A 56,258-nucleotide genomic window follows, 5' to 3' on the forward strand; every position below is an offset into this window, starting at 1 on the left:
TCGGCGGCGTAAGCTTTGTTCTCGGCAGCCAGATCGAGAAATTAGCGTGCGGCATCGAGTCGCGCGCTGTAGTGATGGGCCATCTACAAAGGGGCGGTTCGCCCACGCCTTTCGACCGCGTATTAGCCACACAGCTCGGCACAAGGGCGGTGGATTTCATAAACGAAGGCGCGTTCGGCCATATGGTCGCGGTCAGGAACAATGAGTTTGTGAAAGTCTCGCTCAGTGAAGTAGCCGGGGGCAAAAGGCTTGTCCCGAGGAACCATCCGCTCGTCGCGTCAGCGCGCGCGGTCGGGACCTGCTTCGGGGATTAAGGATCCAAGGAGGGAAGATGAAGAGCATACTGATAGCGCTTTTGCGCACCCGCAGTAGATCGGCGGTGAATTTCCAGAAAGTCCTCACCAAATACGGTTGTTTCGTGAAGACGCGCCTCGGCATCCACGACGGCGTCCTTAACCAATGCTCCGATGTTGGCCTGATAATTCTAGAACTCGTCGGTGACAGCAAGAAAAAGAAGGAACTCGCCAAAAGGCTTAATGCCATTCCCGGCGTCACCGCGAAACTCGTCGAGATCACTCTTAAAAAATAACCCATGCCGCGATACACAGCCAAAGAGATATTAAAGAAACTCAAATCCCTTTCGAACCCCAAAAATATCGAGGGAATGTCGCGCTTCGGCATCAGTTCCAAAAATACCCTCGGCGTATCTATACCAAATCTCAGGAAGATAGCGAAAGAGACAGGCAAAGACCACGCGCTCGCGCAAAAACTGTGGGCATCAGGCATCCACGAGGCGCGCATCCTCGCCGGTATGGTAGCCGATCCCGATAAGGTCACGCACAAAGAGATGGACAAGTGGGCGAAGGATTTCGATTCGTGGGATGTCTGCGACCAGGTATGTTCGAACCTTTTTTCTTATACGCCGGTCGCCCACAAGAAGACCATCGAATGGAGCAGGAAGAAAGAAGAATATTATAAGCGGTCGGGTTTCGCGCTGATGGCCTGCCTCGCGGTCCATGACAAGAAGGCGAAAGACGCGGCATTCATGGTTTATTTTCCCGTAATAAAGAGGGAGTCTACCGACGAGCGCAATTACGTCAGGAAAGCCGTCAACTGGGCCCTGCGCCAGATCGGCAAGCGCAACTCGAAACTCAGGAAAGCCGCGCTTAAAGCTGCCAAAGAGATATATAATATAGACTCGAAGGCCGCCCGCTGGATCGCCGCGGACGCGATAAGGGAGTTAAAGAATAGATGAGCAGGAGATTCATGCTCCTGGCCGTTAAAGAGGCCGCGAAGAACCTCAAGAAGATGGGCGGCGGGCCGTTCGGCGCCTGCATCGTCAAAGGTAACAGGGTGATTGCCGTTGCGCGAAACTCCGTCCTGAAAAATGACGCGACATGCCATGCCGAGATGAATGCCATACGTCTTGCCTCGCGCAAATTAAAGACCTTCGACCTTTCAGGATGCGTTATTTATTCTACGACAGAGCCGTGCCCGATGTGTTTTTCCGCGATACACTGGGCCCGGATAGATAAGATAATCTACGGCACGTCGACGAAAGACGCCAAAAAGATCGGTTTCAACGAGCTCGAGATAACCGACAGCCGTCTCAAATCCCTGGGAAAGAGCAGGGTAAAACTTGTCCCGGGATATATGCGTAAAGAATGCCTCGAACTCCTCAATAAATTCAATGGACTTCCAAATAAGAAATTATATTAAGATCTACCTCTGGGCAGTCGCGATCTCCCTGGTCGCCTTCTTCGCCTATAACATCCTCCAGGAAGTCTTCGGCGGCGAGCAGGCCCGGATAAAAAAATTCATAATGACCGGGAAAGCCCGTATCGAGAAGAAGAACATCCTCGGCATCTCGGATATGGTCTCCTTCAACTACAAGGACAAATACGGCAATGACCGCCCGGCTATTGTCTACGGCGCGAAGGGTTTCGTCTCGTATTATAAGGATGTCTTCATAAATATCGAGAGCGTCGATATAAAACTGAACGCGGCGAAGACAGAGGCGGACGTGGAAGTGGTCGCCCTGATAATAGGCCGCACCGGCGGGGGGACATCGGAAACGATAATGCAGGGGCTGGAAGGGGAGAAGGATAAGTTCAGGCTGAGGCTCATCAAAGAAGAAAACGGCTGGAAGCTCCTTGAGTTGGAATTCCTCCAGCCGCTAAATGTGATGGGCGAGACTATCGGCTGCGTCCCAGCGCCTTGTCGAGATTATTCTGGAGATCCGCCTTCTTCCTGAGCTCGTTGAACCAGGTTATCGAGGCGAAATATCTCTTCTGCTCCGCCATCATCTTCTTCAATTTATCTTTTTCTTCCTGGTATTTCTTCTCGTCTATGGGGACTATCGAATCCTGTTTCACGATCGCGTATCCGTCATGGACCCTGACCGCGTCGCCGAATACCTCGCCCTGTTTTAAGGAGAACGCGGCTTCCGCGAACTCGGGCGCCACGCCGAGTCCTTCTATATATTGTCCGCGCGCGAACGCGTCGGTCTTTTTGACGGATAGCGACAGCCCTTTCGCGGCCGACTCGAATGACTCTTTCTTTTCGATAGAGGCCTTTATCGCCTTCAGGGCTTCCTGCGCCTTGGTTTTTGCCGTCGCATCAGCTTTCTCCGCCTTTAAACTTTTTTCGACGGCATCCTTTACCTCGGCGAGGGCGGCCTGGCGCTCCGGCTTCTTTTCCTTTATCTTTATTATATATACGCCGGTCTTCGTTTCGATGGGGCTGCTGACCTGGCCCTCGGCAAGGGAGAGCGCGGTGTCCGCGAATTTGAGGTCGTATCCTATGGTCGGGATATTCGTCTCCCTGTTAAAAAGCCCCGTCTCTTTTACCGCGAGCGAGAACTTCTTTGCGGCCGCCGCGAGGTCCGTGTTCGCGGCTAATTCGTAGGAGACATCCTTCATCTCTTTCCTGATCTTTTGTTTAGTCTCTTCCTTGTCGTCCGGGAACGGCTTGGCGATGTATTCCGCGTTCACCTGCGCGGGTATCTTAAAGGCCTCTTTGTTCTTTTCGAAATAGGCCTTTATCTCGTCTTCGGCCGCCGCGGCCTTCGGAAGGTTATCGGCGGTCTTGAACAACGCGTAATCGGCTTTCGCCTTTTCGTTCAGGAATTTATATTCCTTGAGGACTTCATCGTCGGTGATCTTCGCGTCGCCGCTGTGTTTTTCGATCAGCTTGTCTATCGCCAGGTTCTCTTTGACCTGTCCCTCGAACTCAGCAGGGGTGAGGCCGAGGCTGTATTTCAGTATCTCCTCGTATTGCCTCTTGCTGAACCTGCCGCTCTTGTCGTTGAAGGCGGTTATTTCCTTGACGGAATCGACGATCTCCTTATCGCTGACTTTTATGCGCTCTTTTTTTGCCTCGTAGAGCATTATGAGCCTGTTCCATGCCTCGTCCTCGACCACCTTTTGTACTTTCGAATCGTCGGGCAGGTTGCCGTACCTCATTTTCAGCTGGGTCGCCGCGGCGTTATAGGCCTTCCGGAAATCGCTTATGGGGACCTTCCTGCCGAATATCTTTCCGGCCGGCGGGTTGGTCTCGTGTCCGCTGACCGCGTAGAGGCCGATGAAGGCCACTATCAAAATATAAAGAGGCACCCTTGCGTTTTCCCTGATCTGTTTGAGCATTTTAGGTTCTCCTTGGAACCCCCGTTGCGAGGGGGTATATAAAGTCAGGACATTATAACAGGAAAACCGGGGACAGGCAACCCCATTTATGGTAAGATAAAGTAAACTTTTTGCGGTCATTATACGTCTAATAAAGTAAAAGGAGGATAAGATGAGGGTATCCCAGGCAATTTTGGCGGCAGCGCTTGTCCTGATCATCGCGTCAAGCTCGGCCTTTACCGGTTATTATATCGGCAAGACGCAATCAAGGGAGCACGCCTTTGAGAGGTTCCATAAGCTGAAGGAATACGGTAAGGAGCATCCCGAGCAGTTCAAAAAGATGATGGACCGCAGGCGCGGGCAGATCCGCGAGAGGCTCGGGAAATTGAAAGAGAAGGACCCGGCGAAGTACAGGGAGATAATCCAGGGCCAGATCGAGAGGATGGAGTCGACCCTCTCGGAGCTCAAGAAGGACCTGGCGGATACGGGCAAGTAGGGGTCGAACCGATATTGGATCCTGAACTTCTGCTTATTGAACGGGCAAAAAATGGCGAGCGGGCTGCGTTCGACTCGCTTGTGGATATCTACAAGGGGAAGGCGTTCGCCCTCGCTTACAGTTTTACCGGGAACGCCGAAGATGCCAAGGACGTGCTGCAGGAGGCGTTCGTAAAGGCGTATTTGAATATCAGGAAATTCCGCGGCGGCTCGGCTTTCTATACCTGGTTTTACAGGATACTGGTGAACCAGTGCAGGGACGTCTTAAGGAAGAAGCAGTCCAGGATGAAGGTGCTTGCCGACATGCCTGAGCCCGCGGATGAGGACGATGCGGCGCCGGTAGAGGCGGTCGAGGGTGGTCCGGACCCGGGAGAGGCGCTCCTCAACAAGGAGATACGGGAAAAAGTCGACGAGGCGATAAATAGGCTGCCGGAGAAGCAGAAGATGACATTTATATTAAGACATGTGCACGGGATGAAATTGGGCGAGATCGCCGGCGTGATAAAATGCAGCGAGTCGACCGCGAAGGTCCATCTTTTTCGCGCGACAAAGAACCTGCAAAAGGCGTTATCGCCGTACATAAATACGGAGGGGGGTGGCCAATATGGCGTCGTTTAAGGATATTATGGAGATGATGGCGAAGAAGAAGGTTCCCGAGCCTCAAAAAGAGTTTTGGCTGAAGTTCGACAGGGAACTGCGCGAAAGGCTGGATGCCATAGACAGCCGTAAGTCTAGCCGCGGCTATGGGTTCGCCGAAAGCCTGGGCTGGGCCTTCTCCGCGATATTCCAGCCCAAGCCGGTCCTTGTCGCGGCGACATTAGTCGTTGCGATCAACCTGATGGTCTTCTCCCTGTCATCCGGCGGATCGGGCCTTGTCTCGGTCGCGCTCCTCTCAAGGGATGACCTCGCCGGAGAGTTCGTGCTGACGGAAGAACTGGCTTCCGGCGAAAATATCGTTGACTTTTAGGCTCGTAGAATATAGAATATGAGCCATGTCAAAGCTAAAAATAGGTTTGCCGAAAGGTAGCCTGCAAGAGGCTACCTTTAAACTGTTTAAGAAGGCCGGATTTTCCATATCCTCTTCAGAGAGGTCGTATTTTCCTTCGACCGATGACCCGGAGCTTGCCCCTGTCCTGTTGAGGGCGCAGGAGATGTCGCGGTATGTCGAAGGGGGCATCCTCGATTGCGGCATTACCGGCAATGACTGGATACTCGAGAACAAGTCCGACGTCATCCGCGTCGAAGAGCTTACCTACGCCAAACAGAGCCTCAATCCCGTAAGATGGGTCCTGGCCGTCCCGGAGAATTCCAATATACGCGGCGTAAAGGACCTCAGCGGCAAAAGGATAGCCACCGAACTCGTAAATTTCACAAAAGAATATCTTAAGAAGAAGAAAGTCGCCGCCGACGTCGAATTCTCCTGGGGCGCGACAGAGGCCAAGGTATATTCCGGCCTTGTCGACGCTATCGTCGAACTTACCGAGACCGGCTCGTCGCTGCGCGCGCACAACCTCAAGATCGTCGAGACGCTCTGCACATCGACGACCCAATTAATAGCGAACAAAAAATCCTGGAAGGACCCCTGGAAGAGGGCGAAGATAGAGAAGATCGCCATACTCCTCAAGGGCGCCATAGCCGCCGAGGAGAAGGTCGGCCTGAAGATGAACATCGCTAACAAGAACCTGAAGAAGATCCTCGGCATACTTCCGGCCATGCGCAGGCCCACGATCTCGCAGCTTAGCGTCCCCGGATGGTGCGCGATCGAGACGATCATAGACGAGAAACAGGTGCGCGAGCTCATACCCAAATTGAAACAGGCCGGGGCGGAAGGCATAATCGAATACCCGCTCAATAAAGTCATATATTAAAAGGAGGCAGTACAAGATGCCGTGCGGTAAAAAGCGCAAAAGAAGGAAGATCAGGACTCACAAGAGGAAAAAGAGGCTCCGCAGGGATAGGCACAAGAAGAAGTAGTCCTTCTTGGGACCCGGCTTTCCACAGGTGAAAAAGTATATTTTCGTTGCCATAACAGGGGTGGCCCTTTTTGCCATAATAAAAGGGTCACCTCTCTATTGCAGGTCTTCCGAGCGCCTCTCCGATTACGATACCCTTTTTTCCGAAGGCCAAAAATCGAAGAGCGCCGATACGAAGTCCTATGCCCATTTTCTCATGGGCAACATGCTCGACAACGAATCGAAGTTCGAGCAGGCCATCGAGGAATACAAGAAGGCCCTGCAGCAGGACCCCAAGTCCTCGACCATAAATACGTGCATAGCGCTCGATTACATCCGGCTCAACAAGTCCGAGGATGCGGAGAAATACCTCAATATCGCGATCGAGAGCGACCCTTCGGACGTCAATGCCCGCTTTACCCTCGCCCTCCTCTACACGATAACGAAGAAATTCGATAAGGCCGCCCAGCAATATGAGGAGATAGTAAAAAAGGATCCGCACGACATCAAAGCCCTCGCCTCGCTCGCCGATCTTTACGTAGTCCAGAAAAAGATAGAGGAAGCCGCCAAGGTTTACGAGGACATCCTCAAGGAAGGCAAGGAGTCGGGGCTGATACATTTTACGCTGGGGATCTTTTACACGAAGTTAGGGAAATATGACGATGCGCTCAAGCATTTCGACGCGGCTGTAAAGCTCAGTCCCGATTATGCCGAAGCGCGCCTGAGCAGGGCGATAATCTGGGAACTTAAGGGCGATTACCCCAAGGCGATAGAGGACTACAAGAAGACCCTCGAGGCCGAGCCCCTGAACACGAAGATATACGCCTTGCTTGCGCACGCGTATTACCGCGCCGGAAAAATTGAGGACTCGATCGCGACCTATAAACTTATCATCGGCCTCGCGCCGGATAAGATAGACGGTTATCTTGAGCTCGCATATGTCTATCTAAATGAAAAGAAGCCGGACGAAGCTCTTAGCCTCCTTGATAAGGCGTCCGTTATAAAAAATGAGCCGCGCGCCAACCTGGCCTTTATAGTAAAAGGGATGGCCTATTCGCAGAAGAAGATGCCGGAGGAAGCCATAGCCGCCTATAAGCGGGCGGTAGAACTCGCGCCGAAGGATGCCGAAGGATATTTTTATTTAGCCTCAGTTTACGAAAGCAGCGGGGATAAAGCGCTCGCCATAGAAGAATTAAAAAAGGCGATCACGCTCAACCCCGGGCATGCCGACGCGCTTAACTTTTTAGGCTATATGTACGCCGAAGGCGGGACAAATCTCGACGAGGCGATAAGCCTGATCAAGCGCGCTATCGATATAAGCCCGAATAACGGCGCCTATATAGACAGCCTCGGCTGGGCATATTTCAAGAAGGGGATGACCGACGAGGCGATAGACCAGCTCGAGAAGGCGATATCCATTTACGGGAAAGATTCGATACTCTATGACCACCTTGGGGACGCGTATTACAAGAAAGGCCTGACGGCGAAGGCGGAGGACGCCTGGAAGAAGTCGCTGGAATTGAAAGCCGACCAGCCGTCGATCAAAGAGAAGCTCGAAAGATCGCAGAAAGCCCGGAGATAATGGCAAGACCAAGCCTCGACCAGTTAAAAGATGCGGCTAAAGTGATAAGGAAAGACGTCCTGACGATGCTTTCGGAGGCGGGGTCCGGACATACGTCCGGCTCGCTCTCATGCGTCGAGATCGTCGTAGCCCTTTACTATTATAAATTGCGTTATGACCCCAAGAATATCAAATGGCCGGAGAGGGACAGGTTCGTCCTTTCGAAGGGTCACACCTGCCCGACGCTCTACGCGGTGCTCGCGCGCAGGGGATTCTTCCCGTGCGAAACCCTCATGACCGTGCGCAAGCGCGGTTCGATACTCCAGGGGCACGCGAGCCTCAACACGCCGGGCTGCGAGGCCTCGACCGGCTCGCTCGGACAGGGACTCTCCATCTCAGACGGGATGGCGTTATCCGCGCGCATGGACTTCAAGGATTACAGGGTATATTGCCTGTTGGGCGACGGCGAGCTTGACGAAGGGCAGGTATGGGAAGCCGCTATGACCGCCGCGCATTATAAGCTCGACAACCTCTGCGCCATCATAGACCTCAACAAGCAGCAGATAGACGGTTGGACGAGCGACATCAAGAACCTCGAGCCGGTAAAAGACAAATGGCTTGCTTTCGGCTGGCACGTCATAGAGATAGACGGCCATGATTTCAAGCAGATAATGGACGCGCTCGATAAGGCCGAGATGATAAAAGGGAAACCTACGGTGATAATAGCGCATACGGTAAAGGGCAAGGGCGTCTCGTTCATCGAGAAGAACGCGCCCGGATACCACGGCACGGCGGTCAAGAAGGCCGACCTTGAAAAGGCGCTGAAAGAAATAGAAGAGGGCCTTAAATAAATGGCTGTAATTAAACCCACGCGCGACGGATTCGGCGAGGCGCTGGTCGAGCTCGGGAGGTCCAACAAGGACGTCGTAGTATTGTCCGCGGACCTTACCGCTTCGGTGCGCGCCAATTGGTTCAGGGATAAATATCCGGAGAGATTCTTCGATTTCGGCGTGGCCGAGCAGGATATGATATCCACTGCCGCCGGTTTCGCGTTGAGCGGCAAAGTCCCGTTCGCGTGCACGTTCGGCGTCTTCGCCTCGGGCCGCGCATGGGACCAGATACGGCTTTCGGTCTGCTACATGAATTTGAACGTCAAGATCGCGGGCAGCCACGGCGGGATATCGGTAGGCCCTGACGGCGCCTCGCACCAGGCGCTGGAAGAGATAACGCTTATGCGCGTCCTTCCGAACATGACCGTGATCGTGCCGTGCGATTCCGAAGAGGCCCGCCTCGCGACACTCGCGGCCGCTTCGCATCCCGGACCGGTATACTTAAGGCTTGGGCGCGAACCCTGCCCGGTAATAACCGACTATAAGGATACTTACAAGATAGGCAGGGCCCTGCGCATGGCCGACGGTTCCGATCTCACTATAATAGGGACCGGTATTATGGTACATGAAGCGCTGAAGGCGAGAGACGACCTCAAGAAACAGGGAGTGTCGGCTCGAGTAATAAATCTCCATACGGTAAAGCCGATAGATAAGGAAGAAATAATAAAGGCCGCGAAGGAGACAAGGGCTATCGTCACCGCCGAGGAGCATACGATCGCAGGCGGTATGGGAAGCGCTGTCGCCGAAGTGTTGGCCGAGAATTGCCCGGTCCCGATGCGCATGGTGGGAATGAAGGACCGTTTCGGCGAATCCGGCGAGGCCCTTGAGCTCATGAAGTATTTCGGCCTTACCGCCGAGGGCATCGTGAAAGCGGCGCTTGAACTCCTTAAAACCAAAAAGTAATGCCTATGATCAACCTGAAGCCTCCCGCGAAGATAAATCTTTACCTTAAAGTCCTGCGCAAGCGGCCCGACGGCTATCACGATATCGAGACCGTCTTCGAGCGCATAGACCTCTGCGACGAGCTTACCCTGAAGCCGATACCCGAAGATATTGTGGTCAAATGCGATGACCCACAAGTGCCTTGTGATAAGCGCAACCTCATATACAGGGCCGCGCAGATGCTCAGGGAAAAATGCGGAGTATTGGACGGGGTGGAGATGACCTTAAAGAAGAATATCCCGGTCGCCGCCGGGTTAGGCGGCGCCAGCTCGGATTGCGCCTACGCCTTGCGCGGCCTGAACGAGCTGTGGAACTTAAAACTTAATAAAAGTCAATTATTTGAGATAGGCGGCGCCATAGGGGCTGATGTCGCCTTCTTTTTGCTCGATTGCGGGAGAGCGATAGGCCGCGAAAGAGGCGAAATCCTCGAGCCGTTGCCCAAGGGCAACGGCTTTTGGTATCTCCTTGTGAATCCCGGGTTTCCGGTGCTGGCAAAAGAAGCCTATGAGGGCCTAAATTTGGGCTTGACTTCGGCCCCTTCTGATAGTAGAATTAACCCTGCTCGCCTCAAAGAGATAAGATTTGGGGGCCTTAAGGATCTTTTGTTTAATAGCTTGGAAGTCCCGGTTGAACGCAAGTTCAGCGCCATCTCCGAGATGAAATCTGCGATAAAAGAAGCGGGGCTCAGGTTTTCGATAATGAGCGGCAGCGGACCTACTGTGTATGGGGTGGCTTCCGGTAAAGAGGAAGCTCTGGAAGCTAAGAGTAGGCTCATACTAAGGGAGGGCTGGCAGGCTTTTGTCGCGCAGACTTTGTGGTAAGCCAGTCATTTCTCGATCCCGCCGGGCGGGACTTCATCTGAGGTGGAAAGGAGCGGCAGATGCAGATCACCGAGGTCAGGGTCTTCATGAAAGAGGGTCAGGATAGGAAGCTTAAGGCTTACGCCACGGTCACTTTCGACAATGCGTTTGTCGTCAGGAATATAAAGGTCATCGAGGGGCAGAAGGGCCTCTTCGTCGCGATGCCGTCGAGGAAGATGAAGGAACCCTGCCCTAAATGCAATTTTAAGAACGTAGTGCGCTCCAAATATTGCAACAACTGCGGTTCCGCCCTGGATTGCATCGCCCGTCAGGCGGCGAAGAGCCCGGAGGACGAGGCGAAGGAACGCCAGGCGGAACACAAAGACATAGCCCATCCTATCACGCTCGAATTCAGGGAGCTTATCCAGAAGAAGGTCCTGGATGCCTTTGATGCCGAGAAGAAGAAGGGTCCTGTCCCAGCCAAAGGGGCGGAGTACGCAGAAGAAGAAGACTAACCGCTAGTTTTATTTTCTTCTGCCCGGTAGTGTAAGGGTAGCACACGAGAATTTGGATCTCGGCGTTGAGGTTCGAATCCTCACCGGGCAACCAATGCGAGGCGAATCGGAATGACAGAGAGATGCTCGTTTTGCGGGAAATCCCGCGAAAAGGTCAAAAAATTGTTCTCAGGGCAGGGCGCGTATATCTGCGAGAGTTGCGTCAAGCTTTGCGGACAGATACTGTCCAGCGACGACGAAGAGGAGCTTAAACAGAAACGCGAGACCCGCGTCAAGGAACTTTTAAAGCCCGCCGAGTTAAAGCGCCAGCTCGACCAATACATCGTCGGACAGGAGCGCGCCAAGAGGCAGCTTTCCGTTGCCGTATATAACCATTACAAACGCATAGTCACGCAGGTCCAGAGCCGCGACGTCGAGTTCGAGAAGTCGAATGTCCTGCTTATCGGGCCGACCGGGTCCGGCAAGACGCTTTTGGCGAGGACGCTCGCGAAGGTCCTCGATGTGCCGTTTGCCCTGTGCGACGCCACGCCGTTGACAGAGGCCGGTTACGTAGGCGAGGACGTCGAGAACGTGCTCTTGCGCCTCCTCCAGGCGTGCAATTACGACGTAAAACGCGCGCAGCACGGAATAATATATATCGATGAGATAGATAAGATAGGGAAGACCCAGGAGAACGTCTCGGTCACGAGGGATGTCTCGGGCGAGGGCGTCCAGCAGGCGCTGTTAAAGATCCTGGAAGGGACGACCGCCAATGTCCCGCCCCAGGGCGGCAGGAAGCACCCTCAACAGGAATACATACAGGTCGATACGACCAACATACTTTTCATCTGCGGAGGGACTTTCTCTACCATTGACAAGATAATCGAGCGCAGGATAGGGAAGAAGACGATCGGCTTCAGCACATATCTCGAAGAGCCGCAGGCCAGCAAGGCCAAGAAGCTGGGAGACCTCCTTTCCCGCGTCGAGCCCGAGGACCTGTTGAAGTTCGGGATGATCCCGGAATTCGTCGGGCGCCTTCCGGTCGTCGCGACGCTCAACCCGCTTGACGAGAAGGACCTCGTTGAAGTCCTCATCAAGCCGAAGAATTCGCTGGTAAAGCAATATACGAAATTTTTCGAGATGGAGAACGTGAAACTTACGATCCCCGAAGATTCGCTTGTAGCGATCGCGAAAGAGGCCATGCATAAAGGCACCGGAGCGCGCGGCCTGCGTTCGATACTCGAAGAGATAATGTTCGAAGTGATGTATGATATTCCGTCGCAGAACGAGATCGCGGAGTGCGTAATCACGCCCGAATGCGTCACGCGCAAGACCATGCCCATACTCATCTCGCGCGGCGAAGACAAAGACAAACGTAAAATAGCTTAAGGGATAAGAGCACAAATTGAGCGGCTTCGGTTGTGTGATCCTTGCCGCCGGCAAGGGAACGCGTTTCTATTCCGATATACCGAAAGTCCTGCATGACCTGAACGGGAAACCCGTCCTTCAGCATGTCCTGGACGCGGCGTCGGCATGCGGGTTCGAAAAGCCGGCCGTCGTGATAGGCCGCGGGGCCGGAGAGATCGGGCGTTTCCTTAAAGGTAAAGCCAGGCCCGTCGTCCAGGAGAGGCAGCTAGGCACGGCGGACGCGGTAAAGTCCGCGAAGAAAGAATTATCGCGGTTTGATAACATCGCGGTCCTTTACGGCGATGTCCCTCTCGTAAAGAAAGAGACCTTACGGTCTTTGGTAAGGCAGCATAAGGCTTTCGCGTCTTCCTGTACGGTCCTGACCGTCGAGATGGAAGACCCGTCCGGATACGGCAGGATCATCCGCGGGATATCAGGCGGCGTGGAGGCTATCGTTGAGGATAAGGAGGCGACGGCGGAAGAGAAGCGGGTCCGCGAGATAAACGTCGGGCTCTATTGTTTCGACCGCAAAGACCTTTTTGAAGTCATTGACAGGGTGCAGAGATCGAAGGTCAAGAAGGAATTCTACCTGACCGACGTGATCGCTATCCTTCTGGAAGACGGCAGGAAAGTCGGCGCATTCAAGACCGGCGATCCCGATGAGTCCATCGGGATCAACTCGAGGGCTGATTTGGCTAAGGCATATTCGATATTGAACCAAAGGAAAATAAAAGAACTTACCGGCGGGTCGGTCACCGTATTGGACCCGGCGACGACATTCATATCGCCGGAGGCGAAGATCGGCAGGGACACGGTAATATATCCCTTTACCTTTATCGAGAAGGATGTGGTCATAGGCAAGCGCTGCTCGATAGGGCCGTTCTGCAGGTTAAGGCCCGGCACGGCCATCGGTGACGGCGCCGAGATCGGGAATTTTGTCGAGATCGTCCGTTCGAAGATCGGCTCCAAGTCGAAGGCCAAGCACCTGACTTACCTCGGCGATACCGTCGTCGGCAAAGGCGCTAACGTGGGATGCGGCACGATAACGGCCAACTACGACGGGAAGAGGAAGAGCAAGACTGTAATAGGGGATAAGGCTTTTGTCGGGAGCGGCACGATACTGGTCGCCCCGGTCAAGATCGGGAACGGCGCCGCAACAGGCGCGGGAAGCGTCGTCTTAAAAAATAAAAACATCCCGGCAGGGGCTGTCGTCGTGGGAGTGCCGGCGAGGATACTGGATAAATCCAAAAAGGCAAAGGGCAAAAGATGAAGAACAATAAGGAGATACTGGTATTTTCCGGCAACGCGAATCGCGATCTGGCGAAGAAGATCTGCAACTACCTTAAGGTCCAGTTAGGCAACGCCCAGGTCGACAGGTTCAACGACGGCGAGGTAAGGATAAGGATCGCCGAGGACGTAAGGGGCCGGGACGTATTCATCGTCCAGCCGACATGCAATCCGGTAAACGACAATCTGATGGAATTATTGATAATGATAGACGCCATAAAGCGCTCGTCGGCGAGGCGCATCACCGCGGTCATGCCTTATTACGGATACAGCAGGCAGGACAGGAAGGACCGCCCGCGCGTCCCGATCACGGCGAAGTTGGTCGCCAACCTCATAACCGTCGCCGGCGCGAACCGCGTACTGACGATGGACCTGCACGCCGGACAGATACAGGGATTTTTCGATATACCGCTCGATAACCTCTTCGCGGTAAACACATTCATGAGGCATTTCGAGAAGATGCACCTTCCTAACCTCGTCGTAGTCTCGCCTGATGTCGGCGGCATGAAGATGGCGCGCGCTTACGCGAAGAAATTCAAGGCGGGCCTGGCTGTCGTAGATAAGAGGCGGATAAACGACAAGGAAGCCGAGGTAATGAATATAATGGGCGAGGTCAAAGGCAAGAACGTCTGCCTTATCGATGACCTCGTCGCTACGGCCGGGACCCTGGTAGAGGCGGTCGCGGCGCTCAAGAACGCCGGGGCAAGGAAGGTCTTTGCCGCGGCCACTCATGCCGTCTTGTCAGGGCCGGCCATAGAGAGGATAGAAAATTCCGAACTCGAGGAATTGATAGTGACCGACACGATACCCATACCCAGGGAGAAGCTGATCCCGCGGATAAAAGTGTTATCGGTGGGGCCGCTTTTGGGACAGGCGATAGAGAGGATACACTACGAGAAATCGATAAGCACATTATTCGAGAAAGTGTACCAATAAAAGGAGAAAGAAGTTAAATGGAACAGGTAAAACTGGAAGCTAAGGCAAGGAAGGAACTCGGCAAAGAAATAGTAAAGCGCGAACGCGTAAAGGGGATAATCCCCGCCGTCGTCTACAGGAAGGGCGAGAAGTCCATGCCGCTTTTCCTCGACAGGAAAGCGATGGATAAGGCGCTCCATACCTCGGCCGGAGAGAACGCCCTCATCAACCTCAAGATCGAGGGCGATGAGAAGGCGAAGGCCAAGACCTGCATCATAAAAGAGATCCAGCATGACCCGCTGAGCGGCCACATATTGCACGTCGATTTCAACGAGATCTCGTTGACCGAGGAGATCAAGGTGAACGTGCCCCTCTCCTCGAAGGGCGAGTCTGTCGGCGTGAAACAGGAAGGCGGCGTGCTCGAGCATCTCCTCTGGGAGATCCAGGTCGAGTGCTTGCCTACCGATATCCCGCAGAAACTTGAGGTCGATGTCAGCAACATGAAGATAGGCGACGCGCTTTTCATAAAGGATATAGTCGCGCCTAAGGGCGTAAAGATCCTCAACGACCCCGACGTCAGGATCTTCGCGGTCGAGAAACCGATAGAGATCATGCCTGAGGAAGTCGCTGCCGCTGCAGAGACCGCTCCGGCCGAACCCGAAGTCCTGAAGCAGAAGAAACCCGAAGAGATCGCCGCGGAAGAGGCAGCTAAAGCCGCAGCGAAGGCCAAGGAGAAAGAGAAGAAGGAATAACGGTCAACGGGATGAAAGTGATCATCGGCCTCGGGAATCCCGGGAAGAGATACGAAAAGACTCGGCACAACGTGGGCTTCATGGTTGCGTCCGCGCTGGCCGGCATCCACGGCATAAGGTTAAATACGAAGGCGTTCAATTCGCTCATTGGAAGAGGCAGGATGTTAGGGGAGGAAGTGACCATAGCGCTTCCCCAGACCTATATGAACAGGTCCGGAGAGGCTGTCAGGGCGATACTCTCGCGCAGGAAGACCGAGCTTTGCGACCTGCTCGTTATCTGCGATGACGTCAACCTCTCTCTCGGGATCACGCGCATAAGGGCTGACGGCTCTGCCGGAGGCCACAACGGCCTCGCTTCAATAATAGAGTGCCTCGGAAGCGGCGATTTCGCGAGGCTTAGGGTCGGCATAGGCAAAGAAACGCAAAGCGCCGGCCTGAGCGGATATGTCCTCTCGACTTTCAAGAAATTTGAAGAAGCGATCCTAGACGAAGCAGTGGAAACTTCCGTCGATTGTTGCGAAACATGGCTCAAGGGCGGCGTAGAACGCGCCGCGACTCAGTTCAATCTGAAGAATAGAAAGGAAGGATAGATGAAGAAATACGAAGGGCTTTTCATACTCAAACCGAACTTAAGCGATGAAGAATACGGGAAGCTGACCGCCGCTGTCTTAGAGGTCATCACCAAGAACGGCGGGAAGGTCGACGCTAAAGAGGAATTAGGGACCAGAGACCTCGCCTATCCCATAAAGAAAGAGAAGAAAGGCCGCTACCTTTTGGCGTATTTTACCGCCGAGCCGCAGTCGATTGTGGCGATGGAGAGGGTCTATAAGATAAACGAATCTGTCCTCAGGGCCGTCATCTTCATCCACGAAGCCCAATAATAGAGGTATCTATGGCCAGCCTTAACAAGGTATTTCTGATCGGTAATCTGACGCGGGATCCCGAATTGAGGTATATCCCGAGCGGGAGCGCGGTCACGACATTCACCGTCGCGGTCAACCGCGTCTATACGCAGCAGGGAGAGAAGAAGGAAGAGGTCTCTTTTATCAAAGTGGTCGTCTGGGCCAAGATGGCGGAGACGTGCGGCGAGTATCTTTCTAAAGGCAGCCCGGTCTTCGTCGAGGGAAGGATCCAGAGCCGCAGCTGGGAAACGCCCCAGGGCGAAAAACGCTCCGCGGTCGAAGTCATCGCCGAACGGGTGCAGTTCCTGGGACGGGCCAAAGGAACCAAACAGGAGGGCGGCCCGGAGGCCGAGCCTGCCGATACGCAAACCAACGCGCCATCCGGAGAGGATGCGCCGTTTTAACCGAAAGTAAGGAGAGAACAGGCAGAAGATGGAAAGAAGAGAAAAGAGGGTATACAGGAAGAAGGTCTGCAAATTCTGCGGAGAGAAGTTAAAGGCGATAGATTACAAAGACACGATGAGGATAGCGAAATTCGTCACGGAAAGGGGCAAGATCATACCGTCGAGGATATCCGGCAATTGCGCGAAACACCAGCGCATGCTCGCGAAGGCCATCAAGAAGGCGCGCCTCGCCGCGTTCATACCTTATACCTCAGTCTAGGCTGTCCAAAATATAGAGAGGACGTTCAATGGCGACAAAATTGATATTGTTGAAGGATGTCGATAACCTCGGGAAATCCGGCGATATAATATCCGCAAGCGAAGGCTACGCGAGGAACTTCCTTTTACCGCGCGGCTTTGCTCTGTCGGCAACCGAGCAGAATATAAAGACGGCCGAAACCAACAAGAAACAGAAGGCCGAGGCGATGGAGAAGGAGAGGCAGGAAGCGGCCAGGCTCGCCGATGCCATCTCGAAAGTCTCCTGCACCATAGCCGTAGAGGCGGGAAAGGACGACAAGTTGTTCGGCTCGGTCACGAACATCGACATACAGAAAGCGCTGGAGGCCGAGGGCATAATCGTCGACAAGAAGAGGATAGAGATCAAAGACCATATAACCCAGATAGGGATATTCCAGATCCCGATAAAACTGCACCAGGATATCACCGCTAACCTGAAATTATGGGTGGTCAAGAAATAACATGGCCCAGGGCAAAGAAGGCAGGGATATATCCCTGGAGAAACTCCCGCCGCAGGACCTCGATGCCGAGATGGCCGTCCTATGCTCTATGATGATAGAGGAAGAGGCGATATCGCATGCCGTCGAGCTGCTGAAGGAAGACGTTTTTTACAAACAGGCCCACAGGATAATATTCAACGCCATCGTAGGGCTTTACAGCAACAATAAGGCCGTCGACCTCATAACGCTCGTCGACGAACTGAAGAAGAAGGGCGAGCTCGAAGAGGCCGGCGGCATAAGCTACCTCACTTCCCTTACTACTTTCGTTCCGACCGCCGCCAACATCAGCCATTACGCGAAGATAGTAAAAGACAAGAGCATGCTCCGCAGCCTGATCACGAGCGCCACCACCATACTTTCGGCCGCATACGACGCCCAGGACGAGGCGAAAGAGATACTCGACAAGGCCGAGAGGATGATATTCGAGATAACCTCCAGGAAGGTCGAAGGGGGGTTCGTCTCGCTCAAAGAGATAATAAAAGATTCCATAGAGACCATAGATTCGCTCTATCAGAGGAAGACGAACGTGACCGGCCTGGCGACCGGGTTCGACGATTTCGACAAGATGACCTCCGGCTTGCACGAAGGCGAACTTGTAGTGGTCGCAGGAAGGCCGTCGATGGGCAAGAGCGCCCTGGCCTGCTGCATCGCCGAACACGTAGGCATAGTGCTAAAACAGGGAGTGGCTGTCTTCAGCCTGGAAATGTCCAAGGAACAGCTCGCGCAGAGGATGCTTTGCTCCCACGCGAGGGTCGACGCCAGCAAGGTGAGGACCGGCTTCCTTTCCCAGACCGACTGGCCGCGCCTCGTCAACGCGGCAGGAAAATTCTCGGAAGCGCCTATATTTATAGACGATTCCTCGGCGCTTTCGGTCCTGGAGCTGAGAGGGAAGGCCAGAAGGCTTAAATCTATGCATGACATCAAGCTTATAATAGTAGACTACCTGCAGCTGCTCGAGAGCCCGTCGTTTCGGTCCGAGGGCAGGCAGCAGGAGATATCCGACATATCTCGTTCGCTGAAGGCTTTGTCCAAGGAGTTAGGCGTCCCCCTTATCGCGGTAAGCCAGCTTTCGAGGAAGCCGGAGGGCAGGGATGATAAGCGCCCGCAGCTTGCTGACTTGCGCGAATCCGGCGCTATCGAGCAGGACGCGGACCTGGTGCTTTTGTTGTTCCGCGAGGAGTTTTATAACCCCACCGAAGAGAACAGGGGCATCGCGGAAGTGATGATAGCCAAGCAGCGCAACGGCCCGACCGGACCGACGAAACTCGCGTTCCTGAAAGAATTTACGAGATTTGAGAACCTGTCCGTAAGGCAGGATACATGATCCTGAAGGATGGACCTTCCTTTGTTATTATGGGAGGGGTCCACAATTCGCTTTACATTGTTTTTAGTGTATGTTAAATTAAACATTTAATGAGGATTCCTTATATACCTATGAAGATCTTTCCCGGGGTTATCTTCCTATCGGCCCTTTTGATCCTGTGCCTTAAACCGGTTTTTTCCGAGGAGATGGTCGCGCCCGAGCAACAGGCGCCGGCCGCAGCCGCAGAGGCGCCGGCGGAATCCGTCCCGGAATCGCCTGAAAATCCCTCCCTTGAGAATCCCGTCCCGGCGCAGCCCCCGGTTGTGGCCGCGCAGGAAAAGACGGTCGGGGGAGTCTATATCACGGGAAATAAGGCGGTCTCTTCGTCCTTGATACTTTCTAAGGTAAAGAGCAAGCAGGGCGAGGCGTACAAGAAGGCCACGGTCGATGAAGATATAAAGCGCATCTACGGCCTCGGATATTTCTCCGATGTGAAGGCCGAGGTGAAGGAATTTGAAAACAGCCTTGATATCACCTTTGCGGTGACCGAGAAACCGCCTATAGGCCAGATAATATTCGCCGGTAACAAGACCTTCAGGGATGAAAGGCTCAAGAAAGAGCTCAAGATAAAACAGGACGAGATCCTCGACGAGCGCCAGCTCAAAGAGAGCACGAAGGTCATCAGGGAGATGTATTATAAGAAGGGGTTTACCCACGCCAAGGTCGATTACGCGATAAGGCTTGATCCTGTGACCAATAAGGCGGTCGTAACGATCCTGATCGATGAGGACAAAAGGGTAAAGATAAACAGGATAACATTCGAGGGGAATAAGGCGTTCAAGTCGGACCAGCTCACCAGGCTTATGTCCACGAAGACGGCGTGGTGGTTCTTCAGGTCGGGCACTTTTAACGAGGATGCTTTCGAGAGCGATCTCGAAAAGATAAAAGCGTTTTATGAAAACAACGGTTACCTTGACATCAAGCTGGAACCCGACCTCAAGTACAACGAACAGGGCGGATCCCTCTGGATCAACATAAAGGTCGATGAGGGCAAGAAATATCTCGTCAATACGCTGGCGATAACCGGCCAAGCCGTCATCGCGGAGAAAGACCTGAGGAAACCCCTTAAGATGACGGTAGGAAAGGCTTTCAGCCAGGAAGCTATGCGCGCTGACGCCGACGCGATGCAAGGGCTGTATTTTGAGAAAGGGTATATATACGCCACTATAAAGCCGGAGAGCTCGCTTAATCCCGAGACTAACAATATCGACGTCAAATATACTATCATAGAGAACGAACTTACATTTGTCGGCAGGGTAGAGATCAAAGGCAACGTCCGCACCAAGGATAAGGTTATAAGGCGGGAGCTAAGGCTGCGTCCCGGACAGGCTTTTGATGGGAAGAAGCTCCAGCGTTCCAAAGAGAGGCTCTATAACCTCGGTTATTTTGAGGATATAACTTTCGATACGGAGAAGAGCACCGAGCCGAACAAGGCGAACCTCATCGTGGATGTCAAGGAGACCAAGACAGGAGAGTTCTCGTTCGGCGGCGGTTTCTCGACCGTAGATAAATTGGTCGGCTTCATCCAGGTTACGCAGCGTAATTTCGACCTGTTTAATTTCCCGACCTTTACCGGCGGCGGACAGCAACTCGCCGTCAGGGCGGAGATAGGTACCGTAAGAAGGGATTACCAGTTGAGTTTTACCGAACCCTGGGTATTCGATTATCCGTATCTTTTCGGGTTCGACTTATACCAAAACACCCACTTAAAGGCGGCGGATATAGGTTATGGTTATAGCGAGCAGAGGCAGGGAGGGGACTTAAGGCTGGGCAAAGAATTCGACGATAACGACAGGGCCGATATGATTTACAGGCTGGAGAGCGTCAAGATCTCGGATGTCGACTCAACCGCGCTGGCCGACCTCCAGAAAGAGCAGGGCACCAATGTCATCTCGAGCCTGACCCTGGGATTGACGAGAGACCTGAGGGATTCGACGTTGTCCCCGACTAAAGGATATATTTTGTTCGGTTCGGTCCAGGGCGCCGGCGGGCCTATCGGCGGCGACAAGAATTTCGTGAAGTACTACGGTTCGTCGAGTTTTTATTTCTCGTTCATCGAAAGACAGGTTTTGCAATTAACCGCGAGAGCGGGCGCGGTAGGCGCGTTCGGGAACACCGACAGCGTCCCCATCTATGAAAGGTTTTTCATCGGAGGCGCCGATACTGTCCGCGGCTACAAAGAAAGAAGCATAGGTCCAAAAGACCCGGTCACGAACAGCCCGTTAGGAGGCAACGCCATGCTTGTCGGGAACGCCGAATATGTCTTTCCCATAGTGGAATTCCTCAAGGGCGCGGTCTTCATGGATGCAGGCAACGTCTGGCAGAGGGAAGGCGATTTCGGCAAGGGCGGAGTTATGTATTCTGCCGGCACCGGTATCAGGGTAAAAACTCCGGTAGGGCCTATAAAGCTGGATTACGGTTATCCGCTTAAAACCGACCAGGGCGAGAAGAAGGTTGGAAGGTTTCACTTTAGCCTGAGCAGGGCTTTTTAACACGGAAGGAGAAGAAAGATGAAGGCAATGTCCAAGTTGGTCATTTTGGCGTTTTTAGTTTCGTTATCCATGGTGTCCGTAAACATGGCGCGCGCAGCCGGAGATAAGATAGGCTATATGGATCTCGGTAAGGTCTTCGATGAATATGGCAAGACAAAAGACCTTGACAAACAACTCGAGTCAAAAAGCAGCGCCAAACAGGGCGAAAGGGACAAGTTGGTCGCCGAGATAAAGAAGATGAAGGACGATCTCGACCTGGCCAAGGAAGCGGATAAGGCGAAGAAGACCGCGGCGGTACAGGAGAAGTTGAATAAACTCCAGGATTTCGACAAGGAGTCAAGGGACACCCTCAGGAAAGACCGCGATGACATGGCAAGGGTGATACTCAAGGAGATAAAGGATACCATAGACAATATCGGCAAGAAGGAAGGTTATAAGTATATTTTCGACAGCCGGGCCGTCTTGTTCGGAAGCGACACGGACAACCTGACTGACAGGATCCTTAAGATATTGAACGATCAATACGCCGCAAAGGGGAAGAGATAGCAAGTGCCTGAAGCGGGTTCTCCAATACATAAGACCCTCAAAGAGATCGCGCAATTGATAGACGGCGAGGTTATAGGCGACGGGAATGTCGTCATAACCGGGATAAGCGGGATAAGGGAAGCGGAAGAAGGGGACCTGACTTTCCTCGCTAACCCGCGCTATACCCCTCTGATGGATACGACCAGGGCGTCGGCGATCATAACTTCACGGGAGACGAAGACCGCGCCCAGGCCGATGATCCGCGCGGATAACCCCTCTATGGCGTTCGCCAAGGTGATCTCCATCCTTATGCCGAACGACCAGAAGTATCCCATCGGTATACATCCTGCCGCTGTGGTCGGGAAGAACGTAAAACTCGGACAAGATGTCGCGCTCCAGCCGTACGTCGTGATCGACGACGACGCCGCTATAGGGGACAGGACTATAATTTACGCCGGCAGTTATATCGGCAATCGCGCGAAGATAGGCAGCGACTGCCTCATTTACCCGAACGTCGTGATACGCGAGAAAGTCGAGATAGGGAACAGGGTGATAGTCCATTCCGGCACGGTCATAGGCAGCGACGGGTTCGGGTTCGCGACGGTCGGCGGAGAGCACCACAAGATACCCCAGATCGGGACGGTCCTTATCGAGGACGACGTAGAGATAGGCGCCAATGTCACTATCGACAGGGCGCGGTTCGGGAAGACCGTGATAGGGAAGGGCACCAAGGTGGACAACCTTGTCCAGATAGCCCATAACGTCATAGTCGGAGAGAATTCCATAATAATAGCGCAGGCCGGAATATCCGGTTCGACGGTCATAGGCAAGAACGTCACGATCGCAGGCCAGGCAGGTCTGGTCGGACACATAACTATCGGCGATAACGCGGTACTGGCGGCACAGGCCGGCGTCACGAAACCTGTGCCGGCGAATACATGCGTTTCGGGATACCCGGCAAGGCGGCACGATGAGGCGAAGAGGCTGAATGCCTTTGTCTCGCGCCTTCCTCAGATCGTCGATGAACTTAAAAAACTCGAAGAAAAATTTCAACAGTTGGAGAAGAAGATAGCAGATGGAACAACAGCTGACAATAAAAAGCGCGGTTGAGGCCGAAGGTACCGGCCTGCATACAGGGACGAAGGTAAAAATGCGCCTTTTGCCTGCCGAGCCTAATTCCGGCATAAGCTTTATCCGCGTAGACCTTCCGGATTCGCCGGTGATAAAAGCGAATACCGCCAATGTCATGGAATCCAGCCGCAAGCTGAGGAGGACGTCGCTTTCCTGCAACGGCGCAGAAGTCCATACGGTAGAGCACCTGCTGTCGGCGCTCAGCGGGATGATGATAGACAATATCAAGGTCGAGATAAACGGGCCCGAGCTTCCCGGTTTCGATGGTTCCGCGATGCCGTTTGTCGAGCTGATAAAGAAAGCGGGCGTGCAATCGCAGCCGGAACAGAAAAGGACCTTTACCGTAAAAGACCCGATCTGGCTCGAGGAGAACGATACGGTCCTGGCGATACTTCCCGATTCCGAATTAAAGATATCGTATACGCTGAGCTATGACCACCCGCTGCTCAGGTCCCAGTATGTCTCGGTCGTGATAACGCCTGAGACTTACGAGAAAGAGATAGCCCCGACGAGGACATTCTGCCTCGAGGCCGAGGCCGAGGAACTGAGAAGGCAGGGGCTCGGCAAAGGCGCGAACTTCGAGAACACCCTCGTTGTCGGCAAGGACGGCGTCATAAAGAATAAATTAAGGTTCAGCGATGAGTTTGCGCGCCACAAGATCTCAGATCTCATGGGAGACCTGTACCTTTTGGGTATGCCTTTAAAAGGCCATGTAATAGCCGTGAAATCCGGGCATCCGCTCAACGTCAGGCTTTTACAGAAGATAAGGCAGCAGCAGGAGCGCATGCGCGCCGGCGCCATGGAAAGCAAAGGCCCCGGCATCGTGGGCACGCCCCTCGATATAAACGATATAAAGAAGATACTGCCGCACCGTTACCCGTTCCTGCTCGTCGACAGGGTCATAGAGCTCGAGGACGACAAGAGGGCGGTGGGCATAAAGAACGTCACGATGAACGAGTTTTACTTCCAGGGCCATTTCCCGAACATGCCGATAATGCCCGGGGTGCTCATAATGGAATCGTTGGCGCAGGTCGCCGGCGTGATGATGCTCAACAAAAGGGAAAACCTCGGAAAATACGCCTTCTTCATGTCGATGGACAAGGTAAAATTCCGTAAAGCGGTCGTGCCCGGGGACCAGCTTGTCCTCGAGACCGAGGTGCTGAAACTGCGCTCCAAGACCGTCCAGGTGAAGGCTGTCGCGAGCGTCGACGGGAAAATTGTGGCCGAAGGCGAATTCATGTTCGCCCTGGTCGGCGGTGAAGAGGCTTCCGAGTAGTTCCTTACAAGGTGTAAAATGAAGATCCACCCTACAGCGATCGTAGATAAAAAGGCGGAGTTGGCCGACGGAGTTGAAGTCGGCCCTTATTGTATAATCGGTCCGGACGTCAAGATCGGCAGCGGCACCGTGATAGGCGCGCACGCCGTCATTGACGGGCACACGACTATCGGCCGCGATAATAGGATATTCACCGGGGCCGTGATAGGCTCCATTACGCAGGACCTGAAATTCAAGGGCGAAAAAAGTTACGTTAAGATAGGCGACAACAATATCATCCGCGAATACGTTACCGTAAATATGGGGACGAACAAAGAGTCCTCTACCGTGATAGGCAATAAGGTCCTTTTGATGGCATATTGCCATGTGGCGCACGATTGCGTCATAAAAGACGGGGCGATCATCGCCAACTGCGGCACGTTCGCCGGTTATGTCACCGTCGAGGAGAAGGCCGATATCGGGGGCCTTACCGGCGTCCACCAGTTCGTTCGCATAGGAAAGCTCGCTATCATAGGCGGCTGTTCGAAAGTCACGCAGGACGTGGTGCCTTATTCGATGAGCGACGGCCATCCCCTGAAAGTATACGGCCTCAATACCGTCGGGCTCGAAAGGGCCGACGTCCCCCAGGCATCGCGGAATTCCCTTAAAAAGGCTTTCAAGATACTCTTTAATTCGGGGCTTACCGTTCCCCATGCCTTGGAAGAGATAAGGTCGGAAGTCCCGAAATGCCCCGAAGTAGACTACCTCATAGAATTCACGGCTGCCTCTGAACGGGGCATATCAAGATAAAATAATATGGACACTATAGGACTTATCGCGGGTAAAAGCGATTTTCCGCTGCTTTTCGCAAAAGCGGCGAAAGCCAAAGGCATAAAAGTCATCGCCGTGGGCATCGAGGGCGAGACTCGGCCCGAGGTGGAAAAGCTCGTCGACAAATTTTACTGGGTAAAACTCGGCGAACTCTCCAGGGTGCTCGAGATCTTCAGGGCCGAAGGCATAAAAAAAGCCGTGATGGCCGGCGGGATCACTAAATCCAGGATATTCAACGAAGCGCTTAAGATCGACGGGTTGATGAAATCGATCCTTGTCAGGGCGCTGGACAAGAAAGACGATACATTGCTATCGATGATCACCGCGACGCTGAAATCGGCCGGCATAGACCTGCTGGATTCGACGCTTTTCCTCGAGGACCTGCTGCCGGCAGAAGGCGTGCTGACGAAGGCTAAACCGGCGCCTGCGCAGGAGGAGGATATCAGGTTCGGCGCGAGGGTCGCGAGGGAAGTGGCCGGCCTGGATATAGGGCTTTCGATATTCGTGAAAGATAAGGCCGTGATAGCGGTCGAGGATATCGAGGGGACCGACGCGATGATAAGGCGCGGCGGGCGGCTCGCCGGCCCGGGCGGAGTCATAATAAAAGTCGCGCGCCCGAAACAGAATATGAAATTCGACATACCGGTCATAGGGCCTCAGACTATACGTTCGATGGTTGAAGTGAAAGCGGCCTGCCTCGCGATAGAGGCAAAGAAGACGCTGATAATAGATAAAGAAGAAACGATCGCTCTCGCGGACAATAACGGTATTTCCATAATAGCGGTAAAAGTGTGAGCGGTATCCTTATATTAGGCATAGAGGACGAAGGCCTTAAGCGCGCCAAAAAAGCGCTGAAAGACGCCGATTACCAGGTCTATTCCTGCGATGAGGCCGATATAAAACTGGCCTACGAAGAGACACTGAAGAGGCGGCCGGATGTCATAGTCCTCGATTTCGCCTCCCCCAAGAATTTCGATGCGCAGGCTGTCCTGCGCGCCTTCAAGAAAGACAGGTTCCTTAAAGAGACGCCCATTTTCGCCATCCTGCCGGAAGACGGGATGCGGTTTCTCGATAACCTTTCAGGCATAGGCGATTTCATAATTGCCCCGTTTAACGGCGCGGAGCTCATAGCGCGCGTCAAGGCGCTCCTCAAAAAAGTCATACCGACCGATTCCGATGACATGATAAAGATAAGCGACCTGGTCATAGACGTATCAAGATATGAAGTGTCATTGAACGGCAGCAAAGTGGAGCTCACGTTCAAAGAATACGAACTCCTCAAATTCCTCGCCTCAAACAAAGGCCGCGTCTATTCCCGGGACCAGCTGCTCGACAAGATCTGGGGATACGATTACTACGGCGGCACCCGCACGGTGGATGTCCATATCCGCCGCCTCCGCAGCAAGATAGAGGACCGGAAGCACACCTTTATCGAGACCATCCGCAACATCGGCTACAAATTCATCGCTTAATCCCGTAACCTGCTTTTTTACCTTGAAATTTAAGCCCCGCTCGGCCTTTCTTTATTACTCGCCTCTACCGAATATCTACTGCGTCATAAACCGGCTCTTCGCGAGGCGTTAAATTTCAAGGCATGACACCCGCATGCAGGATTAATCAAGATTTAACGCGGATGTAATACGGATTTAACATTGGTCCGTATACTTAGCGGTGTGAAGATCAAAGAAGATGATCTTGAGAGGAAGTACAGGTGCGCAAAGTGCGGCTACTTAACACAGCGGCAGGCGCCCCCCAGGAGCTGCCCGATATGCAGGGCCGGTTCCGAAGTTTTTGACGACATCGGTGTCGACAGGTCAACGGCGAAGATAGCGGTCTATAATCCGAAACTGATCTAGGGCCGGATAAGATCGCGAAACCAACAGGTCAAGACATTGGGAGAAAGAGAGATAAGAAGATGTTACGTCAAAGCTTTTGGCTGGTTTTATGCATTATTGGGTTGTCCTCATTAATATCCCCAGCGGACTGTTTCGCGACCGCCTCCACCCACATCTGGGCGCCGTCAACTGACGTCCAGGCCTTCGGGGTAGTCCACGTGACAGGCGACATGTACCTGCCGGTCAGCAAGGATAAGGCCGGTAACAGGATAGCCACGGTAACCAACGAAGGCCTTACCGTCGGCGTTTTGCCTTTTGAAAAATTCAACATAGAAGTGGGATTTGACCACAAGACAGGGTATGGGGACCTGGACAATTATCCGATGTATTTCAACGCGAAAGGTGGGATACCTGAAGGCGCGTTCGGCGAATGGTTCCCGGCCCTGGCTGTGGGCGCTTATGACATAGGGACGAAGACGGACAAGACGAACTACAACCTTATCTACGGCAAGGCGGCGAAGACGTTCAAGATAAATGATTTCAACCTTGGCCGCCTCTCGCTAGGGTATTTTAACGGGAACAAAAAACTGTTGCTGGGCCCTAGCGGGAACAGGGACAACGACGGCGTCTTCGGCGCCTGGGAACGTACGATGACCGAAATATCTGACAAGCTCTGGATCTGCGCAGAATATCAGGGCACAAGGAGCTCGTACGGGTCATGGAATTTCGGTGCTTCCTGGAAGTTCTCGGATAACGTCTCCATGATAGTCGGGTTCGATCGTTACAACAACCGTAATCTTGCCGATACCGTCACCATACAGTTCGACGTTGATTTTGACGCGTTCAGCAAGTTGTTCAAGAAAAAATAGGAGGATGAAGAGATGAAAAAAATAATAAGGAAGAGCGCGTTCTGGTTTTTCGCCGCTTTTCTGTTTTTCACCGTTATCGCGACGGTAGTCGCGGCCGCGGAGGCCACTCCTGCGGTAAAAGTAGACACCGGCGATACGGCGTGGCTTTTGACATCGGCGGCGCTGGTGTTAATGATGACACCCGCCCTGGCGTTTTTCTACGGCGGTCTCGTGCGCAGGAAGAACGTGCTTTCGATCCTGATGCAATGCTTCATGGTGATGTGCCTTATAACCATCCAGTGGGTGCTCTTTGGTTATAGCCTGGCATTCGGGCCGGATGTCAAAGGCGTTATCGGGAGCCTTGCGTGGTTCGGGTTAAAAGGCGTGGGCCTCGACCCCAATCCGGCGTATGCAGCCACGGTCCCGCACCAGGCGTTCATGATATTCCAGGCGATGTTCGCCATCATTACGCCCGCCCTGATATTGGGCGCGTTCGCCGAGAGGATGAAGTTCTCGACGTTCTGCGTATTCGCGCTTGTATGGGCGACGGTCGTTTATGACCCGGTCTGCCACTGGGTATGGGGCGTCGGAGGTTTCCTGAGGGCCGACGGGGCGCTTGATTTCGCGGGAGGCACGGTCGTCCACATCAATGCCGGAGTCGCGGCCCTGGCGAGCGCCCTGGTTTTGGGAAAACGCAAGGGATATCCGGACAAGATATCGCCCCCGCATAACCTTCCGTTCGCTGTATTGGGCGCGGGATTGCTATGGTTCGGATGGTTCGGGTTCAACTCAGGCAGCGCGCTCGGTTCCGGCGCTCTGGCGACGAGCGCTTTTGTGGTCACTCATATAGGGGCCGCCGCAGCCGGACTAACGTGGGCGCTTTTGGACTGGATATTCAATTCACGTTCGACGGTATTGGGAATTATTACCGGCGTTGTCGCCGGCCTGGTCGCGATAACTCCGGCCTCGGGTTTTGTGAACCCTGTCGGGGCTATATGGATCGGTATTGGCGTGTCGGTCTTCTGCTATATGGCCGTAGCGTTGCTTAAGGTTAAATTCGGCTATGATGATTCGCTTGACGCTTTCGGAGTCCATGGCATAGGCGGCATCTGGGGAGCCCTGGCTACAGGCCTCTGGGCAACGAAGGCCGTGAACGCGGCCGGGAATAACGGGCTCTTCTACGGGAACCCGGCGCAATTTTTGGTGCAGCTCAAGGCCGTTATCATTACCGCGGTCTATTCGTTCGTCATGACCTTCGTGATCCTCAAGGTGCTTAATGCGATTATGGGCGTGCGCGCTTCAGAGCAGGATGAGCGCATAGGCCTGGACCTCACGCAGCACCGCGAGGCCGGCTACACGGTCCTGGATTAAAGGGAGGGATAAAGATGAAATATATCGTTGCGATAATACAGCCCGACAGGCTGGACGAGGTATTGGCGAGGTTAGAGGAGAAGGAGATACACCTGGTCACAGTCACGAGCGTCATGGGCCGCGGCCGCCAAAAAGGCATCTCCGAGGTCTACAGGAGCCATAAGGAGGCAGGAAGCCTCTTGAAGAAGGTCAAGCTGGAGATAGCCGTAAACGACGATTTCGTCAAGCCGGCTGTCGAGGCGATCGCTTCCAGGGCGCGCACCGGCCACGTCGGGGACGGGAAGATATTTATTCTCGATTTGCCGGAATGTATTCGTATACGTACAGGAGAGAAGGGAAATCCTGCAATTGGATAGATTAAAACGGGTGACTGCCGAGATTTAACATCCGCGTAATATGGATTTAACATTCGTTTTGTATACTTGTGGCATAAAAATAAGGGAGGTAAGCCAGCATGAAAGGGAAAGCAGTAAAGAAGGAGATAGCGGAAGTGAAGACGAAGAATCCGCTCGCGAACGGCTCGTTCAATGAGAAGGCCGCGCGCGACGTGATGAAACTCATCAAAGACAAGAAGATCGACATAATCGACCTGAAGTTCAACGACCTGCCGGGCCTGTGGCAGCATTTCTCAATACCGGCATCCGAACTGCTGGAGATGGACGATATAACGCGTTCCATCTGGGTCGACGGCATCGGGTTTGACGGTTCCTCGATCCGCGGTTTCCAGAAGATACAGGAATCGGACATGATCATGATACCGGATCCGTCTACCGCGGTCGTCGATCCGGTATGCGAAGTCCCGACCTTGAGCATCATCTGCGATATCTACGACCCGCTTACCCGCAAACCGTACAGCCGCGATCCGCGTTATATCGCGAAGAAGGCGGAGAAGTACCTCAAGGATACAGGCATAGCCGATTCCGTATATTTCGGGCCCGAAGCCGAATTTTTTATCTTTAATGATATCCGCTTCGACCAGAACGAGAATTCGGGTTACTACTTCATAGACTCGGTCGAGGGCGACTGGAACACCGGCAAGAAAGAAGACCCGAACCTCGGATATAAGATACGCTACAAGGAAGGGTATTTCCCGGTCCCGCCGCACGATTCGCTCCAGGACTTAAGGAGCCGCATAATCCTCAAGATGAAGGAAGCGGGAGTGAACATTGAAGTCCATCATCATGAAGTCGCCACAGCCGGCCAGTGCGAGATAGACATAAAGTTCGACAAGCTGACCAAAATGGCCGACAACCTATTGATGTACAAATACATCATAAAGAACATGGCCAAAAAAGCCGGTATGGTCGCGACGTTCATGCCGAAACCGCTCTTCGCGGATAACGGCTCGGGCATGCATTGCCATCAGAGCCTTTGGAAGAACGGCACGAACCTTTTCTTTGACAAGAACGGCTACGCGCTCTTAAGCCAGACCGCGAAGTATTATATCGGCGGCCTGTTAAAGCACGCGAACAGCCTCATGGCGTTCTGCGCCCCGACGACAAACTCGTACAAGAGGCTCGTCCCGGGTTATGAAGCGCCTGTCAACCTCGTCTATTCGGCGCGCAACCGTTCGGCAGCTGTCCGCATACCGATGTACAGCGACAGCCCGAAATCCAAGAGGATCGAGTTCAGGCCTCCGGACCCGTCATGCAACGGCTACATCGCATTCAGCGCCATGCTCATGGCCGGGTTGGACGGAATAATCAACAAGATCGATCCGGGCAAGCCGACGGATAAGGACCTCTTCGAATTAAGCGAGGAAGAGATGGCCAAGATACCGACGGTCCCGTCGTCTTTGCGCAGGGCTATCGACGCTTTGGAGGCGGACCACGAGTACCTGCTCAGAGGCGGGGTGTTCACAAAGGATGTAATAGATGTTTGGCTTGAGTTCAAGAGGAAGAAAGAGATAGATGCCGTCAGGATGCGTCCGCATCCTTACGAGTTCTACCTCTATTTCGATATTTAAGTTTATGGTAGAGGGGGTCCTCTACCAGTTATTCGAGAGGCGGTTTATAAGTAGGGGCGGTTCCTAAAGGATTGGCTGGCTGCCCACCCCCAATGTTGGGCACAGGAGCTGCCCCTTCTTCTTTTTTCGAGAAGGCCAGATAGCCCATCGTGAAGAGCCCTGCGACGGGAATAGCCGTAATGATCCCGATCCATCCTTCCTTTCCGCGCGCCAAGGCGATCTTGTACCAGAGGAGACCGAAGAGGAATAAGTAGCATAACGGCCCTAACGGCGGTATTAACCCGGAAAGGAGCAGCAACAGCCAGGTATACCGCACATTCCCGATATTGCATGCCAGGAATAAGTTCGCGATGGGTATCCAGGCCATCCATCCGTTTCGGGTATCCGTTTTCCCTGCGATGACCTGAAGACATACGGCCAAGTAGATGTAATAGATCAGGGAACCGATTATTATGACGCCGAGAAATGCCATTAGAAACGCTATTATGACGGCTAGCAAAGCCTTACTTTCTTTATCCGATAATTTGTTTTCAGGGGTTTCTCCCGAGGGGCCCGGTATCTTTTCTTCCTGCGGTTCGCTTGGCGGCGCGGCAGGCTTAAATTCCACCGCCTGCCCGTTTATCTCCTGTATCTCGGCGAGGTCGTATGTCATTTCGGTAACGCCGTAAATATCGACGGTTATGGTATCGTTGGTTATCGCCTTAATATTCCCCTCGATCTTCTTTCCGGACCTGAAAGTTACCGTATCCGCCCAAGCGTTCACCGCGAACAATACGACCGCCGCGCATATGATCAGAGTTTTTTTCATTATCGCCTCCTATATGGTTAAATTGTATCCAAACTTCCCCTTGAAGGCAAGCACTTTTACTGGTATACCCTGGGAAAAGGGGTAAAAATCTTTTCTTGCATTTTCGGAAAAATTTGATATAATAAGGGGCTAAATTAGCGAGGTGAAAATGGATCCGATCCGCTTTGGCATAGCCCAAATGAACCCCACCGTGGGTGACCTTCAGGGCAACAAAGAGAAGATAATAAAGTTCATAAGTGACGCAAGATCATTGGGTTGCGACATAGTAATCCTCCCGGAGCTTGCCATAACCGGTTATCCGCCCGAAGACCTCCTCCTTAAGCCCCAGTTTGCGGATGACGCCGTGAAAGCGCTTAACGAAATAGTCCATAAGACCGATAATATCATAGTTATAGTGGGCTGCCTCGACAAAGGCAAGGATGGGCTGTACAATTCAGCCGCTCTTATCCGCGACAAGGAACTTATCCACATATATCATAAGATACTCCTCCCGAATTACGGCGTATTTGACGAAAAACGCTATTTCAAGCCCGGAAACGAGTCCTTTGCCTTCAAGTTCGAAGGCCTCAAGATCGGGCTGAACATCTGCGAGGACATCTGGGAATGCTGCGGCCCCGCGAGCTTTGAGGCGGTCGACATGGGCGCGCAGGTCATGATCAATATTTCGGCATCGCCTTACCACGCCGGCAAGATACAGGCGCGCGAGAAGATGCTTGTGGAGAGGGCCCAGCAGACCGCCGCTATCGTGATCTACGATAACATGGTGGGCGGCCAGGATGAGCTCGTCTTCGACGGCGGGAGCATGGTGATAGGATGGAAGGGCAGCGTTTTAACGCGCGGAAAGCAGTTCGAGGAGGATATCGCGCTCTTCGACCTCAACCCCGAAGAATACCTTAAATACAGGAAGGCCCCAAAGAGGAAGCCGGCGGTAAATAATTACAGGGCCAAGGAACTATCGCTGAAGAGATGCGAGGTAAAGATAAGGCCGCCTTTCCCGCCGCGCCGCCTGGAAAAATTAGGCAGCATAGAGGAGATATACAAGGCGCTTGTCCTGGGCACCAGGGATTATATGACGAAGAACGGCTTCAAGAAAGCGGTCGTCGGCGTAAGCGGGGGGATAGATTCGGCCTTGACCGCGTGCATAGCCGTCGACGCGCTCGGAAAAGATAACGTCGCCGCGGTCACGATGCCGTCCATGCATACCAAGGAAGAGACGCGCGCGGATGCCGTAGCCGTCGCGAAGAATTTGGGCCTAAAGACGGCGGCCATACCCATAAATACCATCTACCAGGCATATACGCGGATGCTGAAGAAGGAATTCAAGGACGCCAAGACAGATATAACCGAAGAGAACCTGCAGGCGAGGATCCGCGGCAACATCCTCATGGCGCTTTCGAATAAATTCAACTGGCTCGTCCTGACGACCGGGAACAAGAGCGAGATGTCGACGGGTTATTGCACCCTCTACGGCGATATGGCCGGGGGATTTGCGGTCATAAAAGATGTACTGAAGACCGTCGTTTACCAGTTGGCAGAATACAGGAACGCGGTAGCCGGCAAGGAGGTCATCCCGGTAACGACGATAAAGAGGGCGCCGACCGCCGAATTGAAACCCAACCAGAAAGACCAGGATACGCTTCCGCCTTACCACGTGCTGGACGATATCCTGAAGTTATATGTCGAAGAAGACAGGTCGGCGAGCGAGATCATCGCCCAGCGTTTCGACGCGAAGACGGTCAAGAAGGTCATCTCGAGGGTCGACAAGAACGAATATAAGAGGCGCCAGAGCCCGCCGGGCGTCAAAATAACCCCCAAGGCATTCGGGAAGGACCGCAGGGTCCCGATAACGAACAGATATTAACGAAAGGAGATGCAGATGGCAGCCAGATCGGTCAAAGATAAAGAATATGTATTGAAGATGGCCAAAGAGGCCAACGTCAAGTTCATCAGGTTGTGGTTTGCCGACATCCTCGGTTTCGTAAAATCCTTCGCGATAACCGTCGAGGAGCTCGAAGGGGCGCTCGAAGAGGGTATGGGATTTGACGGTTCCTCTATCGAGGGTTTCGCGCGCATAGACGAGTCGGACATGATGGCGCGGCCCGACCCCAGCACTTTCGTCCTTCTTCCCTGGAGGCCGAAGGATGAATTCGCCGTCGCGAGGATGTTCTGCGATATCGTCCGTCCGGACGGTTCGCCTTTCGAGGGGGACCCGAGATATATATTGAAGCAGAACCTGAAGCGCGCGGCGAAACTCGGATTCACTTTTTACGTCGGGCCCGAGCTCGAGTTCTTCTATTTCAAGGATAATAAAGGCACCGAGCCGCTCGATGCGGGCGGGTATTTCGACCTTATACCGCCTGATCCGGCCTCAGACCTGAGGCGGGATACGGTCCTCATGCTCGAGGCTATGGGCATTGGCGTCGAATACAGCCATCACGAAGTCGCGCCGAGCCAGCACGAGATAGACCTGAGATATACGGACGCGCTCACGATGGCCGACGCGGCTATGACATACCGCGTCGTCGTAAAAGAGGTTGCGCAGCGCTACGGTTACTACGCTACATTCATGCCGAAACCCATGTACGGGGTGAACGGCTCGGGAATGCACGTCCACCAGTCTCTTTTTAAGGGTGACAAGAACGCCTTCTTCGAGGCGAAGGACAAATACCATCTCTCGAAGATCGCGAAGAATTATATCGCCGGACTGCTCAAGCATTCCCGCGAGATAACCTCGGTCACAAGCCAGTGGGTCAACTCATATAAGAGGCTCGTCCCGGGCTACGAGGCGCCGGTCTACATCGCCTGGGCGAAGAGGAACCGGTCTACGCTTGTAAGGATACCCGAATACAAGCCCGGAAAAGAGAAGGCGACGCGCATCGAGTACCGTTCGCCGGACCCGGCATGCAACCCGTACCTGGCTTTCAGCGTCATGCTCGCGGCAGGGCTTGAGGGCATCGAGAAGAATTACGAACTCATCCCGCCGACCGAAGAGAACGTCTTTGAATTGACTCCCGAAGAGAGGACGAAGCGCGGGATAAGGCCGTTGCCCGGCGACCTCTATGAGGCTATATGTGAAACCGAGAAGAGCTCTGTTGTAAGGAAAGCCCTCGGCGAACACGCTTTCCGCTCATTTATCGAGAACAAGAAGATCGAGTGGGATAAGTACAGGGCCCGGGTCACCGACTATGAGATAAAGGAATACCTCGCGATACTATGACGCGTAAACCCGCGGTTAAAAGCGCGAGATCGCGCCCGGCATACGAGAAACAGATAGAGGCGTTATCAAAGATAAGCCAGACGATAACATCCAACCTCTATTTAGAGGATGTCCTGCGCCTTATCGTAATGGTGACGGCCGAGGTGATGAATTCCAATATCTGCTCATTGATGCTCGTGGATGAGGAAAAGGGCGAATTGGTCATCCGCGCCACGCAGAGCGTCAGTGAGGCTTACAACAAAAAGACCAACATGAAGATAGGCACCGGGATAGCCGGTAAGGTCGCCAAGGAAGGCAAGCCCATTCAGGTGCCGGACGTCCGGGAGGACCCGCGTTACCTGAACAGGGACATAGCCAAAAGCGAGAAACTCTGCTCGCTCCTCTCGATGCCGATGATAGTAAAGGGAAAGGTCATCGGAGTCCTGAACGTCTACACATCGACTCCCCATAGCTTTACCCGGAACGAGATAAACGTCCTTACCTCGGTAGCCAACCAGGCCGCCGTGGCGATAGAGAACGCCCAGCTGATGGTCAAATCGAAGATAATACAGGAAGAGCTTGAGACCCGGAAGATGGTAGAGCGGGCCAAGGGCATACTTATGCGCAGGGGCCTGGCAGAGGAGGATGCCTTCAGGAAGATACAAAAACAGGCGATGAGCCTACGCAAGACGATGAAGCAGATCGCCGAGGCGATAATACTGACTAACGAACTGGAGCGGGGCAAGTAGCCCTATTGACTTTAATAAGATTTTATAATATAATCGAAAAAAGATTTTTACAAGTAAGCCAAAGATCTTATCCGTAATACAAAGGAGATTGACATGAGAAGAGTTCTTTTTGTCTTGGGAATTTTGTTTTTATCCGCTATATGCCTGCCTGCGTGCGGCCAGAAAAAGGCAGCTGCTCCGGAAAAAACAGAAGTCACCCCGGCCCCGGCCCCGGCGCCGGTTGTGGAAACGCCTAAGGCGAAAGCTAAACCGGAGATCAAGGAAATCATCTTAGCCGATTTCAATACAGGCAAGAAGCCCAACAATTTCGGCGGCGATTTCGGCGCGTGGAACAAGGACCAGGACGACACGACCCAGGGCTGCAAGGAGTCCTTTACTTCCGACGAGAGATACGGGAAAGAAGGTTTCTCCCTCCAGCTCGATTATGATGTCGATTCCCCGAATCCTGCATTTAACGGCTTCTGGATGAAATTGGACAATTTCGACGCGACGCCTTACGATAAACTGGTTTTTTACGTAAAAGGCGACGCGACGATAGGATACCCCCCGAGATTTAAGATAGAGCTTAAGAACGCGAACGGCGAGGTCGGCAAATACTACGTGACGCAGATAAGCCCGACATGGGCGCCGGTCGAGGTGCCGTTCCGGAGTTTCGGCGGAATAAAGGATTTTAGCAAATTGACCGAGTTCACCGTCGTCTTTGAGGATTCCGCATCGAGGCCGAAGACCGGCAGGATCTACATGGACAACATCGGCTTCGCGAAAGACTAAATACCCATGGATTTCAAAATTACCGAAGACAACTTCAAGTTAAGCGGGCAGGATTTTTACGTATTTTCGGGAGAGATCCATTATTTCAGGATAAGGCCGGAGAACTGGGCCGCCCACCTCAAGAAGGCCAAGGCCGCCAACCTGAATACTATAAGCACTTATATCCCCTGGGATTGGCACGAATACGAAGAAGGTAAGTTCGACTTCTCCGGCCACACGAATCCCCAGAGGAACCTCCTCGGCTTTATAGAGCTATGTAAGAAGAACGGGCTTTATCTAATAGTCAAGCCGGGCCCTTATATCCTCGCCGAATACTTAGACCACGGCATACCGCAGTGGCTCCTCTCCTCGCATCCGGAGATACTCGCGCTCAACAGGGAAGGCAAGACTTTCGGCCATGCCCGCGTGACGCTGATGCACCCGGTATACCTGAAGTATGCAAGGTTATGGTATGACAAGATCCTCGCGATAATAAAAGACAATTTGATAACAAAATCCGGCGGGATAATACTCTCGATGCAGTTGTGTAACGAGATAGGGGTGTTTACCTGGCTTGATAAAGAGGCCGATCATAACCCGGTCTCGCTGGACCATTACAGGAAATTCCTCTCCGAAAAATACAAGAAGATAAACCGCCTGAATGTCCTCTATAAGGCCAAATACAAGAGTTTCTCCTCGGTCGTCCCGCCGCAGGGAAATCCGGCTAAATTGACCGAGCTTGCCGCCGACCTCGATTGGCACCTCTTCTGGCGCCGGTATTACGCGGTGTACGTGGAACATCTTTTAAAGGAAGTCACCAAGAGCGGGATCCATATACCGTTCACGCACAACCTGCCCGGATGGGTATGGGGCCGCGCGGTCGAGTACCCCCTGAATATAACCATGTACCAGGATGTGGCCAAGCTCTATCCGAAAGTCATGCTTGCTGTCGACCATATACCGGAGAATATCTCTTATAGGAATTTCCACGACGCGGCCATAATACAACAGTTCACCAGGGCGATACAGGGGAACCGCGGCCCGACCTTCGTCGCCGAGATGCAGGCGGGGACAAGGGAGCATAACGTCGTCACTTATCCCGACGAACTGGAGCTTTTTTACAAATCCGCCTTGGCCTACGGCGCGGCAGGTATGAATTTCTACATGTTCTCACAGGGAAAGAACCCCAAGGGCAAATCCGCGGTCGGCCCTACTTTTTACTGGCAGACGCCCCTGGATTACGACGGCAAGGAGACCGCGCTCTACCCGGTCGTCAGGCGTTTCGGCAAGCTCGCCTCGGCTTTCGGCGCGCTCGCCTCCAGGGCGAAAGCCGACTCGAAAGTGGCGCTGCTCTTCTATAAGCCTTATTACTACACCGAACTTACGCATAATTACGACCTTGAGAAGATGGGCCTGAGCTATAACCCGAAGACGATAAGGGACAGTATTTTTTACGAGGGGATGGCGAAGATCCTCAAGATGCTGAATTGCGATTACGATATCCTGGATATGGAGCTTACCAAGCCGAAGGACCTGGCAAAGTACAAGCAGGCGTGGATCGTCTCGCTCGAATACATGGACGCGGAATCGCAGAAACTGCTGGCGAATTATGTCGGGAACGGCGGGCACCTGGTCATCCTGCCAAGGGTCCCGAAATACGACCTCTCGCTCAAACCGTGCGAGGTGCTTAGGCAATTCCTGAAAATAGGAGAGACCGAAGAAGTCTCCCCGCGCGCCCCGACGATAGATTTTTTTGACGTCAAGGAGATATCGGTCTTTAACCCGATCGAGGTCTTTAACGAGCCCAACGCCGAACCGATGGCGCTCCTTCCGGACGGCAGCACCTGCGGGTTCGTCAAGCATTTCGGAGGCGGCTGGGCGCTGGTCCTGGGGACCGCGTTCGGATATTCCACGGAAGAGAGCATAGACGCGTATTCGCGCATATTGAAGATGGACGATATCCGCGGGAACGCGTCCCCGACGAACGGCAGGATGGTCGCCCAGGAATTCTTCGATGAAGGCCGCGCCCTCCTCTTCGTCGCGAATTATTACAGGACAGCGGAATCGGGCCATATAATTTTCGCGGACCCGGTGACGAAAGAGGAGAAGAAGATGCCTTACGGAGCGCCGCTCACGCTCGCGGGATTGACCGGCCTTATCATACCGGTGAATTTCCAGATACACGGCAGCGCCGCGAGGATAATCTTCTCGACGTCGCAGATATTGAACGCCTTCGAGAAAGGCGGTTCCATATTCGTGGAATTGCACGGCCAGCCCGGATCCGGCGGCGAATTGACGGTGGCCATCAAAAAGAGGCCCAAGCAGGTCTTCGCCGACGGCAGGAAGCTCGAGTTTTCCTACAGGTCAGGCGAGGCGATAATACCCTTCAAACACAGCGATGAAGGCCCTGTCCTGATGAAGATCAACTTAAATTAAAGGAGATATAGGTGGCGAGGAAATTACCGGCATTTCTTGTCCTTTCTTTTGCTCTTCTTTTTCCGCTCCCTTGTAACGCCCAGGAAGATGTCGTTGTCAGGATACCCCCGCATTCGGATATAAAAGTCGCGGCGGATTTCGACAGCGGCAAGGACCCCAACAGCATAGGCGGGTTCCCTTCCATGAGTTTCAAAAAACCCTCTTTCCTCCAATCGGCATACAGCAAAAAAGAAAAACACGGCGAAAAAGGCTATTCGCTCGAGATCGAATATTACGTCCCCAAAGGCGAGGACGCTATCTGGTCGACCGACCTCAACGAACTCGATATCAGCGCGGCAAAAGGCGTATCGTTCTGGATAAAGTGCACGGAAGGTTCCGAAAAGTTCTGGCTGGCGCTGGAAGATAAGGCCGGCAATAGGAATGAGGTCAACCTCTCGGGGTCTATCAAGCCCGTGACCGACTGGCAGGAGATAAAAGTGCCGATAGAGAAGTTCCCGTCCATCGACACGAACAAGATGAGAAAGTTCAGCCTGGACTTCAAGGGCGAACCCAGCGTGATAAGCGGGAAGATCTTCCTGGACGATATATCTTTCTACGGCGATCCGGAACTCTTCTTCCTTGGGTTAAAGGATAATACGGCCTATTATCCCGAAAAGGTCCTCGCGAACGAGCGCAAGAGGGACCTGCTTACGAGCTCGGACAACCAGATGCTTATGGGTATAGCGCAGGATACGTGGGGATTTTTCAAGAACGTCGTCGATAAGAGGAGCCACCTTCCGCTCGACTGGATAGGGATGGCGCCGGAGAGGGCTATTGGCGATTATACCTCGCCTACGAATACGGGCCTTTATTTCATAAATATAGTGGCGGCATTCGACCTTAAATTCATAACGAGGGAAGAGGCGGTTAAAAGGATATCGGATACGCTCGACGTGATGGAGAAGATGCCGCGGTGGCGCGGGCTATGGGACAATTACCACTCTACGACGAACCTGCAGGTAACGCGCCGCTATATCTCATCGGTCGATAACGGCTGGTTTGCCGGCGGCCTCATCATAGCAAGGCAGGCGTTCGACAAAGAGCTCGGAAAGCGCTGCTCGAAACTCCTGGATGAGATGGATTTCTCGGCCCTTTATAATAAAGAGCTCGGCCAGCTCAACCTCGGCTATGACGGGGATACCGAAAAATATTCGCCTTATAATTACGGCCAACTGAACGGCGAGGCGAGGTTCACGAGCCTGGTCGCCATAGGGAAAGGGAACGTCCCGCAGGAGCACTGGTATAAGATGGCAAGGACTTTCCCGCCGGAGATAGACTGGCAGTCGCAGAAGCCCGAGGGTAAATGGGTCAAGAAATCAGGCGTCAAATATTTCCAGGGTTATTACACCCATAACGGGGAAAAGATCGTCCCGAGCTGGGGCGGGAGCCTCTTCGAATTCCTGATGCCTTCACTTATGGTAAAAGAGAAAGAGCTGGCGCCTAACGGGCTGGGACTGAACGACTTGAAAGGCGTCAACGCCCATATCGCCATGGCTAAGATGAAGGGATATAATGCCTGGGGGTTCTCCCCGTGCTCGACGCCTGACGGCAGTTACGGAGGCTATACCGAATTCGGCGTCGCCGGAATAGGCTTCAAGGGATATAAAGACGAAGGCGTGGTAACGCCCCACGTGGTATTCCTGTCCCTTACTTTCGCGCCGGAAGAGGCCATCTCGGATATCAGGAGGCTTCTCTATTATTACAATATATACGGCGAGTTCGGGATGTATGACGCCGTAAACGTGAAGAACGGCAGGGTCTCGTATAAATATCTCGCGCTCGACCAGGGCATGATACTCCCTTCAATAGATAATTACCTCAATAACGGCGCAATAAGGGAACGTTTCCACAAGGACCCGGTAGCCAGGAAGACCGAAAAACTCTTAAACGAGAATTTTTTCGAATAGAGAGAGGATCGAGCCATGAGGACCACCAAGGCGAACGGCATATTGTCGACGGACAGGATCCTGTCGGACAAACAGAGGAAGAACCTCTCCATACTCGAGCTTGTCGTCAAGCACGGCCCCATATCGAGGACCGAGATCTCGCGCCAGACCGGCCTCAATATCGTCACGATCTCCAATTACATAAATGAATTCATAGAAGGCGGGCTGGCGGTCGAAAAGGGTTTTGACGTCTCTACCGGCGGGCGCCGTCCGACGCCCGTCGAGCTCAACCCGAAATTCGGCTACATGATCGGCGTGGGGTTGACGGCGCTGAACATCGTCGGCATCCTGGTCGATCCCAAGATGCAGGTAATCTGCGAGGTAAAGAAAGACCGCCCGGCCGATAACAGCGAGGCGATAATCGGAAAACTCGTCGAGACGGTCGAGGAGATCCTCGCGAAATCGAAGATCGAGCCTGAGAAGATAAAGGGGCTTGGCATAGGCATACCCGGCGTCATCGATGTCGAGGGCCAGACGATAAGGTGGCTCGGCGCGATGGGCCTTTCGATGGTATCCATATCAGGGGTATCTCTCAAGGATATATTTGAAAAGGAATTCGATATACCGACCCTGGTAGAGCATGACGCGGCGTGCGCCGTCTTCGGCGAGCGCTGGTTCGGCTTCGAGTCGGAGATCAGAGACATGATATACATGTACACCGGCGTCGGCTGCGGGCTGATAATAAACGGGCAGATATACCGCGGGTCGAACGGCTCGGCCGGGGAAGTGGGGATCTTCAATACATCCGTGCCGGACCCGGAAGCCAGAAGGCGCGAGTCCCTCTCGCTCGGCACGTGGGAGCTCGACCTCGGCATCGGGTATTACGCCAGGGAAGCGATGAAGAAGGGGTCGAAATCGAGGATATTCGAATTGGCCGGCAACGATCCCGGCAAGATAAGCCTTAATACGGTGATAGAGGCGTCCAAGGCGGGCGACAAGCTCGCCAACGAGCTGTTGGAGGATGCCGGAGGCCAGCTCGGCAAGAAGATAGCGTTCCTCGTAAATCTCCTCAATCCGGAGGTGGTAGTGATCGGCGGGGGAGTCGAGCAGGCCGGCTCGGTATTTATGGATTCGGCGAAGAGGACCGTCCATTCTTGGGCGCGCGAAGAGAATATAAGGAATTTAAAAATAGTGCCTGCAAGGCTCGGGGGAAATGCCGTCGCGATGGGCGCGGCCTGCCTCGTCTTGCAGAGGATATTCATGAATGCCTAAAACGCAGGAGGCGCGGAGATGAAAGGGTTTAACAGATTATTAGCGTTTTTTGTAATCCTGGTTTTCGCGTTGCAGGTAACGGGTTGCGGTCCCGGCGAAGGGACGAGAAAACCCAAGAAAGTGCCGGTGAAAGTCGCTTTCTGGGGAAGCCCGGAAGAGATAGGGATAATCACCGAGATGCTAAAGAACTGGCAGAAGACCCACCCGGATATCCAGGTAAAATTGGAGCATATACCTTTCGGGAGCTATGTCAGCAAGATACTGACCGAGATCGCAGGGAGGTCGGCGCCCGATATCATCGCCTCGGAAGTGAACATGTTCGTATCTTTCGCCGATAAGGACGTCTTCCTTGACCTCAAACCTTTTGTGGATAAGGACAAATCGTTCAATCTCGGGGATTTCTTCCCCGAGGTCGTGGACAGGTACACCGTCGACGGCAAGATCCTCGGCATCCCGAGGGATACCGCGCCGTTCGCGTGCGTCTATTATAATAAGAAACTTTTCGATGAAGCGGGCCTGCCTTATCCCACGGATGACTGGGACTGGAACGATCTCCTGGACAAGGCGAAGAAGCTGACCAAGGTGGATAAAGACGGCAAGGTTGTCCAATACGGTTTTTACAGCGATATGTGGCCTAACTTCATCCTTTCGGAAGGCGGCAGGATAGTCGATGACGTGAAGCATCCCACCAAATGCCTGATGAATTCCCCGGAATCGATGGAAGGATTGCAGTTCCTGGTCGACCTCTCACTCAAATACAAGGTTTCGCCCACATCTAACACGTTCCGCAACCTCGGCCTCGGCGTCATCCAGATGTTCATGATGCAGAGGGTCGCGATGTTCCATTCGGGGATATGGGAGACGCCTATTGTCAGGAAGGTGAAGGATTTTGACTGGGACGTCGCTATGTTCCCCAAGAGCCCGAAGGGGATAAGGAAATTCGCGACCGGCGGGACCGCATACGGCATACTCAAGACGACCAAATATCCGGAGCAGGCATGGGAAGTCCTGAAGGCGTTAAGCGGCGATGAAGGCCAGATAATGCTTGCCGAGTCAGGGCTGGCCCAGCCGGCCAACAAGAAGATAGCGGAGGGCGAACATTTCGCCGGCAGCAACAAGCCTCCGCTCAACAAGAAGATGCTCAACGAAGCGGTTACATACTGCGTATACGACCCGTTTAACTTCAAGTGGCGGGAGATCCGCGAGAAGTATATAAATCCGGAGTTCGACCTCGTGTTCAACGGCCTTAAACCGGTAAAGGAAGCGGTAAACGCGATAGTGCCTAAGGCTAACGAACTATTAAAAGAAGGAAGATAGAAAGACGAGATGAAATTCCAGACCGACTATGGTTATTTCACCGATGACGGCAAGGAATATGTCATAACCAGGCCCGATACCCCGCGTCCGTGGGTTAACGTTATCTCCAACGGCTCGTATTCACTGGTGATATCCCAGACCGGTTCGGGTTTCTCGTGGTGGGAGAACTCGAATCTCGCCAGGCTGACACGGTGGGAACAGGACCTGGTAAAAGACGAGTGGGGAAAATACCTATATATAAAAGACAGGGATAGCGGGGACTTCTGGTCCTTGGGGTGGAAGCCGGTCTGCCGCGATTTCGACAGTTACGAATGCCGGCACGGCATAGGCTATACCATCCTTTCGAATAAATACAAGGGCATAGCCTCCTCAATGACCGTCTTTGTACCGCGCGATGAGCCGGTCGAGATATGGAAGGTCACTTTAAAGAACGAATCCGGCGTCATAAGGCCGTTATCGCTTTTTTCGTATTTCGAATGGCTTCTAGGCAATAAGGACGATACTCACCGGGAGTTCCATAAGACCTTTATAGGCACTTCGTATGAAAAGGGCCTCCACGCCCTTTACGGCGAAAAGAGGAAACAGCTGATGCTGCCCGGTTCGATAATCAGCGAGTACCCGTGCACGGCATTCTTCGCCTCGTCGGTCGAGCCCGAGTTCTACGAAGGAGAGAAGGAGAATTTTATCGGGATGTACAGGACCCTCGCCGACCCGCTCGCGGTCGAGAAAGGCATTCTTACCAATACCACCGGCAGGTGGAATGACTCGATAGCCAGCCTCCATCTAAACGTGAGCTTAAACCCCGGCGAGAGCAAGGATATCATCTTCATTCTCGGCCTCAGCCAGGGCAAGGCCAAAGACGCGAAGATAATAAAGAAATATTTTGACGTCAATAACGTGAATGTCGCGCTAACCGAAGTCAAGAAATACTGGGGCGGCATGCTCTCCGGCCTTACGGTAAAGACGCCGGACGACGCGCTTAACCTGATGACAAATACGTGGCTTAAATATCAGGCGATATCCGGCAGGATCTGGGCCCGCTGCGCCTACTACCAGTCGAGCGGCGCGTACGGTTTCAGGGACCAGCTTCAGGACAGCCAGATATTCCTTCCCTTGGACACTTCGCTCACGAAGAAACAGATACTTTTGCACGCGGCGCACCAGTTCAAGGACGGCACGGTATATCACTGGTGGCACACGCTCGCCGAATGGGGCCCCAAGACGAACAAGGTAGACGACCTGCTCTGGCTCGTATTCGTGACCATAAGTTATATAGAAGAGACCGCGGACTTCGGCATCCTGAAACAGAAGGTCAAATTCGTGGACGGCGGAAACGCGACCCTGCTTGAACATTGCGAACGCTCGATAAAGAAAGTCCTGTCGAGGTTCTCGAAACGCGGGCTTCCTCTCATCGGCGAGGGAGACTGGAACGACGGCATGAACTTCGTAGGCGTGAAATTTAAAGGCGAATCGATCTGGATGGCGCATTTCTTCGCGGATATCCTGAAGAGGTGGTCGGAGGAAGTCCTCTCCGATAAGAAGGTAAACAGGAAGGCCGATGCGAAGAAATATGCCGGGAAATTCGAAGACCTCAAGAAGGCGATCAACAAATACGCCTGGGACGGCGAATGGTACTGGCGCGCGACCTGCGACGACGGTTCTCTGGTGGGGAGCTCAAAATGCAAAGAAGGGAAGATCTTCCTTAACGCGCAGGCCTGGGCTGTCATCGCCGGCACAGGCACCGAAGAACGGATAAAGAAGGCCCTGGCTTCCTGCTCGAAATATATTTACAGGGACTACGGCGCCATACTCCTTTACCCCGCGTTCTCCGAGCCGAACCAGAAGATAGGTTATATCAGCCGCTACGCGGCCGGAGTGAGGGAGAACGGAGGGGTCTATACCCACGCCGCGACCTGGGCTGTCATCGCCGAATGTTTGCGCAAGGACGCGGATACCGCATACGACCTTTACAGCAAGATATGCCCTCCTAACAGGAGTAAAGATATCGACCATTACAAGGCTGAGCCGTATGTCACGCCGGGCAACACCGACGGCCCTGATTCCGTAAATTACGGGAGGGGAAGCTGGACATGGTATACCGGTTCGGCGGCCTGGCTTTGCAGGGTCGCGACAAACTGGCTTCTCGGCGTCAGGCCGGTCCCCGAAGGGCTGCTTATAGACCCGTGCATTCCCAAGGAATGGAACGGGTTCGATATGACGCGCAAGTTCAGGGGAGCCGTCTATAAGATCATCGTTTCCAACGCGGCGCACGTCTCGCACGGCGTAAAAGAGATAAAGCTGGACGGCAAAAAACTGGACAGCAATATCGTGCCGCCCCTCAAAGACAATAAGGTCCACCTGGTGGAAGTGACTCTTTAAGAGAGAGTTAATGAAAAAACTTGTTGTTTTCCTGTTCGCCACGTTTTTAGCCTTCCAATCGGCCGGTTGCGCCGACAAAGAACAAAATTCCGACACGGTAAAAGTGACTTATTGGGAAAAGTGGTCCGGCTTTGAGGCGGACGCGATGCAGGCGGTCATCGACCTTTTTAATTCAAGGAAATTCAGGAATAAAGACGGAAAGATGATCCGGGTGGAGATGAGCGCGGTAAGCGAGATCGACAGGCGATTGCTTACCGCCGTGGCCGGAGGCAACCCGCCTGATGTCGCCGGGGTCTGGACCTGGATCGTCACTACTTACGCCGAAAAAGGGGCGCTCCTTCCTATAGATGATCATTTGCGCGAGGCCGCTATAACAGAGGATCGTTACATTCCTGTCTTCTGGGAGATTTGCAGGTACAAGGGAAAGATGTGGGGCCTCCCGTCTACTCCGGCTTCAGTCGCGCTGCACTGGAACAAAAGGCTTTTCAGGGAAGCCGGCCTGGACCCAAACGTACCTCCCTCATCGATCCAGGAATTCGACGAGATGGCGGAGAAGCTTACACTCATCAAGCTGCCGGGCCAGGATAAAGCCGTATCATTTTATGAGTTAAAGACCAGGACGAATTATAAGAATCTTCTCGGTCAGGGTATGATTATACAAATGGGTTTCCTGCCATCCGAGCCCGGATGGTGGCCATGGTCGTGGGGCTATTGGTTCGGGGGGAAGCTGTGGGACGGCAAGGAGAAGGTTACCGCGGACGGGCCGGGGAATGTCAAGGCCTACGAATGGATAAGGTCCTATTCCGAGAAATACGGCGTAGAAAACATAAAGAGATTTTCAAGCAGCTTCGGCGCATTCTCTTCACCTCAGAACGCCTTCCTTTCTTCAAAAGTCGCGATGGTGAGGGAGGGAGTATGGATGTATAATTTTATCGACAAATATGCGACAGGGATGGATTGGGCTGCGGCGCCGTTCCCCTCGGATGGAGGAAAGCTGAAAGACGTCACTTATGCCGAAGCCGACATCCTCGTTATACCGAGGGGCGCGAGGCATCCGGACGAAGCGTTTAAATTTATAAGTTTTGTAAATACGCAGGAGGCGATGGAATTGCTGTGCGAGGGGCAGAGGAAATTTACGCCGCTTAAAAATGTAAGCGAAGATTTCTACGCCAGGCATAAAAACCCGTATATACGCGTCTTCAGGGCGTTGGCCGAAAGCCCGAACGCGTTCATTACCCCGAAGATGGTCATATGGCAGGAGTATCTGCGCGAGCTGAATTTTGCGTATGAGATGACAAGGGACCTGAAGGCCGAGCCGAAGAAGATCCTTTCGGACGTCAATAAAACAATGCAGAAAAGGCTGGAGAGGGAGCTGGAGATGTCAAAGAGGTCAGGGGAGAAGAGATGACCAAAGAAGAAAAAAGGGAATTCATAAAAGGCATTCTTTTTACCTCCCCCTGGCTTATCGGCTTCTCGATATTTGTCATATATCCGGTCGTAGCGTCCTTTTGCTACAGTTTTTGTTATTATTCGGTGATCCAGCCTCCGCGCTTCATCGGCCTGCTCAATTATAAGGACCTTTTGACCGATCCGATATTCTGGAAATCCCTGTGGAACACATTTTATTTTGTCATATTCATGATACCGCTCGGTTTTGTGGCATCGCTTTCATTGGCGATGCTGCTCAACACGAAAGTAAGGGGGATGGCTTTTTACAGGATGATATTCTTTGTGCCGTCGCTCGTCCCTATGGTCGCCGGTTCGATACTCTGGATGTGGATATTTAACGGCGAGTACGGGCTCCTTAATAATTTCCTGATAAAGATGGGGATCCCGAACCCCCCGAACTGGCTTATGGACGTGAACTTCGCTAAACCGGCCATCATAATCATGAGCCTCTGGGGGCTCGGCCAGACGATAGTCATCTATCTTGCCGGCCTGCAGGACGTGCCGGTCGCGCTTATCGAGGCGGCAGACCTCGACGGGGCGAATTGGTTCGATAAACTTTGGAATATAACGATACCGATGATATCGCCCGTTATATATTTTAACGTGATAATGGCCATCATAGGGGGTTTCCAGATATTTTCCCAGGCTTATATAATGACAGGCGGAGGGCCGCAGCGTTCGACGACTTTTTACGCGCTATACCTTTATCAGACGGCCTTCGAGGATCTTCGCATGGGTTACGCGAGCGCGATGGCATGGATATTGTTCGTTGTGATACTTATATTGACGATGCTCGTTCAGCGCATCTCCAAAGAGAGCGTCTATTACCACGGAGGTTGACGGCATGCCCCAAGGTAAAGGCATAAAGTTCATTACGTACCTGGCTTTGACCGCCTGCTCGGTCGTTTTCGCGCTTCCTTTTGCGTGGGTCATGGTCACGTCCCTCAAGCCGGTAGAGCAGACGATGACTATGCCGCCCACCTGGATACCCAAAACCTATTATATAGAGAGCGCCGGAAAAAAGCTTGAAGTAAAAAAGGGTATTGTAACGCATGAGGCCGGCGCGATCTTAACCGTAAAAGAGGGGCCGAGGGAAGGGGAGCGTTTATTCGTTCCTAACTCACAGTTAAAAGACGGCAAAGCCCTCCTTCAGGTCCAGATAGCCGACAAGGTCGTCCAGGGTTATTATCCCGTCGATATCGAAAAGGAAGTGCAGCCCGGATGGATACAGGTCATAGAAAAACTGCCGGCGCAATACGAAAAGACCGAACCATACTGGACTTTCGTCCCGCCGGAGAAGATAATCGAGAAGGTAAAATTTTGGCTAAGGAATTACCTCGATGTTTTTGTTAAGATCCCGTTCCTGAACTATGCGAAGAACACGCTTATAGTGTGCATATTAGGCGTGATAGGGACGACGTTTACCAGCGCCCTTGTCGCTTACGGCTTCGCCAGGATACGCTGGAAAGGAAGGGATTTTATATTCATGCTCACGCTTTCATCGATGATGATACCTTTTGCCGTTTTAATGGTCCCCCTTTACGGCGTATTCAAGGCATTCGGGTGGATAGGCACTTTGCAGCCGCTTTGGTTCCCGTATGTATTCGGCACAGCGTTCAATATATTCCTGCTGAAACAATTTTTCATGACGATACCGCGCGACCTTACCGATGCCGCGAGGGTGGACGGGTGTAACGAATTTGAGATCTTCTGGCGCATAATACTTCCGCTCTCGAAGCCCGCCCTGACGGTCGTGGCCCTGTTCCATTTCCTTTATGCCTGGAACGACTTTATGGGGCCGTTGATATTCCTCACCAACAAGGATACATATACGCTCTCCCTGGGGTTGCAGGTATTCCAGAGCCAGCATGGCGGGACGGAATGGCACTTGCTGATGGCCGCCTCGGCGATGGTCATATTGCCCATATTGGTCATGTTCTTCTTCGCGCAGAAGACATTCATACAGGGAGTGGCTCTGACGGGGCTGAAGGAATAAGGAAGCCGTATTTAGGCTTGAAATGGGCGTATGGTTAGTGTAGAATCTAACGGTATAAGAAAGGAAAGGAGGAGGTTCAGATGAAGAAGGTGTATTTAGCGTTAACCGCGATGGCGATAGTGTTGCTTTTTGCGGGGCAGGCCTTCGCTGCAACTCTCGTCATAGCCGATTTTGATTCTGGGACCAAGCCAAACAACATAGGCGGCGATTTCGGCGCCTGGAACAAGGACGAGGCCGACGCGACCCAGGGCTGCAAGATGGACTTCGATGGGAGCGTCATGCACGGCACCAAGGGTTTCTCCGTCCGCCTGGATTACGATGTCGATTCGCCGAACCCGGCCTACAACGGCTTCTGGATGAAGCTCCAGGACACCGATGTCTCCAAGTATGACAAGCTCAGTTTCTGGATCAAGGGCGATGAGACAGCCGGTTTCTCCCCCAAGGTAAAGCTTGAGGTCAAGAATTCCAAGGGAGAGGTAGGTAAATACCTGATCACCAACGTCACAAAGGACTGGCAGGAGATAGTAGTTCCGCTTAACAAGTTAGCGGGCCTGACGGACCTTACCTCCATGACCGAGTTCGTCATCGTATTCGACGATATGACCTGCGCAGCGAAGAAGCAGGGGACGATCTATATAGACGATATAGCGTTCGTCAAGTAAGACATGAAGTAATGGGGCTCCTTGTCGGGTTGACATTTGATATTAAGTCCCGCAAAGTCCCCAAAGGTTCTCCGAGCGATCTATGGGCCGAACACGACAGCGAAGAGACTATCTCCGCTGTCGTGGAGGCCCTTAATTCGGGCGGTAACAAGGCGATACGCATAGGTTCATCCAAGCGCCTCCTCTCCGGATTATCCTCCCTGAAATTCGACATAATCTTTAATATAGCCGAGGGTATCTCCGGGAGGAACCGCGAATCCGAAGTCCCGGTGCTCCTCGACATCGCCGGCATACCTTACGCAGGTTCCGACGCGCTCACGCTTTCCGTCTCTCTCGATAAGGTAATCTCAAAAAAAATATTCATGTATCACGGGATCCCGACGCCGGCATATTTCGAATGCGTTAAAGGCGGCAGGGCCGCCGTGCCCAAAGGATTAAAGTTCCCGTTTATAGTAAAGCCTCGATACGAGGGCTCGGCCAAGGGGATAGGCCCCGGTTCGGTGGTCCGGAATATATCATCTCTCGAGAAGCAAACGGATGAAATAATCAGGAAATACGGGCAGCCGGCCCTGGTCGAGGAATTTATCGACGGATGGGAGTTTACCGTCGGGATAATAGGGAACCGGGATCCCGTCGTCCTTCCGGTCGTGCAGCGCCACGTGGAGATCGAAACCGGATTGAGCAGCCATATTTTCGATAAGACCTGCGCAGACAAGCAGGATAGTTCATTCATGGATAAGCGGGAACTAAAATACAGGGATATTATGGGTATAGACGCGGGACTCGAGGAGAGGATAAAGAGATTTGCGCTTAAGGCCTTCAATGGGCTGGAGTGCAGGGATTTCGCCAGGATAGATTTCCGCGTTGACCGGAAAAAGCAGGTTTATATGCTCGAGATCAACCCGCTCCCGTCCCTGGCGCGGGACGACTATTTTTCCATGGTCGCGGAACTTATGGGCATCACTTATGAGAGGATGATAAACATGATGTTCGCGGCCGCTTTGGACAGGTGCGGACTGCGATGAAAGACGCGTATTCGCATCCGGGCTTCTGCGACGTCGCCTACGACTGGGACAGGAGGCCGGAATGCGATTTCATAGAGCGGTGCATAGAGAAATATTCGGGCGCGAAGGGCCGTTCCGTGCTTGATATAGCCTGCGGGACCGGGATACATCTTATGGAATTCGCGCGGCGCGGGTACGAAGCGGCGGGTATAGACGGGAGAAAAGAAATGGTCGATTTTGTCCTGAAGAAAGCCGCGGCCGAAGGCCTCGACGTAAAATGCGCACAGACGGACATGAAGGGATTTGATACGGGCCGCAAGTTCGGATGCGCGATCTGCATGCTCGATTCGTTCCGGTACCTGCTGACCGACGAAGACATACTGCGCCACCTAAGGTCCGTCGCCGCTTCGCTTGAGGACGGCGGGCTTTATATCATAGACCTCTGGATGCCGGAGGATGACCGTATCGGTGGATGGGAGGACCTTTGCTGGACCCAGGAGCGCGGTAATATCCGCGTAGACGCGAGATATGTCCAGCACGGGGAGACTTTTAACCCGGAGGAGAAGACCTTTGATGACGAGCTTATATTTAAAGTGACCGGCCCCTCGGTCAATTCTACCGTGACCTCGAGGGCCAAGACCAGGGCACTGCTCTTCGCCGAGTTCAGGGAGCTCGCAGGGAAGGGCGGATCATTTGAATTGAAGGAAAAATTTTATAATTTTGACTTTAAATCTAAAGAAGGCTATAATATTAAATCATTAAGGACAAACCTGGTCCTCAAAAAACGGAGGTAAGGAGATGCCAAAGAGACTTTTAAGGTGTTTTGTTTTCGCTGTTTTATCCGCTGTTTTAGTCTGTCTTACCGGTTGCGCGGGCATAGAACCTCCGTCCCCCAAACAGATAATCGAACACCCGTTCGGCACCTCTATGCTAAGGGCCGGCCTTACTAAAGACCAGGTCCTTGCGCAGTGGGGAGAACCGGACTTGAAGGAATTCGACAATACCGGCAAATGGGGCAACGCGAAGGAGAGATGGACATATTACGGGAGGATGAGCGGCCTGCCGGTGGATGAGGGCTATCTTACAAAGACGCAGTATCTCTATTTTGACGGGAAGAACCTGGCCAGATATAATGAATGACGGGACGAAGAAGTTCGATTGCTGCGTCCAGTGCAAGATCTTCTGGGATTGCAGGACCCGCCTGGATAGCCTGGCGAGGGGAGCGAAGAGCTATTGCTGTTCCTCCTGCGGCAACTTCGAATTGTGCAAGATAGTGAATGAAAAGATAAAAGGGGAATTTCAATCCCCGGCATTATAAAAAGGAACGCTTCTTCGCTTAGCGGGGCCGTCCCCGATCCCGGGTTCTATTTCTTACCGAATAAATTCAATGTCGCTAGGGCGATGGCAAGCAGAAGGCAGACGGCTGCAAATCCGATGAAGGCCCTTGTCTCAAGGCCGTAAACGGGTTTAAGGATCAATCGTGAATAAATTCCGACCGCGAAACTGAGTATTCCCGCAATTATTGATACAACGGCTAAATTCTTCATCGCTCACCCTCCAATATTTATTTACCTGTATCTAATTTAAACGCCAATTTCGAAAGGTCGACGCTCTCTTTTATATAAATGCTTTGCTGGCTTGCGAGATCGATCGACTTTACCTCGTCTAACCTCCTTCCGTTTATATCGAAGACTACATTTACGACCGGACGCAGGAGATAATCTTCGTGGACTTCCGCTACTTTTCCGACTTCGTCGGTGTTTAATTTGACCCACGTCCCGATGGGATAGAGGCTAACGCGCTTTATCAAGGCTTTGATGACTAACGGCGAGAACTGCTCTGATTTTCTTAATATTTCCTTGATCGCGTCATGCGGGAAATACCCGTCCCTGTAAGGCCGGGGGTGCGTCATCGCCTCGTACATATCCGCTAACGCGATAATTTGCGTATATTCATGGGTATCTTCGCCTTTGATGCCGTCGGGGTAACCCGAACCGTCGACCCTTTCATGGACTTGACGGGCGATCTTGATAGCGAGCTGCAATATATCCTCTTTGGGCCCTTTCAGGATATCGGAAGAGTAACGGGGGTGTTTTTTGACCTCATCGAATTCAGCTTCATTTAACGGTTTCGGGGTTTCCACCAGATCCAGGACTTTGATCATCCCCAGATCGTAAAGGTATGACGCGATCCCTAATTCCTGGAGTTTAGACTTGTTATAACCTAATGTTGCCCCGATCAAAAGGGAGATGATGCAGGCGTTCACGGCGTGGCACCACAGATAGTTCTCGGGCGAGCATCTGCTTGTTAGCACCGTTAACTCGTGTCCGCCTAAACAGATCTGGTCTACCATCTTCCTGATCACGAGGACCACTTGCTCGCAATCAAACGACTCGTCGTTTTTTACCTTATTAAAGATATCTTTTATAAGGTTATGCGCTTCCTCGTAAATCAGAAAAGACTCTTCTTTGTCTTCCTTCATCTTATTTATCGCTTTTGAGATCTGGACCTGGTAGGTCGGTTCTTCCTTTTTGGATTCTTTGCGGTCCATCTCCTTTATCGCCTGCGCGAGTTTAAGGTAAGATTGCTCCGTCTTTTTCTCCTCTTGTTTTTCTGCCGGCTCCTCTTTTTTATCTTCAGCCGGTGCTTTCGGAGGCTCAGGTTTCTTTGAAATTTTTTGCGTAAGCTTTATTAAGTCTGAAAGTCGTATCATCTTCTTACGACGCCGAAGTCCTCAGCTACTTCCTGCATGACTTTTTCATCCACGTTTGGCGCTTTGGCCATCATCCCCACTATCAACCCCATATCGCAGAGGTTATTTACGCGTCTCGGGATCCCTTCGGAGGCTTCATAGATGACCTTACAGGCGCTATCGGTAAAGATCTCATTTTCTCCGCCGGCTATCGTGCAGCGATGGATGATATACTGCTTCGTCTCTTCATAATCTAATTTATTCAGATGATATCTTATGGCGAGCCGTTGTTCAAGTTGGGGGATCTTGTAAACCTTCTCTTTAAGTTCCGGTTGGCCGACGAGAACAAGGGTAAGAAGGAATCTGTTGTTTAACTGGAAATTAAGCAGCAATCTCAATTCCTCAAAGACCTCGGGCCTATCGATCGCCTGGGCCTCATCGATGATGATCACCGTCTCCACGTCGTTATTTAAAGAGGCATATAATTTTTCATTTAACATGTGGAGCAGCTGCAGTTTGCCGCCGTTTATATCGGTGCCTTCAATCTGAAATAAGATCTCTCTCAGGAAATCCCGGGGAGAAAGTTTTGGGTTTACGATCAAAGCGACTTTATACCGGGAGTCTTTCTTGGTGAGTTCCGAGATAAGCACGCGGCTTAAAATAGTTTTTCCGCTTCCGTATTCGCCCGTAAGCAAGGCGGCGCCTTTTCTTTCTCTTACGGCGTAGAACATGCGCATAAGAGCTTCTTCATGTTTCGGGGAATGGTATAAAAAACGCGGGTCAGGAACGTTCTCGAAGGGTTTTTCTTTAAGCTTCCAATATTCCTCGTACATCGTTACCTCGTCGCCTTTTTACCGACGACCATTAAAGCAGCAATGAGGGTAAAGATTATAGATATCTGCACCAGGAGCAGTATAGCATGAATCAAGGGAGCTTTCAATAGAACAATTGCGCTGATCCCGAAGGATAAGCTTACGAAATAGATAAATACCGTTGCCATCAAAGGATTGAAACCCATGTCCAGGAGGCGATGGTGGAAGTGGTCCTTCCCGGTATACTCCAGCCATTCCTTCAGGTTTTTTACCTCTCCGCTCTTGACCCGCATGACCGTCGTGAAGATCACGTCGAAGATCGGGACGCCCAAGATCAAGACGGGCACAACAAGCGCCACCGTATTATTGTATGCCCAGTCCCCTAAAATAGCAAAACAGGCCAAAATAAAGCCCAGGAAGTTGCTGCCGGCGTCGCCTAAAAAAATATTGGCAGGCCTCAAATTATACGTTAAAAATCCCAGACAACTGCCTAAGGCGGCCAATGTCAATGCGATAACGACCGGCTGCCCGGTCAATATCCCGATAATCAAAAAACAGGTCAAAGCTATCGCGCTGACTCCCGTCGCCAGGCCGTCCAGGCCGTCCAGGAAATTCAGGGCATTCGTTATGCCGACGACCCAAAATACCGTCAGCGATACTTCCGCCATATCGCCCCATAAAGTGGGAGGAAGAAACGACAGGCAGACGCCGGATTTTATGATTATCGCCGATGCTATTATCTGGATTATGAGCCTGAATAACGCGGATAACCCTTTTATATCGTCGATCAGCCCGACGAGAAAAACCAGACTTCCGCCTAGAACCAGCCCTTTTATTTCACTCTGCCGCGGCCCCGCATATAAAATCGCGATCAAAAAAGAGAGCCAGATCACGGCTCCGCCCAGCAGGGGCACAGGCGCTTTGTGGATTTTTCTCTTGTTCGGAAGGTCTAGTATCTTAAAACGTCGGGCAATTGATTTCGCAATGGGGGTTAAGATAAGGGCGCTCAAAAAAGAGATCAATAACAGGATCAGCGGTTTCATATCTTTAGCAACAGCCGGTGGGACTTGAAACCTTCCGCGTATTTTACCCTTGCCTGAGCTCCCCTGAAGGCCGCCCAGGACCTTACGGTCCCTAAAATGTTTGAATTATGGTTAGGCGTTTTTTTGATCTGGGAATGGTGGGACCTTAGCAGTTTTATCTTGGCGTTCAGCGTGTCGCTTATGTCTATGAAAATATTGGGGTCTAGGCCCTGGCTGCCCGGTAATTCATAATGGAGGACATTTTTTATGAATCGGGCTGCCGCAAGGCTCGCTTTCCCGACATTTCTATGGTCCTGGTGAATGTCATCCGGATAACAGGTGAAGACGATGTCGGGGTTAGTTTTATCGAGTATATCCTCGATAAAGGAGATAAGCGGTTGTCCTTCGGGGATCATCGCGTCGGGGAAATCTCCCCAGTAGACCTTTTTTGCCTTCAGGAGTTTCGCCGCTTCCTCCTGCTCTTTCGTCCTTAATCCGGGGTTTCCGCCCGCCTCGCCCCTGCTTAAGATCAAAAGGCAAATCTTGTGCCCGGCTTTGGAATATTTTGTTAACGCGCCGCCGCAGCCGAATTCGATGTCATCCGGATGCGCCCCGATCGCTAATATATTCATGTTCGAGTTTTCCTGAGAGTATAGACAGGCTTTTTTGCCCGTAGTTAAAGATCAGGTCCATTATAGACATATACGGTATGAAAGGGGAGTATAATTGGCGATACGCCGGATGCATGAAATTCTGGAAATTGAGCCTGATCCTCTCTTTGGCGAATTTTGCCGCGTCTATATAATCATATGCGCCGGTCCCGGACAGGTACGCGTCGGCGTTCAAGCATTTGCATATGTTGATCAGCCTGTCTGTGCTGTTGCCGTCGATCTTCAAGTGAGAGGCAAAATATATCTTTCGCTCGATCCCCAGGTAACTCAGTATATATTTTGTTATGAAGACGTTCAGGTC

The 56,258-nt window shown here is 52.7% G+C and carries 61 protein-coding genes and 1 tRNA gene (1 of these 62 only partly in view); 54 read left to right on the top strand and 8 right to left on the bottom strand.

What is annotated here, in order from left to right:
- The 5 genes in view from WC317_02730 to WC317_02750 are tightly spaced (at most 17 nt apart) and all read left to right on the top strand, a layout consistent with a single transcriptional unit that may run on beyond the window.
- Window positions 1-314, top strand: the 3' end of a protein-coding gene (locus tag WC317_02730; protein ID MFA5339048.1) for an ATP-dependent 6-phosphofructokinase. The gene continues 778 nt to the left of window position 1, outside the view; the window shows 314 of its 1,092 coding nt (coding positions 779-1,092); the start codon falls outside the window, past its left edge; the stop codon is at window positions 312-314.
- Between the two features lie 17 nt (window positions 315-331).
- Entirely contained in the window at window positions 332-589 is a 258-nt protein-coding gene (locus WC317_02735) for a hypothetical protein (GenBank protein MFA5339049.1), read from the top strand.
- A 3-nt stretch (window positions 590-592) separates the two neighbouring features.
- Window positions 593-1,255: a DNA alkylation repair protein gene (locus tag WC317_02740; protein ID MFA5339050.1), complete on the top strand. Its 663-nt coding sequence runs from the start codon at window positions 593-595 to the stop codon at window positions 1,253-1,255.
- Window positions 1,252-1,719: a nucleoside deaminase gene (locus WC317_02745; GenBank protein ID MFA5339051.1), complete on the top strand. Its 468-nt coding sequence runs from the start codon at window positions 1,252-1,254 to the stop codon at window positions 1,717-1,719. The genes WC317_02740 and WC317_02745 overlap by 4 nt, the downstream gene beginning before the upstream one ends.
- A complete protein-coding gene (locus tag WC317_02750; GenBank protein ID MFA5339052.1) occupies window positions 1,691-2,254 on the top strand; it encodes a hypothetical protein in 564 nt (187 codons plus the stop codon). Before WC317_02745 ends, WC317_02750 begins: the two co-directional genes overlap by 29 nt.
- Here WC317_02750 and WC317_02755 read toward each other — a convergent pair.
- Window positions 2,196-3,644, bottom strand: coding sequence for a SurA N-terminal domain-containing protein (locus tag WC317_02755; GenBank protein MFA5339053.1), 1,449 nt, complete (start codon window positions 3,642-3,644; stop codon window positions 2,196-2,198). The two genes, WC317_02750 and WC317_02755, sit on opposite strands and share 59 nt — an antisense overlap.
- 151 nt (window positions 3,645-3,795) lie before the next feature.
- On the opposite strand from WC317_02755, the gene WC317_02760 reads away from it, so the two are divergent.
- The 32 genes from WC317_02760 (at window position 3,796) to glnA (ending at window position 30,817) form a co-directional block, all read left to right on the top strand.
- The gene (locus WC317_02760; GenBank protein ID MFA5339054.1) at window positions 3,796-4,119 is read left to right on the top strand and encodes a hypothetical protein; all 324 of its coding nucleotides are present in this window, start codon (window positions 3,796-3,798) and stop codon (window positions 4,117-4,119) included.
- A 14-nt stretch (window positions 4,120-4,133) separates the two neighbouring features.
- The gene (locus tag WC317_02765) at window positions 4,134-4,736 is read left to right on the top strand and encodes an RNA polymerase sigma factor (protein MFA5339055.1); all 603 of its coding nucleotides are present in this window, start codon (window positions 4,134-4,136) and stop codon (window positions 4,734-4,736) included.
- The gene (locus tag WC317_02770) at window positions 4,723-5,085 is read left to right on the top strand and encodes a hypothetical protein (GenBank protein ID MFA5339056.1); all 363 of its coding nucleotides are present in this window, start codon (window positions 4,723-4,725) and stop codon (window positions 5,083-5,085) included. The genes WC317_02765 and WC317_02770 overlap by 14 nt, the downstream gene beginning before the upstream one ends.
- A 25-nt stretch (window positions 5,086-5,110) precedes the next feature.
- Window positions 5,111-5,986, top strand: coding sequence for an ATP phosphoribosyltransferase (gene hisG, locus WC317_02775; GenBank protein MFA5339057.1), 876 nt, complete (start codon window positions 5,111-5,113; stop codon window positions 5,984-5,986).
- A 133-nt stretch (window positions 5,987-6,119) separates the two neighbouring features.
- Window positions 6,120-7,652, top strand: coding sequence for a tetratricopeptide repeat protein (locus WC317_02780; protein ID MFA5339058.1), 1,533 nt, complete (start codon window positions 6,120-6,122; stop codon window positions 7,650-7,652).
- Complete coding sequence (locus WC317_02785) at window positions 7,652-8,482, top strand: transketolase (protein MFA5339059.1); 831 nt, start codon at window positions 7,652-7,654, stop codon at window positions 8,480-8,482. Before WC317_02780 ends, WC317_02785 begins: the two co-directional genes overlap by 1 nt.
- Window positions 8,483-9,424, top strand: a complete 942-nt coding sequence (locus WC317_02790; GenBank protein MFA5339060.1) for a transketolase family protein — start codon at window positions 8,483-8,485, stop codon at window positions 9,422-9,424.
- Window positions 9,424-10,284 (top strand): 4-(cytidine 5'-diphospho)-2-C-methyl-D-erythritol kinase, encoded by an 861-nt coding sequence (gene ispE / locus WC317_02795; protein MFA5339061.1) that lies wholly within the window; start codon window positions 9,424-9,426, stop codon window positions 10,282-10,284. Before WC317_02790 ends, ispE begins: the two co-directional genes overlap by 1 nt.
- Before the next feature lie 59 nt (window positions 10,285-10,343).
- The gene (locus tag WC317_02800) at window positions 10,344-10,778 is read left to right on the top strand and encodes a septation protein SpoVG family protein (protein MFA5339062.1); all 435 of its coding nucleotides are present in this window, start codon (window positions 10,344-10,346) and stop codon (window positions 10,776-10,778) included.
- 20 nt (window positions 10,779-10,798) lie between these two features.
- A tRNA-Gln gene (locus WC317_02805) sits at window positions 10,799-10,872 on the top strand.
- Between the two features lie 17 nt (window positions 10,873-10,889).
- Window positions 10,890-12,146 (top strand): ATP-dependent Clp protease ATP-binding subunit ClpX, encoded by a 1,257-nt coding sequence (clpX, locus tag WC317_02810; GenBank protein MFA5339063.1) that lies wholly within the window; start codon window positions 10,890-10,892, stop codon window positions 12,144-12,146.
- A 16-nt stretch (window positions 12,147-12,162) separates the two neighbouring features.
- Complete coding sequence (locus tag WC317_02815) at window positions 12,163-13,434, top strand: NTP transferase domain-containing protein (protein MFA5339064.1); 1,272 nt, start codon at window positions 12,163-12,165, stop codon at window positions 13,432-13,434.
- On the top strand, window positions 13,431-14,387 hold the full coding sequence (locus tag WC317_02820; GenBank protein ID MFA5339065.1) for a ribose-phosphate pyrophosphokinase: 957 nt from the start codon (window positions 13,431-13,433) through the stop codon (window positions 14,385-14,387). Before WC317_02815 ends, WC317_02820 begins: the two co-directional genes overlap by 4 nt.
- A 17-nt stretch (window positions 14,388-14,404) precedes the next feature.
- Window positions 14,405-15,118, top strand: coding sequence for a 50S ribosomal protein L25 (locus WC317_02825; GenBank protein ID MFA5339066.1), 714 nt, complete (start codon window positions 14,405-14,407; stop codon window positions 15,116-15,118).
- An 11-nt stretch (window positions 15,119-15,129) separates the two neighbouring features.
- On the top strand, window positions 15,130-15,708 hold the full coding sequence (gene pth, locus WC317_02830) for an aminoacyl-tRNA hydrolase (GenBank protein MFA5339067.1): 579 nt from the start codon (window positions 15,130-15,132) through the stop codon (window positions 15,706-15,708).
- On the top strand, window positions 15,709-15,999 hold the full coding sequence (gene rpsF / locus WC317_02835) for a 30S ribosomal protein S6 (protein MFA5339068.1): 291 nt from the start codon (window positions 15,709-15,711) through the stop codon (window positions 15,997-15,999).
- A gap of 11 nt (window positions 16,000-16,010) precedes the next feature.
- Window positions 16,011-16,424 (top strand): single-stranded DNA-binding protein, encoded by a 414-nt coding sequence (locus tag WC317_02840; protein MFA5339069.1) that lies wholly within the window; start codon window positions 16,011-16,013, stop codon window positions 16,422-16,424.
- 28 nt (window positions 16,425-16,452) lie between these two features.
- Window positions 16,453-16,683, top strand: a complete 231-nt coding sequence (gene rpsR, locus WC317_02845) for a 30S ribosomal protein S18 (protein ID MFA5339070.1) — start codon at window positions 16,453-16,455, stop codon at window positions 16,681-16,683.
- 28 nt (window positions 16,684-16,711) lie between these two features.
- Window positions 16,712-17,161: a 50S ribosomal protein L9 gene (rplI, locus tag WC317_02850; GenBank protein ID MFA5339071.1), complete on the top strand. Its 450-nt coding sequence runs from the start codon at window positions 16,712-16,714 to the stop codon at window positions 17,159-17,161.
- 1 nt (window position 17,162) lies between these two features.
- On the top strand, window positions 17,163-18,524 hold the full coding sequence (dnaB, locus tag WC317_02855) for a replicative DNA helicase (protein ID MFA5339072.1): 1,362 nt from the start codon (window positions 17,163-17,165) through the stop codon (window positions 18,522-18,524).
- 110 nt (window positions 18,525-18,634) lie between these two features.
- Entirely contained in the window at window positions 18,635-21,055 is a 2,421-nt protein-coding gene (gene bamA, locus WC317_02860) for an outer membrane protein assembly factor BamA (protein MFA5339073.1), read from the top strand.
- A gap of 27 nt (window positions 21,056-21,082) precedes the next feature.
- Window positions 21,083-21,601: an OmpH family outer membrane protein gene (locus WC317_02865; GenBank protein MFA5339074.1), complete on the top strand. Its 519-nt coding sequence runs from the start codon at window positions 21,083-21,085 to the stop codon at window positions 21,599-21,601.
- A gap of 3 nt (window positions 21,602-21,604) precedes the next feature.
- Window positions 21,605-22,690, top strand: coding sequence for a UDP-3-O-(3-hydroxymyristoyl)glucosamine N-acyltransferase (gene lpxD / locus WC317_02870; GenBank protein MFA5339075.1), 1,086 nt, complete (start codon window positions 21,605-21,607; stop codon window positions 22,688-22,690).
- Window positions 22,656-23,987, top strand: coding sequence for a bifunctional UDP-3-O-[3-hydroxymyristoyl] N-acetylglucosamine deacetylase/3-hydroxyacyl-ACP dehydratase (locus WC317_02875; protein MFA5339076.1), 1,332 nt, complete (start codon window positions 22,656-22,658; stop codon window positions 23,985-23,987). The genes lpxD and WC317_02875 overlap by 35 nt, the downstream gene beginning before the upstream one ends.
- 18 nt (window positions 23,988-24,005) lie before the next feature.
- Complete coding sequence (gene lpxA / locus WC317_02880; protein MFA5339077.1) at window positions 24,006-24,776, top strand: acyl-ACP--UDP-N-acetylglucosamine O-acyltransferase; 771 nt, start codon at window positions 24,006-24,008, stop codon at window positions 24,774-24,776.
- A gap of 6 nt (window positions 24,777-24,782) precedes the next feature.
- Window positions 24,783-25,592, top strand: a complete 810-nt coding sequence (lpxI, locus tag WC317_02885) for a UDP-2,3-diacylglucosamine diphosphatase LpxI (protein ID MFA5339078.1) — start codon at window positions 24,783-24,785, stop codon at window positions 25,590-25,592.
- On the top strand, window positions 25,589-26,269 hold the full coding sequence (locus tag WC317_02890; protein MFA5339079.1) for a response regulator transcription factor: 681 nt from the start codon (window positions 25,589-25,591) through the stop codon (window positions 26,267-26,269). Before lpxI ends, WC317_02890 begins: the two co-directional genes overlap by 4 nt.
- Window positions 26,270-26,449: 180 nt before the next feature.
- A complete protein-coding gene (locus WC317_02895) occupies window positions 26,450-26,653 on the top strand; it encodes a hypothetical protein (GenBank protein MFA5339080.1) in 204 nt (67 codons plus the stop codon).
- A 101-nt stretch (window positions 26,654-26,754) separates the two neighbouring features.
- Window positions 26,755-27,501 (top strand): hypothetical protein, encoded by a 747-nt coding sequence (locus WC317_02900; GenBank protein ID MFA5339081.1) that lies wholly within the window; start codon window positions 26,755-26,757, stop codon window positions 27,499-27,501.
- A 12-nt stretch (window positions 27,502-27,513) separates the two neighbouring features.
- The gene (locus WC317_02905) at window positions 27,514-28,851 is read left to right on the top strand and encodes an ammonium transporter (protein MFA5339082.1); all 1,338 of its coding nucleotides are present in this window, start codon (window positions 27,514-27,516) and stop codon (window positions 28,849-28,851) included.
- A 14-nt stretch (window positions 28,852-28,865) separates the two neighbouring features.
- Window positions 28,866-29,207 (top strand): P-II family nitrogen regulator, encoded by a 342-nt coding sequence (locus WC317_02910; GenBank protein MFA5339083.1) that lies wholly within the window; start codon window positions 28,866-28,868, stop codon window positions 29,205-29,207.
- Between the two features lie 194 nt (window positions 29,208-29,401).
- On the top strand, window positions 29,402-30,817 hold the full coding sequence (gene glnA / locus WC317_02915) for a type I glutamate--ammonia ligase (GenBank protein ID MFA5339084.1): 1,416 nt from the start codon (window positions 29,402-29,404) through the stop codon (window positions 30,815-30,817).
- 28 nt (window positions 30,818-30,845) lie between these two features.
- On the opposite strand, the gene WC317_02920 is transcribed toward glnA, so the two are convergent.
- A complete protein-coding gene (locus WC317_02920; protein MFA5339085.1) occupies window positions 30,846-31,625 on the bottom strand; it encodes a hypothetical protein in 780 nt (259 codons plus the stop codon).
- Window positions 31,626-31,773: 148 nt separating this feature from the next.
- Here WC317_02920 and WC317_02925 point away from each other — a divergent pair, with 148 nt between their 5' ends.
- The 17 genes from WC317_02925 to WC317_03005 all read left to right on the top strand — a co-directional run bounded on the left by WC317_02925 (window position 31,774) and on the right by WC317_03005 (window position 52,078).
- Window positions 31,774-33,486, top strand: a complete 1,713-nt coding sequence (locus WC317_02925) for an NAD+ synthase (GenBank protein MFA5339086.1) — start codon at window positions 31,774-31,776, stop codon at window positions 33,484-33,486.
- Between the two features lie 15 nt (window positions 33,487-33,501).
- Window positions 33,502-34,842: a glutamine synthetase family protein gene (locus WC317_02930; GenBank protein MFA5339087.1), complete on the top strand. Its 1,341-nt coding sequence runs from the start codon at window positions 33,502-33,504 to the stop codon at window positions 34,840-34,842.
- Window positions 34,839-35,570, top strand: coding sequence for a GAF domain-containing protein (locus WC317_02935; protein MFA5339088.1), 732 nt, complete (start codon window positions 34,839-34,841; stop codon window positions 35,568-35,570). Before WC317_02930 ends, WC317_02935 begins: the two co-directional genes overlap by 4 nt.
- A gap of 93 nt (window positions 35,571-35,663) precedes the next feature.
- Window positions 35,664-36,341 (top strand): carbohydrate binding domain-containing protein, encoded by a 678-nt coding sequence (locus tag WC317_02940; GenBank protein MFA5339089.1) that lies wholly within the window; start codon window positions 35,664-35,666, stop codon window positions 36,339-36,341.
- A 6-nt stretch (window positions 36,342-36,347) separates the two neighbouring features.
- The gene (locus WC317_02945) at window positions 36,348-38,756 is read left to right on the top strand and encodes a beta-galactosidase (protein ID MFA5339090.1); all 2,409 of its coding nucleotides are present in this window, start codon (window positions 36,348-36,350) and stop codon (window positions 38,754-38,756) included.
- An 11-nt stretch (window positions 38,757-38,767) separates the two neighbouring features.
- The gene (locus WC317_02950) at window positions 38,768-40,702 is read left to right on the top strand and encodes a glucoamylase family protein (GenBank protein MFA5339091.1); all 1,935 of its coding nucleotides are present in this window, start codon (window positions 38,768-38,770) and stop codon (window positions 40,700-40,702) included.
- Window positions 40,703-40,717: 15 nt separating this feature from the next.
- Window positions 40,718-41,953, top strand: a complete 1,236-nt coding sequence (locus tag WC317_02955; protein ID MFA5339092.1) for an ROK family transcriptional regulator — start codon at window positions 40,718-40,720, stop codon at window positions 41,951-41,953.
- An 18-nt stretch (window positions 41,954-41,971) separates the two neighbouring features.
- Entirely contained in the window at window positions 41,972-43,270 is a 1,299-nt protein-coding gene (locus tag WC317_02960) for a sugar ABC transporter substrate-binding protein (protein ID MFA5339093.1), read from the top strand.
- A gap of 9 nt (window positions 43,271-43,279) precedes the next feature.
- Entirely contained in the window at window positions 43,280-45,649 is a 2,370-nt protein-coding gene (locus WC317_02965) for a glycosyl transferase family 36 (GenBank protein MFA5339094.1), read from the top strand.
- Window positions 45,650-45,659: 10 nt separating this feature from the next.
- On the top strand, window positions 45,660-47,057 hold the full coding sequence (locus WC317_02970; protein MFA5339095.1) for an ABC transporter substrate-binding protein: 1,398 nt from the start codon (window positions 45,660-45,662) through the stop codon (window positions 47,055-47,057).
- A complete protein-coding gene (locus tag WC317_02975) occupies window positions 47,054-47,938 on the top strand; it encodes a sugar ABC transporter permease (protein ID MFA5339096.1) in 885 nt (294 codons plus the stop codon). Before WC317_02970 ends, WC317_02975 begins: the two co-directional genes overlap by 4 nt.
- A gap of 4 nt (window positions 47,939-47,942) precedes the next feature.
- Entirely contained in the window at window positions 47,943-49,094 is a 1,152-nt protein-coding gene (locus WC317_02980) for a carbohydrate ABC transporter permease (protein ID MFA5339097.1), read from the top strand.
- A gap of 80 nt (window positions 49,095-49,174) precedes the next feature.
- A complete protein-coding gene (locus WC317_02985; GenBank protein ID MFA5339098.1) occupies window positions 49,175-49,756 on the top strand; it encodes a carbohydrate binding domain-containing protein in 582 nt (193 codons plus the stop codon).
- 11 nt (window positions 49,757-49,767) lie between these two features.
- Complete coding sequence (locus WC317_02990; GenBank protein MFA5339099.1) at window positions 49,768-50,781, top strand: ATP-grasp domain-containing protein; 1,014 nt, start codon at window positions 49,768-49,770, stop codon at window positions 50,779-50,781.
- Window positions 50,778-51,554, top strand: a complete 777-nt coding sequence (locus tag WC317_02995; protein MFA5339100.1) for a class I SAM-dependent methyltransferase — start codon at window positions 50,778-50,780, stop codon at window positions 51,552-51,554. Before WC317_02990 ends, WC317_02995 begins: the two co-directional genes overlap by 4 nt.
- A 4-nt stretch (window positions 51,555-51,558) precedes the next feature.
- Window positions 51,559-51,900, top strand: a complete 342-nt coding sequence (locus WC317_03000) for a hypothetical protein (GenBank protein MFA5339101.1) — start codon at window positions 51,559-51,561, stop codon at window positions 51,898-51,900.
- A complete protein-coding gene (locus tag WC317_03005; protein ID MFA5339102.1) occupies window positions 51,893-52,078 on the top strand; it encodes a hypothetical protein in 186 nt (61 codons plus the stop codon). Before WC317_03000 ends, WC317_03005 begins: the two co-directional genes overlap by 8 nt.
- 46 nt (window positions 52,079-52,124) lie before the next feature.
- On the opposite strand, the gene WC317_03010 is transcribed toward WC317_03005, so the two are convergent.
- The 6 genes from WC317_03010 to WC317_03035 form a co-directional block, all read right to left on the bottom strand.
- A complete protein-coding gene (locus tag WC317_03010; GenBank protein MFA5339103.1) occupies window positions 52,125-52,307 on the bottom strand; it encodes a hypothetical protein in 183 nt (60 codons plus the stop codon).
- Between the two features lie 17 nt (window positions 52,308-52,324).
- Window positions 52,325-53,473 carry an HD domain-containing phosphohydrolase gene (locus tag WC317_03015; GenBank protein ID MFA5339104.1) on the bottom strand — a complete coding sequence of 383 codons (1,149 nt, stop codon included), beginning with the start codon at window positions 53,471-53,473 and terminating at the stop codon, window positions 52,325-52,327.
- A complete protein-coding gene (locus tag WC317_03020; GenBank protein ID MFA5339105.1) occupies window positions 53,470-54,285 on the bottom strand; it encodes an AAA family ATPase in 816 nt (271 codons plus the stop codon). Before WC317_03020 ends, WC317_03015 begins: the two co-directional genes overlap by 4 nt.
- A gap of 2 nt (window positions 54,286-54,287) precedes the next feature.
- Entirely contained in the window at window positions 54,288-55,307 is a 1,020-nt protein-coding gene (locus WC317_03025; GenBank protein MFA5339106.1) for an MraY family glycosyltransferase, read from the bottom strand.
- Window positions 55,304-55,918 (bottom strand): PIG-L deacetylase family protein, encoded by a 615-nt coding sequence (locus tag WC317_03030; GenBank protein MFA5339107.1) that lies wholly within the window; start codon window positions 55,916-55,918, stop codon window positions 55,304-55,306. The genes WC317_03025 and WC317_03030 overlap by 4 nt, the downstream gene beginning before the upstream one ends.
- Window positions 55,884-56,258 (bottom strand): WbqC family protein (locus WC317_03035; protein ID MFA5339108.1); only part of this gene is annotated, 375 nt, incomplete at its 5' end. The genes WC317_03030 and WC317_03035, both read right to left, overlap by 35 nt.

It is taken from the genome of Candidatus Omnitrophota bacterium (genome assembly GCA_041653595.1).
Lineage (GTDB): Bacteria > Omnitrophota > Gorgyraeia > Pluralincolimonadales > Pluralincolimonadaceae > Pluralincolimonas.

Coding starts and splice junctions, on each gene's coding strand:
- WC317_02760 (MFA5339054.1), top strand. CDS start 3,796: ATGAGGGTATCCCAGGCAATTTTGGCGGCAGCGCTTGTCCTGATCATC.
- WC317_02960 (MFA5339093.1), top strand. CDS start 41,972: ATGAAAGGGTTTAACAGATTATTAGCGTTTTTTGTAATCCTGGTTTTC.
- WC317_02940 (MFA5339089.1), top strand. CDS start 35,664: ATGAGAAGAGTTCTTTTTGTCTTGGGAATTTTGTTTTTATCCGCTATA.
- lpxA (MFA5339077.1), top strand. CDS start 24,006: ATGAAGATCCACCCTACAGCGATCGTAGATAAAAAGGCGGAGTTGGCC.
- hisG (MFA5339057.1), top strand. CDS start 5,111: ATGTCAAAGCTAAAAATAGGTTTGCCGAAAGGTAGCCTGCAAGAGGCT.
- WC317_03025 (MFA5339106.1), bottom strand. CDS start 55,307: ATGAAACCGCTGATCCTGTTATTGATCTCTTTTTTGAGCGCCCTTATC.
- WC317_02990 (MFA5339099.1), top strand. CDS start 49,768: ATGGGGCTCCTTGTCGGGTTGACATTTGATATTAAGTCCCGCAAAGTC.
- pth (MFA5339067.1), top strand. CDS start 15,130: ATGAAAGTGATCATCGGCCTCGGGAATCCCGGGAAGAGATACGAAAAG.
- WC317_03005 (MFA5339102.1), top strand. CDS start 51,893: ATGAATGACGGGACGAAGAAGTTCGATTGCTGCGTCCAGTGCAAGATC.
- bamA (MFA5339073.1), top strand. CDS start 18,635: ATGAAGATCTTTCCCGGGGTTATCTTCCTATCGGCCCTTTTGATCCTG.
- WC317_02955 (MFA5339092.1), top strand. CDS start 40,718: ATGAGGACCACCAAGGCGAACGGCATATTGTCGACGGACAGGATCCTG.
- WC317_02945 (MFA5339090.1), top strand. CDS start 36,348: ATGGATTTCAAAATTACCGAAGACAACTTCAAGTTAAGCGGGCAGGAT.
- WC317_02785 (MFA5339059.1), top strand. CDS start 7,652: ATGGCAAGACCAAGCCTCGACCAGTTAAAAGATGCGGCTAAAGTGATA.
- WC317_02745 (MFA5339051.1), top strand. CDS start 1,252: ATGAGCAGGAGATTCATGCTCCTGGCCGTTAAAGAGGCCGCGAAGAAC.
- WC317_02750 (MFA5339052.1), top strand. CDS start 1,691: ATGGACTTCCAAATAAGAAATTATATTAAGATCTACCTCTGGGCAGTC.
- WC317_03010 (MFA5339103.1), bottom strand. CDS start 52,307: ATGAAGAATTTAGCCGTTGTATCAATAATTGCGGGAATACTCAGTTTC.
- WC317_02840 (MFA5339069.1), top strand. CDS start 16,011: ATGGCCAGCCTTAACAAGGTATTTCTGATCGGTAATCTGACGCGGGAT.
- WC317_02970 (MFA5339095.1), top strand. CDS start 45,660: ATGAAAAAACTTGTTGTTTTCCTGTTCGCCACGTTTTTAGCCTTCCAA.
- WC317_02925 (MFA5339086.1), top strand. CDS start 31,774: ATGGATCCGATCCGCTTTGGCATAGCCCAAATGAACCCCACCGTGGGT.
- WC317_02735 (MFA5339049.1), top strand. CDS start 332: ATGAAGAGCATACTGATAGCGCTTTTGCGCACCCGCAGTAGATCGGCG.
- WC317_02800 (MFA5339062.1), top strand. CDS start 10,344: ATGCAGATCACCGAGGTCAGGGTCTTCATGAAAGAGGGTCAGGATAGG.
- WC317_02865 (MFA5339074.1), top strand. CDS start 21,083: ATGTCCAAGTTGGTCATTTTGGCGTTTTTAGTTTCGTTATCCATGGTG.
- rplI (MFA5339071.1), top strand. CDS start 16,712: ATGGCGACAAAATTGATATTGTTGAAGGATGTCGATAACCTCGGGAAA.
- WC317_02755 (MFA5339053.1), bottom strand. CDS start 3,644: ATGCTCAAACAGATCAGGGAAAACGCAAGGGTGCCTCTTTATATTTTG.
- WC317_02995 (MFA5339100.1), top strand. CDS start 50,778: ATGAAAGACGCGTATTCGCATCCGGGCTTCTGCGACGTCGCCTACGAC.
- WC317_03015 (MFA5339104.1), bottom strand. CDS start 53,473: ATGATACGACTTTCAGACTTAATAAAGCTTACGCAAAAAATTTCAAAG.
- WC317_03030 (MFA5339107.1), bottom strand. CDS start 55,918: ATGAATATATTAGCGATCGGGGCGCATCCGGATGACATCGAATTCGGC.
- lpxI (MFA5339078.1), top strand. CDS start 24,783: ATGGACACTATAGGACTTATCGCGGGTAAAAGCGATTTTCCGCTGCTT.
- WC317_02740 (MFA5339050.1), top strand. CDS start 593: ATGCCGCGATACACAGCCAAAGAGATATTAAAGAAACTCAAATCCCTT.
- WC317_02930 (MFA5339087.1), top strand. CDS start 33,502: ATGGCAGCCAGATCGGTCAAAGATAAAGAATATGTATTGAAGATGGCC.
- WC317_02935 (MFA5339088.1), top strand. CDS start 34,839: ATGACGCGTAAACCCGCGGTTAAAAGCGCGAGATCGCGCCCGGCATAC.
- ispE (MFA5339061.1), top strand. CDS start 9,424: ATGCCTATGATCAACCTGAAGCCTCCCGCGAAGATAAATCTTTACCTT.
- WC317_02770 (MFA5339056.1), top strand. CDS start 4,723: ATGGCGTCGTTTAAGGATATTATGGAGATGATGGCGAAGAAGAAGGTT.
- WC317_02920 (MFA5339085.1), bottom strand. CDS start 31,625: ATGAAAAAAACTCTGATCATATGCGCGGCGGTCGTATTGTTCGCGGTG.
- rpsR (MFA5339070.1), top strand. CDS start 16,453: ATGGAAAGAAGAGAAAAGAGGGTATACAGGAAGAAGGTCTGCAAATTC.
- WC317_02980 (MFA5339097.1), top strand. CDS start 47,943: ATGCCCCAAGGTAAAGGCATAAAGTTCATTACGTACCTGGCTTTGACC.
- glnA (MFA5339084.1), top strand. CDS start 29,402: ATGAAACTCATCAAAGACAAGAAGATCGACATAATCGACCTGAAGTTC.
- WC317_02905 (MFA5339082.1), top strand. CDS start 27,514: ATGAAAAAAATAATAAGGAAGAGCGCGTTCTGGTTTTTCGCCGCTTTT.
- WC317_02985 (MFA5339098.1), top strand. CDS start 49,175: ATGAAGAAGGTGTATTTAGCGTTAACCGCGATGGCGATAGTGTTGCTT.
- WC317_02790 (MFA5339060.1), top strand. CDS start 8,483: ATGGCTGTAATTAAACCCACGCGCGACGGATTCGGCGAGGCGCTGGTC.
- dnaB (MFA5339072.1), top strand. CDS start 17,163: ATGGCCCAGGGCAAAGAAGGCAGGGATATATCCCTGGAGAAACTCCCG.
- WC317_02820 (MFA5339065.1), top strand. CDS start 13,431: ATGAAGAACAATAAGGAGATACTGGTATTTTCCGGCAACGCGAATCGC.
- WC317_03000 (MFA5339101.1), top strand. CDS start 51,559: ATGCCAAAGAGACTTTTAAGGTGTTTTGTTTTCGCTGTTTTATCCGCT.
- WC317_02910 (MFA5339083.1), top strand. CDS start 28,866: ATGAAATATATCGTTGCGATAATACAGCCCGACAGGCTGGACGAGGTA.
- WC317_02825 (MFA5339066.1), top strand. CDS start 14,405: ATGGAACAGGTAAAACTGGAAGCTAAGGCAAGGAAGGAACTCGGCAAA.
- WC317_03020 (MFA5339105.1), bottom strand. CDS start 54,285: ATGTACGAGGAATATTGGAAGCTTAAAGAAAAACCCTTCGAGAACGTT.
- rpsF (MFA5339068.1), top strand. CDS start 15,709: ATGAAGAAATACGAAGGGCTTTTCATACTCAAACCGAACTTAAGCGAT.
- WC317_02975 (MFA5339096.1), top strand. CDS start 47,054: ATGACCAAAGAAGAAAAAAGGGAATTCATAAAAGGCATTCTTTTTACC.
- WC317_02965 (MFA5339094.1), top strand. CDS start 43,280: ATGAAATTCCAGACCGACTATGGTTATTTCACCGATGACGGCAAGGAA.
- WC317_02875 (MFA5339076.1), top strand. CDS start 22,656: ATGGAACAACAGCTGACAATAAAAAGCGCGGTTGAGGCCGAAGGTACC.
- clpX (MFA5339063.1), top strand. CDS start 10,890: ATGACAGAGAGATGCTCGTTTTGCGGGAAATCCCGCGAAAAGGTCAAA.